Annotated in this window: 52 protein-coding genes; 28 read left to right on the top strand and 24 right to left on the bottom strand. The window is 61.4% G+C overall.

Going from position 1 to position 57,103, the window contains the following annotated elements; translation table 11 throughout:
* Positions 1-92 precede the first annotated feature (92 nt).
* Positions 93-1,169: an efflux RND transporter periplasmic adaptor subunit gene (locus IV89_RS00260; RefSeq protein WP_037941413.1), complete on the top strand. Its 1,077-nt coding sequence runs from the start codon at positions 93-95 to the stop codon at positions 1,167-1,169.
* 3 nt (positions 1,170-1,172) lie between these two features.
* Positions 1,173-4,232, top strand: coding sequence for an efflux RND transporter permease subunit (locus IV89_RS00255; protein WP_037941411.1), 3,060 nt, complete (start codon positions 1,173-1,175; stop codon positions 4,230-4,232).
* A gap of 9 nt (positions 4,233-4,241) precedes the next feature.
* On the opposite strand, the gene IV89_RS00250 is transcribed toward IV89_RS00255, so the two are convergent.
* Positions 4,242-4,898: a TetR/AcrR family transcriptional regulator gene (locus tag IV89_RS00250; protein WP_037941409.1), complete on the bottom strand. Its 657-nt coding sequence runs from the start codon at positions 4,896-4,898 to the stop codon at positions 4,242-4,244.
* A 333-nt stretch (positions 4,899-5,231) separates the two neighbouring features.
* Here IV89_RS00250 and IV89_RS00245 point away from each other — a divergent pair, with 333 nt between their 5' ends.
* The 3 genes from IV89_RS00245 to IV89_RS00235 all read left to right on the top strand — a co-directional run bounded on the left by IV89_RS00245 (position 5,232) and on the right by IV89_RS00235 (position 8,321).
* Positions 5,232-6,383 (top strand): C4-dicarboxylate TRAP transporter substrate-binding protein, encoded by a 1,152-nt coding sequence (locus IV89_RS00245; protein ID WP_005848706.1) that lies wholly within the window; start codon positions 5,232-5,234, stop codon positions 6,381-6,383.
* 82 nt (positions 6,384-6,465) lie between these two features.
* Positions 6,466-7,014 carry a TRAP transporter small permease gene (locus IV89_RS00240; RefSeq protein ID WP_009824216.1) on the top strand — a complete coding sequence of 183 codons (549 nt, stop codon included), beginning with the start codon at positions 6,466-6,468 and terminating at the stop codon, positions 7,012-7,014.
* Positions 7,011-8,321 (top strand): TRAP transporter large permease, encoded by a 1,311-nt coding sequence (locus tag IV89_RS00235; RefSeq protein WP_005848709.1) that lies wholly within the window; start codon positions 7,011-7,013, stop codon positions 8,319-8,321. The genes IV89_RS00240 and IV89_RS00235 overlap by 4 nt, the downstream gene beginning before the upstream one ends.
* A 40-nt stretch (positions 8,322-8,361) precedes the next feature.
* Here IV89_RS00235 and IV89_RS00230 read toward each other — a convergent pair whose 3' ends face one another.
* From IV89_RS00230 to nthA, 3 genes are read right to left on the bottom strand one after another with little or no spacing between them, the layout of a single operon-like run.
* Positions 8,362-8,688 carry a nitrile hydratase accessory protein gene (locus IV89_RS00230; protein WP_005848710.1) on the bottom strand — a complete coding sequence of 109 codons (327 nt, stop codon included), beginning with the start codon at positions 8,686-8,688 and terminating at the stop codon, positions 8,362-8,364.
* A complete protein-coding gene (gene nthB / locus IV89_RS00225) occupies positions 8,685-9,347 on the bottom strand; it encodes a nitrile hydratase subunit beta (RefSeq protein WP_037941406.1) in 663 nt (220 codons plus the stop codon). Before nthB ends, IV89_RS00230 begins: the two co-directional genes overlap by 4 nt.
* Positions 9,344-9,970: a nitrile hydratase subunit alpha gene (gene nthA, locus IV89_RS00220; protein WP_037941404.1), complete on the bottom strand. Its 627-nt coding sequence runs from the start codon at positions 9,968-9,970 to the stop codon at positions 9,344-9,346. The genes nthB and nthA overlap by 4 nt, the downstream gene beginning before the upstream one ends.
* A gap of 197 nt (positions 9,971-10,167) precedes the next feature.
* On the opposite strand from nthA, the gene IV89_RS00215 reads away from it, so the two are divergent.
* Complete coding sequence (locus tag IV89_RS00215) at positions 10,168-11,436, top strand: GAF domain-containing sensor histidine kinase (protein ID WP_037941403.1); 1,269 nt, start codon at positions 10,168-10,170, stop codon at positions 11,434-11,436.
* Positions 11,437-11,445: 9 nt separating this feature from the next.
* On the opposite strand, the gene IV89_RS00210 is transcribed toward IV89_RS00215, so the two are convergent.
* A complete protein-coding gene (locus IV89_RS00210) occupies positions 11,446-12,321 on the bottom strand; it encodes a LysR substrate-binding domain-containing protein (protein ID WP_037941402.1) in 876 nt (291 codons plus the stop codon).
* Positions 12,321-13,349, bottom strand: coding sequence for a YeiH family protein (locus tag IV89_RS00205; protein WP_051843790.1), 1,029 nt, complete (start codon positions 13,347-13,349; stop codon positions 12,321-12,323). The genes IV89_RS00210 and IV89_RS00205 overlap by 1 nt, the downstream gene beginning before the upstream one ends.
* Positions 13,350-13,562: 213 nt before the next feature.
* On the opposite strand from IV89_RS00205, the gene IV89_RS00200 reads away from it, so the two are divergent.
* On the top strand, positions 13,563-14,198 hold the full coding sequence (locus IV89_RS00200) for a TetR/AcrR family transcriptional regulator (protein WP_005848717.1): 636 nt from the start codon (positions 13,563-13,565) through the stop codon (positions 14,196-14,198).
* A 10-nt stretch (positions 14,199-14,208) separates the two neighbouring features.
* On the opposite strand, the gene IV89_RS00195 is transcribed toward IV89_RS00200, so the two are convergent.
* Positions 14,209-15,864, bottom strand: a complete 1,656-nt coding sequence (locus IV89_RS00195) for an FAD-binding dehydrogenase (RefSeq protein ID WP_037941401.1) — start codon at positions 15,862-15,864, stop codon at positions 14,209-14,211.
* A gap of 10 nt (positions 15,865-15,874) precedes the next feature.
* On the bottom strand, positions 15,875-16,741 hold the full coding sequence (locus tag IV89_RS00190; RefSeq protein ID WP_037941399.1) for a bile acid:sodium symporter family protein: 867 nt from the start codon (positions 16,739-16,741) through the stop codon (positions 15,875-15,877).
* A 216-nt stretch (positions 16,742-16,957) separates the two neighbouring features.
* Here IV89_RS00190 and IV89_RS00185 point away from each other — a divergent pair, with 216 nt between their 5' ends.
* Together IV89_RS00185 and IV89_RS00180 are read left to right on the top strand one after the other, a co-directional pair.
* The gene (locus IV89_RS00185) at positions 16,958-18,493 is read left to right on the top strand and encodes an AMP-binding protein (RefSeq protein ID WP_037941397.1); all 1,536 of its coding nucleotides are present in this window, start codon (positions 16,958-16,960) and stop codon (positions 18,491-18,493) included.
* A gap of 124 nt (positions 18,494-18,617) precedes the next feature.
* Positions 18,618-19,265, top strand: coding sequence for an NAD(P)H-dependent oxidoreductase (locus tag IV89_RS00180; RefSeq protein ID WP_181358617.1), 648 nt, complete (start codon positions 18,618-18,620; stop codon positions 19,263-19,265).
* A gap of 93 nt (positions 19,266-19,358) precedes the next feature.
* Here the strand turns inward: IV89_RS00180 and IV89_RS00175 are convergent, their stop codons facing one another.
* From IV89_RS00175 to IV89_RS00150, 6 genes are all read right to left on the bottom strand, one after another.
* On the bottom strand, positions 19,359-22,439 hold the full coding sequence (locus IV89_RS00175; protein ID WP_037941393.1) for an efflux RND transporter permease subunit: 3,081 nt from the start codon (positions 22,437-22,439) through the stop codon (positions 19,359-19,361).
* Positions 22,436-23,566 carry an efflux RND transporter periplasmic adaptor subunit gene (locus tag IV89_RS00170; protein WP_005848724.1) on the bottom strand — a complete coding sequence of 377 codons (1,131 nt, stop codon included), beginning with the start codon at positions 23,564-23,566 and terminating at the stop codon, positions 22,436-22,438. The genes IV89_RS00175 and IV89_RS00170 overlap by 4 nt, the downstream gene beginning before the upstream one ends.
* 110 nt (positions 23,567-23,676) lie before the next feature.
* A complete protein-coding gene (locus tag IV89_RS00165) occupies positions 23,677-24,582 on the bottom strand; it encodes a cation transporter (protein ID WP_037941391.1) in 906 nt (301 codons plus the stop codon).
* Complete coding sequence (locus IV89_RS00160) at positions 24,579-25,016, bottom strand: hypothetical protein (protein WP_037941390.1); 438 nt, start codon at positions 25,014-25,016, stop codon at positions 24,579-24,581. The genes IV89_RS00165 and IV89_RS00160 overlap by 4 nt, the downstream gene beginning before the upstream one ends.
* Positions 25,017-25,118: 102 nt before the next feature.
* On the bottom strand, positions 25,119-25,895 hold the full coding sequence (locus IV89_RS00155) for an enoyl-CoA hydratase-related protein (RefSeq protein ID WP_037941389.1): 777 nt from the start codon (positions 25,893-25,895) through the stop codon (positions 25,119-25,121).
* A gap of 109 nt (positions 25,896-26,004) precedes the next feature.
* On the bottom strand, positions 26,005-26,883 hold the full coding sequence (locus IV89_RS00150) for a glycosyltransferase family 2 protein (protein ID WP_037941387.1): 879 nt from the start codon (positions 26,881-26,883) through the stop codon (positions 26,005-26,007).
* A 170-nt stretch (positions 26,884-27,053) separates the two neighbouring features.
* Here IV89_RS00150 and IV89_RS00145 point away from each other — a divergent pair, with 170 nt between their 5' ends.
* Complete coding sequence (locus IV89_RS00145) at positions 27,054-27,803, top strand: LuxR C-terminal-related transcriptional regulator (RefSeq protein ID WP_037941385.1); 750 nt, start codon at positions 27,054-27,056, stop codon at positions 27,801-27,803.
* A gap of 398 nt (positions 27,804-28,201) precedes the next feature.
* On the top strand, positions 28,202-29,992 hold the full coding sequence (locus IV89_RS00140) for a Hint domain-containing protein (protein WP_037941383.1): 1,791 nt from the start codon (positions 28,202-28,204) through the stop codon (positions 29,990-29,992).
* Between the two features lie 75 nt (positions 29,993-30,067).
* On the opposite strand, the gene IV89_RS00135 is transcribed toward IV89_RS00140, so the two are convergent.
* The 3 genes from IV89_RS00135 to IV89_RS00125 are packed head-to-tail and all read right to left on the bottom strand — an operon-like array spanning position 30,068 to position 34,393.
* Positions 30,068-31,084, bottom strand: a complete 1,017-nt coding sequence (locus IV89_RS00135; RefSeq protein WP_037941381.1) for a siderophore-interacting protein — start codon at positions 31,082-31,084, stop codon at positions 30,068-30,070.
* Positions 31,077-32,300: an MFS transporter gene (locus tag IV89_RS00130; RefSeq protein ID WP_037941379.1), complete on the bottom strand. Its 1,224-nt coding sequence runs from the start codon at positions 32,298-32,300 to the stop codon at positions 31,077-31,079. The genes IV89_RS00135 and IV89_RS00130 overlap by 8 nt, the downstream gene beginning before the upstream one ends.
* Positions 32,300-34,393 carry a TonB-dependent siderophore receptor gene (locus IV89_RS00125; protein ID WP_037941377.1) on the bottom strand — a complete coding sequence of 698 codons (2,094 nt, stop codon included), beginning with the start codon at positions 34,391-34,393 and terminating at the stop codon, positions 32,300-32,302. Before IV89_RS00125 ends, IV89_RS00130 begins: the two co-directional genes overlap by 1 nt.
* Before the next feature lie 302 nt (positions 34,394-34,695).
* On the opposite strand from IV89_RS00125, the gene IV89_RS00120 reads away from it, so the two are divergent.
* Together IV89_RS00120 and IV89_RS00115 are read left to right on the top strand one after the other, a co-directional pair.
* Complete coding sequence (locus IV89_RS00120) at positions 34,696-35,136, top strand: hypothetical protein (protein ID WP_037941375.1); 441 nt, start codon at positions 34,696-34,698, stop codon at positions 35,134-35,136.
* 109 nt (positions 35,137-35,245) lie between these two features.
* Positions 35,246-35,719, top strand: a complete 474-nt coding sequence (locus IV89_RS00115; protein WP_005848741.1) for a DNA starvation/stationary phase protection protein — start codon at positions 35,246-35,248, stop codon at positions 35,717-35,719.
* A 45-nt stretch (positions 35,720-35,764) separates the two neighbouring features.
* On the opposite strand, the gene IV89_RS00110 is transcribed toward IV89_RS00115, so the two are convergent.
* A complete protein-coding gene (locus tag IV89_RS00110) occupies positions 35,765-36,010 on the bottom strand; it encodes a DUF1289 domain-containing protein (RefSeq protein ID WP_037941374.1) in 246 nt (81 codons plus the stop codon).
* 138 nt (positions 36,011-36,148) lie between these two features.
* Positions 36,149-36,655: a superoxide dismutase family protein gene (locus IV89_RS00105; RefSeq protein WP_037941373.1), complete on the bottom strand. Its 507-nt coding sequence runs from the start codon at positions 36,653-36,655 to the stop codon at positions 36,149-36,151.
* 217 nt (positions 36,656-36,872) lie between these two features.
* Between IV89_RS00105 and IV89_RS00100 the strand changes: the two genes are divergently transcribed.
* The 3 genes from IV89_RS00100 to IV89_RS00090 all read left to right on the top strand — a co-directional run bounded on the left by IV89_RS00100 (position 36,873) and on the right by IV89_RS00090 (position 38,295).
* Positions 36,873-37,226 (top strand): PRC-barrel domain-containing protein, encoded by a 354-nt coding sequence (locus IV89_RS00100; protein WP_181358616.1) that lies wholly within the window; start codon positions 36,873-36,875, stop codon positions 37,224-37,226.
* A gap of 167 nt (positions 37,227-37,393) precedes the next feature.
* Positions 37,394-37,885, top strand: coding sequence for an MgtC/SapB family protein (locus IV89_RS00095; RefSeq protein WP_037941371.1), 492 nt, complete (start codon positions 37,394-37,396; stop codon positions 37,883-37,885).
* A 113-nt stretch (positions 37,886-37,998) separates the two neighbouring features.
* Complete coding sequence (locus IV89_RS00090) at positions 37,999-38,295, top strand: hypothetical protein (RefSeq protein WP_005848750.1); 297 nt, start codon at positions 37,999-38,001, stop codon at positions 38,293-38,295.
* An 82-nt stretch (positions 38,296-38,377) separates the two neighbouring features.
* Here IV89_RS00090 and IV89_RS00085 read toward each other — a convergent pair whose 3' ends face one another.
* A complete protein-coding gene (locus tag IV89_RS00085; protein ID WP_037941369.1) occupies positions 38,378-39,046 on the bottom strand; it encodes a L,D-transpeptidase in 669 nt (222 codons plus the stop codon).
* Positions 39,047-39,274: 228 nt separating this feature from the next.
* On the opposite strand from IV89_RS00085, the gene IV89_RS00080 reads away from it, so the two are divergent.
* The 10 genes from IV89_RS00080 to IV89_RS00035 all read left to right on the top strand — a co-directional run bounded on the left by IV89_RS00080 (position 39,275) and on the right by IV89_RS00035 (position 50,266).
* Positions 39,275-39,952 carry a gluconate 2-dehydrogenase subunit 3 family protein gene (locus tag IV89_RS00080; RefSeq protein ID WP_037941367.1) on the top strand — a complete coding sequence of 226 codons (678 nt, stop codon included), beginning with the start codon at positions 39,275-39,277 and terminating at the stop codon, positions 39,950-39,952.
* A 3-nt stretch (positions 39,953-39,955) separates the two neighbouring features.
* A complete protein-coding gene (locus tag IV89_RS00075) occupies positions 39,956-41,737 on the top strand; it encodes a GMC family oxidoreductase (RefSeq protein WP_037941366.1) in 1,782 nt (593 codons plus the stop codon).
* A gap of 15 nt (positions 41,738-41,752) precedes the next feature.
* Positions 41,753-42,499 carry a c-type cytochrome gene (locus IV89_RS00070; protein WP_037941364.1) on the top strand — a complete coding sequence of 249 codons (747 nt, stop codon included), beginning with the start codon at positions 41,753-41,755 and terminating at the stop codon, positions 42,497-42,499.
* Between the two features lie 45 nt (positions 42,500-42,544).
* A complete protein-coding gene (locus IV89_RS00065; protein WP_037941363.1) occupies positions 42,545-43,162 on the top strand; it encodes a DedA family protein in 618 nt (205 codons plus the stop codon).
* Positions 43,163-43,240: 78 nt separating this feature from the next.
* Positions 43,241-44,641, top strand: a complete 1,401-nt coding sequence (locus IV89_RS00060; RefSeq protein ID WP_037941361.1) for an APC family permease — start codon at positions 43,241-43,243, stop codon at positions 44,639-44,641.
* Between the two features lie 11 nt (positions 44,642-44,652).
* Positions 44,653-45,639, top strand: a complete 987-nt coding sequence (gene coxB / locus IV89_RS00055; RefSeq protein WP_051843789.1) for a cytochrome c oxidase subunit II — start codon at positions 44,653-44,655, stop codon at positions 45,637-45,639.
* Positions 45,636-48,203 (top strand): cytochrome c oxidase subunit I, encoded by a 2,568-nt coding sequence (gene ctaD / locus IV89_RS00050; RefSeq protein ID WP_037941359.1) that lies wholly within the window; start codon positions 45,636-45,638, stop codon positions 48,201-48,203. The genes coxB and ctaD overlap by 4 nt, the downstream gene beginning before the upstream one ends.
* Positions 48,200-48,607: a hypothetical protein gene (locus IV89_RS00045; protein WP_005848768.1), complete on the top strand. Its 408-nt coding sequence runs from the start codon at positions 48,200-48,202 to the stop codon at positions 48,605-48,607. Before ctaD ends, IV89_RS00045 begins: the two co-directional genes overlap by 4 nt.
* Positions 48,604-49,188, top strand: coding sequence for a cytochrome c oxidase assembly protein (locus tag IV89_RS00040; protein WP_005848771.1), 585 nt, complete (start codon positions 48,604-48,606; stop codon positions 49,186-49,188). The genes IV89_RS00045 and IV89_RS00040 overlap by 4 nt, the downstream gene beginning before the upstream one ends.
* A 13-nt stretch (positions 49,189-49,201) precedes the next feature.
* Positions 49,202-50,266 carry a c-type cytochrome gene (locus tag IV89_RS00035; protein ID WP_037941357.1) on the top strand — a complete coding sequence of 355 codons (1,065 nt, stop codon included), beginning with the start codon at positions 49,202-49,204 and terminating at the stop codon, positions 50,264-50,266.
* Positions 50,267-50,281: 15 nt separating this feature from the next.
* On the opposite strand, the gene IV89_RS00030 is transcribed toward IV89_RS00035, so the two are convergent.
* Positions 50,282-50,965 carry a YrbL family protein gene (locus IV89_RS00030; protein ID WP_037941355.1) on the bottom strand — a complete coding sequence of 228 codons (684 nt, stop codon included), beginning with the start codon at positions 50,963-50,965 and terminating at the stop codon, positions 50,282-50,284.
* Between the two features lie 229 nt (positions 50,966-51,194).
* Between IV89_RS00030 and IV89_RS00025 the strand changes: the two genes are divergently transcribed.
* Complete coding sequence (locus IV89_RS00025; protein ID WP_174226630.1) at positions 51,195-51,773, top strand: TRAP transporter small permease subunit; 579 nt, start codon at positions 51,195-51,197, stop codon at positions 51,771-51,773.
* Entirely contained in the window at positions 51,773-53,164 is a 1,392-nt protein-coding gene (locus IV89_RS00020; protein ID WP_005848778.1) for a TRAP transporter large permease subunit, read from the top strand. The genes IV89_RS00025 and IV89_RS00020 overlap by 1 nt, the downstream gene beginning before the upstream one ends.
* Positions 53,165-53,234: 70 nt before the next feature.
* Here IV89_RS00020 and IV89_RS00015 read toward each other — a convergent pair whose 3' ends face one another.
* From IV89_RS00015 to IV89_RS00005, 3 genes are all read right to left on the bottom strand, one after another.
* A complete protein-coding gene (locus tag IV89_RS00015) occupies positions 53,235-54,329 on the bottom strand; it encodes a TRAP transporter substrate-binding protein (RefSeq protein ID WP_005848780.1) in 1,095 nt (364 codons plus the stop codon).
* 402 nt (positions 54,330-54,731) lie between these two features.
* Positions 54,732-55,796 (bottom strand): ParB N-terminal domain-containing protein, encoded by a 1,065-nt coding sequence (locus IV89_RS00010; protein ID WP_037941353.1) that lies wholly within the window; start codon positions 55,794-55,796, stop codon positions 54,732-54,734.
* A complete protein-coding gene (locus IV89_RS00005) occupies positions 55,793-57,103 on the bottom strand; it encodes an AAA family ATPase (RefSeq protein WP_107277637.1) in 1,311 nt (436 codons plus the stop codon). Before IV89_RS00005 ends, IV89_RS00010 begins: the two co-directional genes overlap by 4 nt.

Here is a 57,103-nt window from a genome sequence, read left to right as displayed (position 1 = left end):
TGGGTGAAATAAAAGTGCTGAACGGTACCAAGGGGGGTTGAACTGTACGTCACTGCGCGTAAGTACCGCCCAGTACTCGAAAGGCCTTTGACATGAAGCAGCTGATTTCCGTTCTTTTATGCGCCACCCTTGCGACGCCTCTTGTTGCACAGGACGCAGATGACCTGACCCCCTCGGGCACGCCCGCGCCGATCAGGTCGGTCAAATTGATAGAGGCGGGCGGTGCCGCGTCGCAGGTGCAGCGGGTCTTTTTCGGCAAGATTGCAGCGCTGGAAACAGTGGACCTGTCGTTCGAGGTCGGCGGCCGCATGGTGATGTTCGACGCCCAAGAAGGGCAGTTCCTGCAAGAAGGCGTGCAGATCGCGGCGCTGGACCCGGTGCCGTTTGAACGCGCGGTACAACGTGCCGAGGTGCAGTTGACTCAAGCCGAACGGGATTTCGAACGCTCGCAAACGCTGGCCAAAAGCAATGCCGTGTCCACCGCACAGGCACAGGACACGGAAACCGCCCGCGATCTGGCGCGGATCGCGTTGAGCGAGGCCCGCGAGGCGCTGGACCACGCGACGCTGATCGCCCCGTTTCGCGCCTTGGTCGCCTCGCGTCTGACACCGAATTATGCCAATGTCTCTCCGGGTCAGGCCATTGTGCGACTGCATGACATGTCGGAAGTGCGGGTCGAGATCGACGTTCCCGAGCAGATGTTCCAGATGTATTCAAACACGGCTGACGTCGAATTTACCGGCACGTCGCCGCTATTTGCCGGTGGTGTGCCGCTTGAATTGCGCGAGTTCAACGCCGAAACGCAAAGCATCGGGCAAAGCTACCGCGTGACGCTGGCGCTCCCCTCTGATCGGGTCACACCGAAACTGATCCCCGGCGCATCGATGAGCGTCACCGCGCGGATCGCGGCAGGTGACGACACTGCAACGACCCTGCCCCCTTCTGCCGTGGTCATGGCGGACGATCAGGCGCGGGTCATGGTCTATACCCCTGACGAGACCGGCGAACAGGGTCAGGTCAGCTGGGTCAACGTCGACGTGTCCTCCAATACCGGCACAGATATCATCGCCACGGGGCTTGAGCCGGGCACCCTGGTTGTCGGCGCTGGCACACAGCTGCTGCGCGAGGGCGACACCGTGCGCCCCTTCAACGGGTTGAGCATCGAGTAAACTATGAAAATCGCACGTTTCTCCATTGAAAATCCGCTTTATACGTGGATTTTCATCCTCTTTGCCCTGTTTGGGGGTGTGTTTGGCTACCTGTCGGTCGGCAAGCTGGAAGACCCGAGCTTTACCTTGAAATCCGCCATCGTCGCCACCGCCTATCCCGGTGCCAGCGCGGCAGAGGTGGCGACCGAAATCTCTGAGGTGCTAGAGGCTGAAATCCAGCAGATGGACGAGGTCAAGACCGTCACCTCGCGCAACACCCACGGTCTGTCGGTCATCGAAGTCGAGATGCAGGATGAATACGACGGGACCGAGCTGCCACAGGTCTGGGATGATCTGCGGGATCGTGTGTCTGACGCGGCAAGCTCACTGCCCTCGGGGGCCTATCCGTCACAGGTGAACGACGACTTCGGCGATGTTTTCGGTATCCTATATGCCGTCTCCGCCCCCGGCTTTTCGGATTCCGAGATCTGGGAGATCGCGACCTTTATCCGGCGTGACCTGCTGACGGTCGACGGTGTTGCTAATGTCGATATCGACGGGCTGCCGGAAGAGGCGATTTTTGTCGAACCAGCGTCGCAAAAGATGTCACAGCTTGGCATCGATCCCAGCGTGATCATCGGCGCGATCAGTGAATCCACAGCGATCAACCCCACCGGCTTTGTCGAAACTGGCGATACCAACCTGCGGATCGACGGTCCTTCGGGCGATGATAGTGTCAATGAAATCAGCGCGTTGACCTTCGGCTTTCAGGGCGAGGTGCTGAACCTGCTGGACGTGGCAACCGTGTCGCGGGGCCGTGTGGACGCCCCCGACCATCTTTTGCGTCAAGACGGGCAAGAGGTCTTCACCCTTGGCGTTTCGGGACTGGAATCGGAAAATATCGTCGAGGTCGGCAAACGCGTCGAAGCGCAGCTTGAGACCTTGCAAACTTTCCTTCCCGTCGGGGTCGAGATCACGCCGATCTACGAACAACACCGCGTCGTGGACGAAGCCAACAACAGCTTCCTTTTGTCTCTTGCCATGTCCGTGGGCGTGGTGATCGGGGTGCTCGCGCTGTTCATGGGGGTCCGCGCCTCGGTTGTTGTGGGCGTATCGCTTTTGCTGACCGTGCTGGCCACGTTTTTCTTCATGTATCTGTTCGGCGTCAAAGTTGAACGGATCAGCCTTGGGGCCTTGATCATCGCGATGGGGATGCTGGTGGATAACGCCATCGTCATCGCCGAGGGTATGCAACAGGAAATGCGCAAGGGGCGGCCCTCGGTCGCCGCCGCGGATACCGCGGCGCAGAATACGCAGATCCCCCTGCTGGGTGCCACGGTCATCGGGATCATGGCTTTTGCCGGGATCGGTCTGTCGCCTGACGCCACGGGCGAATTCATGTTCTCGCTTTTTGCGGTGATCGCGATCTCGTTGTTGATGTCGTGGATCGTGGCGGTGACTGTGACGCCTTTGCTGGGGCACTATATGCTGAAGATCGGCGGGCTGGCGGATGACGACAGCGGGTATAACGGCCCGATTTTCCGCAGCTATGGCAACCTTGTCCGGCTGGTGCTGCGGTTCCGCTGGCTGGTGTTTGCCGGCCTGATCGGCACCACGGTGGCCTGTGTGATGATCTTTGGTCAGGTCAAACAGCAGTTCTTCCCTGCGTCCAACACGCCGTTGTTCTACTTTGAATATAAGGCGGAGCAAGGTAGCTCTATCCAGTCGACCTCCCGCGATCTTGCGGTGATCGAGGATTGGCTGCTCGCGCGCGACGACGTGGACACGGTGACGACGACCATCGGTGCCGGCCTGACGCGCTATGTTCTGACCTACACGCCCGGGGACAGCGACCCTTCGATCGGGCAGCTGGTGGTGCGCGCCACCTCGGCTGACGCAATCCCCGCCCTGCGCGCCGAGCTTGACCAGTTCGCGATCAACGCGCTGCCTTGGGCAGAGGTTCAGACCAAGCGGATCATTTTCGGCCCCGGTGGCGGGTCGGATATTGAGGCGCGTTTTTCTGGCCCTGACCCCGAAGTGCTGCGCGATCTGGCCGATCAGGCAGAGGATATCCTGCGTGACGCGACCCCGCTGCTGCATACCGAACATGTCGATTGGCGCGAGAAAGTGCTTGTGACCCGCCCTGTCTATGCGGAGGATCGTGCGCAGGCCGTGGGCATCGGGCGCAGCGATGTGGCGGATGCGATTGCCCTGTCGACCAATGGGATCACGGCGGGCACCTACCGCGAACGGGACCGGCTGATCGACATCATCGTGCGGGTGCCACGTGCGGAATCCGCGAGCAACGGGCAGCTGCCCGACCAGATCGTCTATTCCGCCGCGCTTGGGGACTACCTGCCGCTGAGCCAAGTGATCGACGGGTTCAAGGTCACCGCCGAAAACGCGGTGATCGAACGGCGCAACCGCGTGCAGACGATCACGGTACAGGCCAACGTCATCGAAGGCGTCACCCCGCCCACCGTCTTCCCGCAGATCCGCCCGCTGATCGAAGAGATCGAGCTGCCGGTCGGCTATACCCTTGAATGGGGCGGAGAGTTCGAGAACGCGGGCGACGCGCAGGCTTCGCTTGGCAAGCAGATGCCGCTGAGCTTCGGGACCATGTTGCTGATCACCATCCTGCTGTTCGGCAAACTGCGTCAGACGGCGGTGATCTGGACCATTGTGCCCATGGCGATCAACGGGGCGGCACTGGGGCTGTTGTTCTCGGGGTTGGCGTTTAGCTTTACCGCGCTGCTGGGGCTGCTGTCGCTATCAGGTATGTTGATCAAGAATGCCATTGTTCTGGTCGAAGAGATCGACGTGCAAAAAGAAAACGGCCTGAACCAGCATGACGCCATTGTCACCGCCAGTGTCAGCCGTTTGCGCCCTGTGGTTCTGGCGGCGGTCACAACGATCCTCGGGATGGTGCCGTTGCTGGCCGATTCGTTCTTTGCCGCGATGGCGGTGACGATTATGGGCGGTTTGGGGTTTGCCTCTGTTCTGACACTGATCGGTGTACCGGCGCTATATCACACCTATCTCGCGAAAGAGCGGCGCGCGGATGCGGCGGCCAAACCGGCCTAGGAAAACGGATTATGCCGTGGTGCCATGCACCACGGCATGCGCCAAAGCACGGGCCAGCGCGTCGCGCTCCCCCTCGGATTGATCGGGACGGATACGGTACCAGTCAACCAGCCCGTTCAATGCACCCATCAACGCACGGCTGGCGATTTCGATGTTGGGCACGTCCAACTCCCCCTGCGCCACACCCGCGCGCAGCACCTCGCGGTAGAGATTTTCATAGTCGTTGCGCAGGGTAATCAGCTCGCGCAGCACGCCGCGCTCTGCCTCTGTGGTGGAGCCGCGCAAATAGACCTCTACGCCCAAGCGGATACTGCGCTGATAGGGCAGTGTATCCATCATCACCCGCGCATGGGCATGGGCCATCAATTCAAGCTTGCTGATGCTGGAAGTATCCAATGATATCAGCGGGGTAACCGCGTCAAAACAATATTGCATCGCCTGTCGGTACACCGCGAAATAGATCGCGTTCTTGGACCGGAAATGGTGGTACACCCGCCCCTTGGTCGCACCCAGAACATCGGCGATATCGTCCATCGTCGCCTTGTCGAGCCCCTTGAGCATAAAGCACTGCGCCGCCGCCTCGATGATCTCACGGCGGCTGTCGGGCTTGGGCGCGGCACCCTCGGTGGCGTCCGTCAGCGTGTCGTCATCGATGTGTTCGTCCATTCGGTTCAGCCTTTGACAGCGGGTGCGCAGTAAAGAACGGGGGGTTTTGCCCGTGTAGCGTGAATACTGAGCCGAAAAAAACGGTTGTGACAAGCCGTTGCGTCACCGGACCCCCCGTAATTATCCGTTAGCGCACTTACATCACCGACAGCTATTGACACCTGCGCGCCCTGTTACGAGAGTAACATACTACTCGGAATGTTGGGCCGGGAAATCACAGGCTCAACACATCAGACCGTGGGAATGGACGGTGTGCCGAGTACCGAAAATCAAGGGGCAACCACGCATTTTGCGCGGTTGCGTGACCCTAAATATATGTTTGGGAGGACATACATGACTTATAAATCATCCGTCGCAGTCACCGCATTGGTCGCTGCTGTTGCCATCGCCGGTCAGGCCAGCGCTAAAGAGCGTCTGAACTTTGCCTACGGCTATCCGAATAACTCTGCCATCGGTCTGGCCGTTGACGCCTATGCCGAAGCCGTGGCCGAACGCTCTGACGGTGAAGTCGACGTAACCGGTTTCGCGATGTCCCTGCTGAGCCTGCCTGAAACCTCGCCCGGTGTGCGCGACGGTCTGGCGGATGTCGGCTTTGTGCTGCCGCCCTACTACCCGGCGGAATATTCCACCAACCTCTTCCTGCACGAGATGAACCTGCTGGTGAACCTTGTTGAAAAACCCACAGGTAAAGAGCCGCTGGCCTTCACCGGCGCGATGGTCGAATACACCTTCACCAAATGCCCCGAGTGTCTGGAAGAATATAGCGCACAAAATCAGGTCTATACCGGCGGCGGCGTGACCCCGCTGTACAACCTGCTGTGCAAGGACGTCAAAGTCACCTCCGTCGAAGACCTGAACGGTCTGCGTCTGCGTGCCGGTGGTGCGGGTTTCGTGCGTTTCGCCGAAGCTTTCGGCGCCCAAGGCGTGCGTCTGCCCGTTTCCGAAGCCTATGAAGCGCTGGATCAAGGCATCATCGACTGCGCCATGCTGTCCGCGCCCGAGCTGACAAACTACAACCTGCACGAGGTCGTCACCGACATCACGCTGGCCGTACCGGGCGGTGTGTTTGCGGGCGTTTCCTCGGCGAACGTGAATGCGGACCGCTGGAAGGGCATGGACGACGCATCGCGCGAAGCCCTGCTGTGGGGTGGCAGCCAGATGACGGCGCATACCACATGGAACTTCTACACCGACGATGCCGCGGCGATCGAACATGCGCGCGGGGCCGGGATCAACATCCACGAACCCGACGCAGAGCTGCTGGCAGCGGTCAAGGAATTCAGCCGTCAGGACCTCAAGACCGTTTCCGCCCTGTTCAAAGACACTTATGACGTTGCGCGGGCCGATGAAATCGCCGCCGATTTCGAGCCGCTGTTGGCCAAGTGGAACGATCTGGTGGTCGACGTGGACAGCGCTGACGCGTTGAACCAAGTGATCTGGGATCAGGTGATTTCCAAAGTGGACCCAGCGACTTACGCGCAGTAAGCCGCCCATCCGCTGATCACAACGGGGTGCTGCGCCGATGCGCGTGGCCCCCCGACGGCCCCTTTTGCAAACGGATACTCCGATGAAACTTATCGCGTCAGTGATCTCTGCGGTGATCACGTTGACCGCTTCGCTGGCTGGTATCATTGTTCTGATGCTGGTTGCCCATGTCACCATCGACGTGGTCATGCGCTTTGCGTTCGATACGCCGCTGAACTCTACTATTCTTTACGTCTCGGCCTTTTATATGGTCGCGATCGCCTTTCTGCCTCTCGCCGCGGTGGAGCAAAACGACAGCCACATCGCCGTTGAACTGCTGGTCGAAAGGTTTCCCACCAAAGTACAAAGCTTTCTCGCGGGGCTGGCCTTGCTGCTGACCTGCATCGTGACTGCCACCGTCGCGATCCGCACCGGAGACGAGGCTTTGGCTAAATTTATCGGCGGCTCCTATTCGATCGAGGCAGGCGGGAAGGTGACCACATGGCCCACCTATCTGGCGCTGCCCTTAGGCTTTGGCCTGATGTCGATCGTCGCCGCGTGGAAATTCATCTGTCACCTTACCGGCCGCCCCCACGGGTTGAACGCCTTGCAGGTTGAAGACCCCTATCTAGCCGGCGGAGATGCACAATGACCGAGTTACAAATCGCAGGCATCTTTATCGCGATCCTGCTGGCGATGATCCTGATGCGTATCCCGATTGGCATCTCGCTGATCGCCGTGTCCTTTGGCGGGCTTTGGTCCATGTTCAACTGGAACATCGCTTGGGGTAGCCTCGGGATCGTGCCCTATAGCTTTGCCAATTCATGGGTGCTGAGCTCTATCCCCGCCTTCCTGTTCATGGGGTTCATCTGTTATCATACAAGGCTGACGCAGGGGCTGTTCAACGCTGCGCAAATCTGGCTGTCGAGCCTGCCGGGCGGCCTTGCGATTGCGTCGGTCTTTGGCTGCGCGGGTTTTGCCGCTGTGACCGGATCCTCGGTCGCCTGCTCTGCGGCGATGGGTAAAATCGCGGTGCCTGAAATGGTGCGTCACCGGTACAGCCCCGAACTGGCGACGGGCACCGTTGCGGCGGCGGGCACCATTGGTGCCCTGATCCCGCCATCCATCCTGATGATCCTTTACGGCATCATCTCGCGCCAGTCGGTCAGTGCCCTGTTCCTGGGGGGTCTGGTGGTCGGGGTGATCACGCTGGTCGCCTATATCGTGCTGATCCTCGTGCGGGTGAAGATGAACCCTGATCTTGCACCTCCGGTCCAGATCAGCGCGACGCGCGCGGAAAAGATCAAGGCATTGGGTCAGACATGGCCGGTGCTGCTGATCGTGATCGGTGTGTTCGCGGGTCTGTTTGGCGGGGCGTTCACCCCGACCGAAGCGGGTGCCATCGGGGCCATGCTGTCGACCATTGTCGCCCTGCTGTACCGCACGCTGACGTTCAAGGCACTGCGCATGGCGATCACCGAAACGCTGACCACCACCGCCGCTTTGCTGATCATCGCCGTGGGTGCCAGCCTGCTGACACGCTTTCTGGCGCTGTCGGGGATCGGGGACGCGCTGTCCGATGCGATCCTGGGCTTTGGTGCCGCGCCGCTGTTGATCATGATCGGCATCGTTTGCGTCTATCTCGCGCTTGGCATGATGCTGGAGCCCGTCGGTGCGATGTTGCTGACTTTGCCTATCGTTCTGCCCATCGTCGAAGAGACGGGCTATAGCCTGCTGTGGTTCGGCGTGGTGCTGGTCAAGCTGCTCGAAATCGGAATGATCACGCCGCCCATGGGGATGAATGTCTTTGTGATCAAAGGTGTGGTCGGCAATACCGCGTCGCTGTCCACGATCTTCAAGGGTGTGTTCTGGTTCGTCATCGTTGATCTGCTGATCGTGGCGGCGTTGATTGCCGTGCCCGATATCGTGATGTTCCTGCCCGATTGGGTCGGCCGCTAAGACATCGCCTCCGGCGCGGAGATTTCCGCGCCGGAGCCCTTCACAGCGTGATGGCCTGCCCGTGAGGCGTCCGTGCCGCAGCTTCGTGCCATGCGTCTTTACATGCCGCCAGCTCGCCCGCCGTTGTCAGCTGCTTTTGCGCCACGATCTTTTCCAGCGCAGTCAGCCAGTGCTGGTAGTAGTCACGCTCTGTCCCTGAATGCACCTCTGCGGTCAACGCCTGCGCCCATTCGGCCCATGTAAAGGCCCCCGATTGATGCAGGGACACCGCCATCGCAAAGGCCTGCGCCTGCCACGGCGCGTCAAACACCGGTTCATCATCCGACAACGCAATATCGGGCAATAGCGAAAGATCGGGCAGGGTCATGATACGGTCCTTAGATAGGGTTCCCACAGATCAAGGGTCACGCTGTCATCCGCGCGCGCCTGATCGCCCCAAAGCGTGCGCGCCGAAAAGGCCACCTGATACAGCCATTGCGAATCCTCGCCCTGCCCTTGCGCATTGCTATCGGGAAAGACGTGAAACCCGTGCACCTTGGTGATCGTGCCGATCTTGTCGCGGGCATAGCGTGCCATACGGGTGTGGGTTGCGGGATGGTTGTTGATCGTTCTGATCTGATCCCCGACGGCAAACGCCGGGGTCCCTGTCGCGGGTCGGTCCGCCGGACCACCGGCCGCCAACATGGCGTCGACATCTTCGGCAGCAAGCTTGCGTTTGATCGGCGCGGCGGGTGTCAGCGGCACCGATTGCGCGATCTCTGCCTCGGTGAGCATCCCCTTTTCCACCATCAACCGCTTGGCCGCTTTCAGCCAGATCGCGTAATAGGGCGTGCGGGTATAATCGCCCGGATGCATATCCTCGCGCGCGGATCGCGCAGCATCGATATTCCACTGCCCGCAGGCCCCAAGCGCCACCACGATACCAAGTGCGCGGGCCTCCCAGGGGGCGTGAAACAGCGGTTCGTCCTCTTCTTGCACCACGGGGCCAAAGCCCATCATCCCGCCAAGGTCCGCCCCGCCGTTCATGATGCCACCTGCGGCGCGCGCGCCAGCCCTGTCCCGATCATCGCATTGCGGGTCACCAGATCGGCCAACTGTTCCAACGAATAACCTTCGGTTCCTGCGGGGCGCTGCGGGATCACGAGATAGCGGATCTCGGCGGTTGAATCATGCACCTCCACCCGCGTTGCCGGATCAAGGATCACGCCGAACTCCGCCAGCACCCCACGCGGATCAATCACCGCCCGCGACCGGAAGGGAGGCGATTTATACCACGTCGGCGGCAGCCCCAGCACCGACCACGGGTAGCAAGAGCACAGCGTGCAGACGACCAGATGATGCACCTCGTCCGAGTTGAACACCGCTTCGATATGCTCGCCCTGACGGGAATGATACCCAAGCGAATGGATCGCTGCAGAGGAATCGCGCCTTAGCCATGCCTCGAATTCCGGCTCTACCCATGATTTCGCCACCACATGCGCGCCGTTGCGTGGGCCGATCTTGGTCTCGTAGGTCTGGATGATACGGTCCACCGCCGCGCTGTCGATATAGCCCTTAGCGCTCAGCAGGCTTTCCAGCGCCCTCACCCGCGCCTCGGTTTCTGTCAGATGTGAATGATCGCCGTCGTGATCATGCCCGTGGGATGTCATCGTTCCGCCCCCTTCGCCCTGCGTGTTGATGCAACGATAGGAGGGAACGCCGCGATTGGAAACCACCATATGTGTGGGCGGCCCACCGTGACTTCCGTGACGTCAACATACCTTACTTATCCCCCCGTCCTGACACGAAGCGACCGCAGGAATGCCTAATTTGTTAACCAAGTTGACCCAAAGCCAAGGAGCCCCGCATGAGAACCTATCCGATCCCCTTTAACGAAGAAGCCCGCCTGCGCGCCGTTTTTGATATTCCGGGACTGACCGCACAAAACGAAGCGTTGTTTGACACGATATGCGAGGCGGCGCGCACCCTGCTCGACTGCCCGATTGCGCATATCAGCGTGGTCGAAGAGGACAGCCAGTGGTATAAATCCGTTGTTGGCATGCATCTGGACCCCATGCCCAAGGACACCGGTTTTTGTGCGCACACCATTATGTCCGATGCGCCGATGATCGTGCCCGACCTCAGCAAGGACGCCCGCTTTGAACGGCACCCGATGGTCGCCAAGGGCGGGCCGGAGGCGCGCTATTACGCGGGTGTGCCGCTTATCCTCTCCTCCGGTCACCGCTTTGGAAGCCTGTGTGCGCTGGACCTGAAGCCCCATGAATACCCTTCGGAAAAGCAGATTGCCCTGCTCACCGATCTGGGTCGTATCGTCGTTGCAGCACTAGAGCGGAGCCAACCCGAAGCCCCCGAGGTGCAGCAGGATAAAACCGCGCAATCAGCCTTCCTGACCTTGGTCGGGCACGAGTTGCGCACGCCGTTGACCGTGCTTTTCGGCAGTCTCAAGCTGTTGGAGGCGACAGCAAGCACCGGCACCAACCCCACGCTGATCCATTCGGCCCGTCGGTCGGTGGATCACCTGACGAAACTGATTGAAACGATCCTGTCCTATAGTAACGCCAGCACCGGCGAGCTGCGGTTGAACGAACAAAACTGCGACCTTGCCGCGATCCTGAGCGCGGTTGCAGGGTTGCAGTTCCCCACCACGGATGTGGCGGCCAAAACGGTCACGCTTCGTGATACTGTGATGCTGGATACGCTGCATGTGGACGCCGAACAGATCGAGCTTGCCGTCACGGCCTTGGTGTTGAATGCCGTGATGCACGGCGGGACCGACATCAGCCTAGAGACGTTTCAGGACATGGACGGGAATATCGAGATTTCGGTGCGGGACAACGGCAGTTTCGACGAACATGTCGAACTGGCCGAACTTTACAAACCTTTTGTCGTGGGCGGGTCGCTGGACCACCGCGCGACCAAGGGCGGGCTGGGTCTGGGGCTGCCCCTGACCCGCAAGCTGGTCGAGATGCACGGCGGCGATTTCGAGGTCCACGCAGAAGCGGATCACAGCCGCGCCGTCATCCGCCTGCCCGCATGGCGGTGCAAGATCGCGATGATTCAGGCCGCCAAGATGGCGCCCGCCACTGTCCCTGATGCGCGGCAGAAGCTTATCTAGGAGGCGCGCTTAAGCGCTTGTCTCGGCGTGGTGTATGAACCGGGCCTCAAGCGCGCTTGGCTGGCGTTCGGCATGGGTCAGGATGTGAAACTGTCGCTGCGGGGTGTCGATGGGCACGTCGACCATCCGCCCCGCCTCGATCGACCTGCGGACCACCAGATCGGACAGCAGCGCGGCACCGATGCCCGCTTCGACCGCGCTGCACACCGCCTCGTTTGACGGAAGCTCTAGCGTGCTTTCCAGTTCCTCCAGCCCCAAACCCTGCCGCCCGAGCCACTGCAGAAAACTGTCGCGCGTGCCCGACCCTGCTTCACGCAGGATCCAGGGGGTCTGCCGCAAGCGTTCGGGCGAAAGATCGCCCCCCGCGGCACCGCTTGGGAACACCAACCGCAGCGTATCCCCCGCCACCGCCTTAGCGCGGAGTGTGGTGAGCTGGCAGTCCCCTTCGATAATGCCGATGTCAGCTTCCAATGCCTCGACCGCGCGAGCGGCGTCGTCGCTGTTGCCGATCCGCACCGTCAGCGCGATCTCGGGGTGCGCCTCGCGGAACCGCGCGATCACCGCGGGCAGCCAGTAGTTCGCGACCGTCTGGCTTGCCGCAAGCCGCAGCTTTCCGCGTTTCACCCCCGCCAGATCATCCAGCCGCTGGCTGGCGATGGCGGCGCGGGCCAGAACGGCGCGGGCTTCGCCCAGAAAATCGCGCCCCGCATCGGTCAGCACAATCCGCCGCCCGATACGATCAAAAAGGCGCAGGTTATGACGCTCTTCCAGCGCGGCGATGGCAGCGCTGGTCGCACTTTGGGTCTGGTTCAATGCTTCGGCGGCGCGGGTCATGTGTTCACGCTCTGCCACGGCAACGAATATGCGCAACTGGTCCAGTGTCATCAGGCGGCCCCCGTCAGGATGATCAGCGCAAGGCTGACCCCCATGATAAAGACCCAAGCCGCCGCCCCCAGCAAGGCCGGACGCCCCCCCGCCGCAGCAAGTTTGCGCAGATCGGTCTCAAGCCCCATTGCCGCAAGCGCCATCGCCAGCAGGAATTGCGTCACACCGGTCGCGGGGTCCAGCACCGCCTGCGGTACCCATCCGGTCGAGGCCACGCCGACCATCGCGATGAACCCGAAAACAAACCACGGGATCGGGGCCTTGCCGCCACCGCCTTGCCCCTGACGCCGCCGCGCGGCAAAGGCGCCCAGACACAGGATCATCGGGGCAAGCATCATCACCCGCGTGAGCTTGGCAATCGTGCCGAACTCGCCGGCCTCCTCTCCGCGCTGGAAGGCGGCGGCAACGACCTGGGCGACCTCGTGGATCGACGCACCGGTCCAAAGGCCAAAGCCGCGCGGGCCAAGGGTCAACCAGTTTTCAGCCAAGGGCAGCAGGATCATGGAGAGCGAGCCAAAAATCGTCACGCAGGCCACCGCATAGGCGACATCTTCGTCGCGGCCACGGGTTACGGTATTGGTTGCAATCACGGCAGAGGCCCCGCAGATCGACGTGCCCGCCGCGATCAACTGCGTCAGCTTGGCATCCACCCCCAGCACGCGGCCCAGCCATGTGGTGAACCCGAAGGTCAGCACCAGCGAAAGCGCGATCACCGCGACCCCCACCCAGCCGACAGCCGCAACCTGCCCCAGTGTCAGCTGCAACCCCATCAGGATAATCCCCGCCCGCAACACCGGTCGCATGCTGATCGCAAGCCCTGCCTTCGCCACCTCGGGTGTGCCAAGAGTATTGCGCAGCGCCATGCCCAGAAGGATCGCGAGGATCAACGGGCTCAGCATCCCCACCCCCGGCAGATACCGCAGCGCAAAGGCCAGCGCGGCGATCATGGCGGCAAGCGCCAGACCCGGCCAGATCGATGGCGTGGTTTTATCGGCGTGGACAAGGTCAGAGAGGGTCGTATCAGTCATAGCGTGCCTAAGTATCGTCGTGTCCTGTGCACTATCGGCCATTCCGATACATCAATCCAACGGATTATAATTGTCCAAATGATCGGAATGGGTGATTGATTAGTTAGGCCGAGGCAGTCGCTTGATGCAGCGTCTCTCTTTACGCTTGGGGTTCTGCGCCCCTATCGTTAAGGGACTGCCGAAACCGGCATCGCTGCGCAGAAAGGGAAACCCATGGTCCCGATCATCTTTGGCCCCCTGCGGACCCGTGAAACGCCGCGCCAGTCGCGTGCGGTGACCCGCGTGCATGTCATCCTGAACGCCACGGCGGCGCTGCTGGCCGAGAACCGGTTGCAAGACCTCACCACCACCGCCATCGCGACCCGTGCCGAGGTGCCTGTCAGCTCTATCTATCGGTATTTTCCCACGCTTGATGACGTGCTGCTTGAGCTCTATTCGCAGACCGCCAATGAATTACGCGCCAAGCTTTTTGCCAGCCTTGATGATGTTCACGCCCATACGACATGGCGGGACCGGTTGCGTGCCGTGCTGGATGTGCAGCGCAGCTATCTGGCGCGGCATCCCTACTACCGCCCCCTCCTGCTGCATTTCGCGACGAAACGCGGGCCGCTCGCGATCGAGGATGACGACCACGATGATCTGGTCCGCTTTCTATGCAACAGATGGGAAAGCGGTGCCGACGGGTTTCAGGGCGGCGATCCGGTGGTGGTGGCCAAAACCACGATCCAGATCTCCCTTGCGATGGAAGATCTGGTCGCGGCGCAGGCGGATCGGCGCAGCTCTCGCCCCTATTCGCAAGAGCTGACCAAAGTGCTTGAGCATTATCTGGCGCAATACCTGTCGGATTAGCGCCTGCGGGTCAGGGGATGGTATCCGCCCGCCCCGCCTGCCGCCCCGAAAAGATGCAGCCGCCCAGAAACGTCCCCTCAAGCGCGTTATACCCGTGATACCCACCGCCGCCAAAACCGGCGACCTCGCCCGCCGCGAACAGTCCCGGGATCGGCGTGCCAGAGGCATCCAGCATCTGGCTGTCAAGATTGGTCTGCAACCCGCCCAGAGTTTTGCGCGTGATGATGTTCAGCTTGACCCCGATCAACGGGCCGTTTTCAGGGTCGAGGATCTTGTGCAGTTTCGCCGTGCGTTGCAGCTTGTCGCCGCGATAGTTCCGCGCCGCATGGATCGCCATGATCTGCGCGTCTTTGGTGAAGTTGTTATCGACCTGACTGTCGCGAGCCCTGATCTCGGCCTCGATCTTGTCAAGCGACAACAGATCATTCCCCTCCATCCCGTTCATCTTGGCGATGAGCTCGGGCAATGTTTGGGCGACCACAAAATTCTCGCCATGCTCCTTGAAGGCTTCGACGGCGGGGGTCGCGGCCTTGTTCAGGATACGTTGCTGCAAGACTTTGACCCAGCTTTTGTCGGCGAAATCGGGGTTCTGCTCTGACCCTGACAGGGCAAATTCCTTTTTCACGATCTTCTGCGTCGTGATGAACCACGAATAATCAAAGCCCGTATCAAGGATCATCTTCAAAGACCCCAGACTGTCGAACCCCGGCAGCGACGGCGCGGGAAAGCGGTTGCCCTTTGCATCGAACCACATCGACGACGGGCCGGGCAGGATACGGATACCGTGGTTGGGCCAGATCGGGTCCCAGTTCTTCACGCCCTCGGTATAGTGCCACATGCGGTCATTGTTGATCAGCTGGCCGCCCGCCGCCTCGCTGATGGCGATCATGCGGCCATCGACGTGGGCGGGCACGCCGGCGATCATCTCTTTCGGGGCCGGGCCAAGACGTGCCGTCGGCCATGACTTGCGCACCAGCTCGAAATCTCCGCCGATCCCGCCAGAGGTGACAACGACAGAGGGCGCGCGCAGTTCGAAATCGCCCACGATATCACGGTTGGTCTTTTGCCCGCGCGATGCCCCGTCCGTCGCCAGCACCTCGCCCGAGACACCGACCGCGGCACCGTTTTCCATGATGATATGCGAACAGCGATGGCGGAATTTCAGCGTGATGCGACCGGCCTGTTCGTGTTCCCGCACGCGGCGTTCGAATGGTTCCATTGTTCCGGGCCCAACACCCCAGGTCAGATGGAAGCGCGGCACCGAATTGCCGTGACCCGACCCAAAGCTGCCGCCGCGTTCGGCCCATCCCACGACGGGAAACCACCGCATCCCCATATCGTACAGCCAGCTGCGCATCGGGCCTGCGGCAAAATCGACATAGGCCTCGGCCCATTTGCGCGGCCATGCGTCTTCGGGTCGGTCGAACTGCGCCGATCCCATCCAGTCTTGCAGCGCAAGTTCGCGGCTGTCCTTGATGCCCATCCGGCGCTGTTCGGGGCTGTCGATCAGCATCAGCCCGCCAAGGGACCAGAAGGCCTGCCCGCCCAGAAAGGCTTCGGGTTCCTGATCGATGAGAGTGACCTGTTTACCACGATCAGCCAGTTCGGCTGCGGCGACCAGTCCGGCCAGACCGCCGCCCACGATAATAACGTCAGAGGTGTTCATGCAAAGCTCCTTACGCTGTGCCGATGCGGCGGTATTTCAAAACGACGGGCAGGATGATCAGATACATCAGGATGCCGTAAACAGCCGACGGCAGCGCATAGGCGGTGAAGCCACCCTCGCCGCCGACAATGATCGCGGCGACGGCGATCCCCAGGGTACTGTTCTGCACCCCCGTCTCGACCGAGATGGTCTTGGCCTCGGTCACCGACCGGCCAAGCAGACGCGGCACGACAAAGCCGATGGTGGTCAGCGCGGCCAGCAAGACCAGCAGCGCGGGCCCGATCACCACGATATTTTCCACAAACAGCGCCCAATTCGCCGCCAGCGCAGCCAGCACGATCACCGCAAACAGGATCGTCGCCACCGCGCTCAGCTTCGGCTCGGCCCGGGTCATCGCGGCAGGGGCCATCGCCCGCGCGCCCAAGCCAAGCGTGACCGGCACCACTGTCAGGGCAAACATGGTGACAGCGGTTTTGGTGATATCGATCTTGGGCGCGGCATCGCCCATGAAATATCCCATCGACAGGCCCAAAATCAGCGGCACGGTCACCACACTGGCAAGGCTGATCACCGCCGTCAGCGACACCGACAGCGCCACATCCCCTTTCGCCAGCTTCGAGATCACATTGCTGGTCACCCCACCGGGGCAGGCCGCCAGGATCATGAAGCCCACGGCCATTTCCGCGCGGATGCCGAAGGCCAGCACACAGATAAAGGTCACGAGCGGCAGCAGGATGCTTTGGTTCAGCGCCCCGATGAAAAATGCAAGCGGCCGCTGCCCGACACGCGCGAAATCCGCAGGTGTCAGCCCGACACCCAAGGTAAACATGATAAACGCCAAGCCAAGCGGCAAGACGACCGAAATCAGTACATCCACGATTATCCCTCCCAAGACATCTGTGAAAAACAGAATATATTTCCGGTATAGCCGTCAAGTGCCGATTCACCTAAGAGAAATCCGCTCTGCCGTAACGTCGCGCACGGGCCCCCGATGGACCCTTCCCCAAAGTAAGGTTACCTTAGCGTAAGGGAACGAAACAACCTGCGCGCCCGAAGGTGGCGGGCGGGCATTGGCACGATGGGAGTACATCTAATGTCGGATACGGTGATTGCGGATTTTGATCGCAAGCTTGCACGAGAGGCGTTTGAACAGCGTGCGGCGCAGGGCGCTGCGGCGTTGACGCGTCTGGGGGCGGGGGCGGATGTGCCTGTGGCGCTGATCATGCGCAACGATCTGACCCAGCTCGAGGTTATGCGCGCTGCGGCCATGGCCGGCACGGTCATCGTGGCGCAGAACTGGCACGCTGCGGCAGAAGAGGCCGGCGCCATTTGTGACGACAGCGGCGCACAGTTCGTGATCATCCACCGTGACCTGATCGACGCTCTGCGCCCCGCCCTTGAGGGGCGAACGGTCATCGCGGTCACCCCTGATACAGCGCTGCGTCAAGCCTATGGCATTGATGACGCCGCCGCAAAGACCGACCCCGAGACGCCGGAATGGTCCGCGCTGGTAGATGCCGCCGACCCCATCACCCCGCGCGAGATGATGCGCCCGCTGATGCGCTATACCTCGGGCTCGACCGGCAAGCCGAAGGGCGTGCGGCGTTTGGGGGGCGGGCCCAAGCGCGACTTTGAAGAGGTGCTTTCGCGCGTGGGCACCGAGATGTTGCAGCTCAAACCCGGGTCGCGGTTCTTTACGGCAGCGCCGATCTATCACTCGGCACCGTCAACGCTGACCTCTGCCGCGCTGGTCACCCCGGGCGTGTCGACCTTTGTCGCGCCCAAGTTCGACCCCGAAAGCTTCCTTGCCACGATCGAGGCTCAGCGCATTACCCATATCTATCTGGTCCCCACCATGATGAGCAGGATGCTGAAGCTCCCCCAAGAGGTGAAGGCGAAATATGACCTGTCCTCGGTGGAATTCTGCGTCTCGACGGGGTCACCGTGGCCACATGACCTGAAAGTAGCGATGATCGACTGGTGGGGGCCTGTGTTCTGGGAAAGCTACGGCGCGACAGAGATCGGGTTCATGACGATGGTATCCTCGGCTGACGCTTTGGCCCGGCCCGGCACCGCAGGGCGGATGCAGATGGGCGGCACGCTGATGATCCTTGACCCCGATGGGAACGAGCTGCCCGCCGGTCAGGTGGGCGAGATCTATGCCCGTATGGATGCCTTCGGCGGGTTCGACTATTCCAACGATCCCGAAAGCCGCGCCTCGGCTGAAAAGCACGGGCATTTCTCTGTCGGGGATCTGGGATCGGTGGATGAGGACGGGTTCCTGTTCATCACGGATCGCAAGAAAGACATGATCATCTCGGGCGGGGCCAATATCTTTCCCGCCGAGATCGAGGCGGTGCTGATGCGCGCGCCTTTCATCCGCGATGTCGCCGTCTTTGGCGCGCCTGACCCCGAATTTGGCGAACAGATCGTCGCGGCGGTTGAACTGGCCGACGGGCATAGCGCCGACAAACAGAAGGTGCTTGATTTCCTTGACGGCAAACTGGCCCGTTTCAAAGCGCCAAGGATTGTCGATTTCCACGAGGCCCTGCCCCGCGAAGACAGCGGCAAGATCTTCAAACCCCGCCTGCGTGCGCCCTACTGGGACGGGGCCGGCCGGTCGATCTGACCCTGACCTGACGCCCTTACACCAACTAAGACCGGTGCGAAGTGCGCCGGTCTCCTTGTGTTGGGGCGCGGGGATTCCTACATCGCGCCGGTACACACGCCGCCCCGAGGCGGCCAAAAACAGGATGATCACGATGACCAGCACCCTACTAGAGCAGTTGAACTGGCGCTATCCGACCAAGAAGATGGACCCGTCCAAGAAAGTCCCTCAGGAAAAAGTCGACACCATCGTCGAAGCCATCCGCATGACCCCCACCTCAAGCGGCACCCAGCCCTTCGAGCTCCTGGTCGTGACCAACCCCGACAAGCTGGCGCAGATCCAGAAAGCCGCCAGCGACCAGACCCAGATCACCGAAGGGTCACATCTGCTGGTGTTCGCGGCGTGGGATAACTACACCAAAGACCGCATCGACGCGGTCACCGATCTGAATGTCGAAGCCCGTGGCGACCTGCCCTTGCTCAGCGCCTATTACGAGAACCTGAAAAACAACTACCTGCCCCGCGATGCCGAGGTAAACTACGCCCATGCCGCGCGTCAGGCCTATATCGCGCTTGGGGTGGCACTGGTTGCCGCCGCTGAACAAGAGGTCGACAGCACCCCGATGGAGGGTTTCGACCCAGCGAAGGTAGACGAGATTCTGGGCCTGAAAGAGCGCGGCCTGCGGTCGGTGATCCTGCTGCCTCTGGGCTACCGCGACGCGGAATCCGACTGGCTGGCCCCGATGAAAAAGGTACGCAAGTCGGCGGAAACGCTGGTCACCCATATCGAATGATTATTGCGGGGCGAAGGGGCGAACACCCTTTTCGCACCGCCAGAAGCATACCAACGCGGGGCCGGTTCTTTGCGATCGGCCCCGCGGTTTTCGTTAGACCGCCGCCTCGCGGGTCAGACGTTTTGACGCCATCCCCGGCTCTGCCCCCCAGACCGCCACATAGCGGTAGAAGACCGGCGTGAGGAACAGGGTGAAGACGGTAGCAAAGCCAAGCCCGCCCACGATCACCCAGCCCACGGCGATGCGCGCTTCGGCCCCCGCGCCCGAGGTCAGGATCAACGGCAAGCCGCCAAAGACGGTCGATACCATCGTCATCATCACCGGGCGGATCCGCAGACGCAGCGCGTCACGGATGGCGCTATCGATATCCTGCCCCGCCTCGCGCAACTGGTTGGCAAACTCGACGATCAGGATACCGTTCTTCGCCATCACCCCGATCAACATCACCAGCCCGATCTGACTGTAGTAGTTCAACGATCCACCGCTGAGCGAGATCGCGAAAAGCGCCGCCGCCAAACCAAAGGGCACGGTCAGCATGATCACGACAGCGCTGGCGATGCTTTCGAACTGCGCGGCCAGCACAAGGAACACCACCACCAACGCGACGCCGAACACCATATACATCTCTGCCTGGCTGTCGCTCAGCGTCGCCGCCTCGCCGGTAAAGATGATCCCCATCCCGTCGGGCAGCACGCTATCGGCAATCGCCGTCAGACGGGTCATCGCGACGCTAAGATCGATACCGTCGTTCAGGTTCGCCTGCGCCGATACCGCCAGCGACCCGCCCTGCCGTTCGAGCGTGGACTGGCTGACCACGGGCACCAGCTCTGCCGCCGCGGACAGGGGCACATAGGCACCGCCCGGCAACTGCAACTGGATGTTATCAAGATCAGACGGGTCATCGATCGGCGGGCCACCGGGCACGACATTCACATCCGTCTCGATCTCGTCCGCAAAGACGGTGACGGCGACCTTGCCTTGGGTCATTGCGCCGATGGTCTGGGTGATCTCGGCCTCTGTCAGGCCAAAGACGCTCGCCATTTCGGGATCAACGCGGACCTCGTATTGCGCCTGCACCGCGTCGTTGGAAAGTTGCGGGTTCAAAAACGCCTCATCCTGCGCCATCGCCGCGACCAAAGCCTCGGTTGCCGTGGTCATGGCCGCGATGTCCTTGCCTGTCACCGCGAATTGCAAGCCCTGCCCGCCGCCGCGGATATTGAGGCTGTTGGTCCCCCGCGCAGAGGCCTGAACGCCGGGCACTCGCGCCAACTTGCCGCTGATCTCGGCGACCAGTGCGGATTGGCTGCGGTCACGATTGCTCCAGTCATCGAGCCGCACGATGATAAAGGCGCTGGTGCCACCGCCGACGCCAACGATGCTTTGAACCGAGGTAACCTCGCCGCTTTCCTGATAGGGGGTCAGGATCTCTTCGATCTGATCAACCTGGGTATCAAGGTAGTCGATCGTGGTATCGGACGCGCCGCGCGCCTGTACCAGAAAGAACCCGCGATCCTCGTCGGGCGTGATGGCAGAGGGCAAAGTGCCCGCCGCCCCCGCCGCCACGATCACAAAGGCCCCCGCCGCCCCCAGCACCACCAACGGCATGCGGATGGCTTTATCCATCACCGTGTCAAACATCCGCCCGGCCCAGCCTTGCGGCTTCGCCGTTGCCTCAAGCGCGGATTTCCCCGGATCAAGAAAGGCCGCCAGAACCGGTGCCAGCGTCAGCGCGGTGATGGACGACAGCGTGACAGCAAAGGCCAGCACAAAGCCGAACTCGCTGAACACCCCACCGGCCTGACCGGGGAGGAAAGAGATCGGGATAAACACCGCCGCCAGCGTCGCGGTGGTAGAGATGACGGCAAAGAACACCTCGTTCGTGCCCGCCGCAGCGGCAGCAAAAGCCCCCATCCCCTGTTTGCGCTTGCGCACGATATTCTCGATCACGACAATCGCGTCATCCACCACCATCCCCGTCGCCAGCACCAGTGCCAGCAGGCTGATGGTATTGACCGAAAACCCCGTCAGCCAGATCGCGGCGACTGTGCCCACCAGCGACACCGGAATGGTCACCGCCGGGATCATCACCGCACGGGGGGAGCGTAGAAAGGCAAAGATCACCACAACCACAATCCCCGTCGCCAAAGCGATGGATTTCATCACCTCGGTCAAGGATCCCCTGATGAATGTCCCGTCGTCAGAGGTCACGAAAAGCCGAACGCCGTCGGGCAGCGCCGATTGCAGATCAGCCACCGCAACGGCCACATCTTCCGAGATCGACAGCGTGTTGCCCACGGATTGCCGCGTGATGTCCATGCCGACGGCGGTCTGCCCGTTCACGCGGGTCAGCACGGCGTCCTCTTCCGGCAGCAGCCGCACGAACGCCACGTCAGAAACGCGCGTATTCGCATCAATCGGGATCTGGCCCACGGTATCAACGGTGACATTCGCGTTGCCGACCCGCAGCGCCAAGGTTTGCGCATCTGAATCCAGCGATCCCAGCGGCGTGTCATCGCGCAGCGCTGCCAGCGCGTCAGAGACATCGAACAGGGTCATACCCCGACTAAGCAACGCGGGCATATCCAGCGTCACGCGGAACTCGTTAGGTTGCTCGCCGCGCAGGGTAACCTCTGCAATGCCGTCAATGGTGGACAGCCGGTCATAGACGACGCCCTCGGCCAGCTCGGTCAACGCATCAAGACTCGCGTCGCCCATCAGCGCCAGCCGGATGATCGCATCCGCGTTGCTGTCGCTTTTGGTCACGGTCGGATCATCCTCGATATCATCGGGCAGGTCACGCAACGTGGACGAAACGATCTCGCGCGCCTCATTTGCCGCGACATCGACATCGGTGCCTTCGGACAGATCAATGGTGATCCGGCTCGACCCCGTGGTCGAGGTGGATTCCATATAGGATAACCCCTCAAGCGCGCTCAGGGCATCCTCAAGGACTTGCGTCACCTCACGGTCGACGGTTGCGGGCACCGCGCCTTCATAGGTGGTGCGCACGGATAGAACCGGCTGGTCAACGTCGGGCATTTCCCGCACGTCGACAGCCACAAGCGCGGCGAGACCTGCGATCAGGATCAGCAGGTTGATGACGATCCCGAAAATCGGCCGCGAGACGAATAGATCGGCGAGCCCGCCACGGGGCTTTGCAGGGGTATCGCTCATGACGGTGCCTTTTCAGTCTCGGCACCGACCGCGGTGATTTTCGCCCCGTCCCGCAGCTTTTGCGCGCCTTCGGTCACAACCATCGCGCCATCGGCGATGTCGGCCTCCACCCAGACGAATTCGTTTTTACGGTAAAGGATCGTGATCGGCACCCGCACCGCCGTCCCACCGTCATCGACCCAGACCGCAGCACCCATGCGCGACCACGTCACCGCGGTCGATGGCAAGACCGGCAGCGGTTCGCTTTCATGCAGCAGGCGCACCGCAAAGGTCATGCCCGGCCAGAGGATGCGTTCCGCATTGTCGATCTTGGCCTTCACCGTGACCGAACGCGTGACCGCATCGATCCGGCTGTCGAACGAAAGGATCTCTCCGGTGATCGACCGACCGACAAAGGCAGAGGTAGAGACCAGCACCTCATGCGCCTGCCCCAGCACGCCAATGGCGCGTTCAGGCAGTTCGAATTCGACCACCAGCGTTTCGGTCTGGTCAATCGTTGCAATCACGTCATTCGCGCCAAGGATATCGCCGACCTCAACCTCACTAAGCCCCAGACGCCCCGAGATGGGCGCGCGGATCGTGCGGTCTTCCAGCGCGACTTCGGCCAGACCCACTTCGGCATCGGCCAGTTGCTGCGCCACGCGCGCCTCTGACTGTGCGACATCGGTGATGGTAGAATTGCCACCGGCCCGCAGCCGGTCATAGCGGTCGACCGTATCGGTCGCCTGCTGCAGATTGGCGCGCGCGATTTCAAGGTTCAGCTCTTGGGTCCGCGCATCCAACCGCACAAGGACCTCGCCCTGTTCAACGTCGCGGTTCGCGGTCAGCCGGGTTTCGACCACTGTACCGGCGGTTTCAGTCACCACATCCGCACTGCGCAAAGAGGATGCTGTGCCCGTCGCGTATAAAGTTACCTCGTAGGGGCGTTGTTCCAGCGCGGTCGTCACCACCGAAGTCGCCCCCCGTGCACGCCCGCCCCCAGGGGGGCCACCTGCAGGGCGCCCACCCGCCGCGGACTGAGGCTGCGCCGCCTCGCTTGTGGCATCCGTGCCGGGCAGGCCAAAGGTGATGGCATAAGCCCCGAACAAAAGCCCGACGGCCACCAGCAAACTCACAAATTTCCGCATTATTCCAACTATCCACATCAGGTCATCAAGCCATTTAACGTGGGCCTTGAAAATTCCGTCGCTGAAAACACGACGAATTGCAGAAAAAATTCCAGCGGTCCCGCGGCAGCCTAGTTTTCGGGCTTCACGCTCAGGGTGACCACGCGCCAGGCGTCATCCTCGCCCACCAGCTCTTTCGCGCGCGTCGCATCGGGCAGCAATTCGTCGTCGTCACCGATCACCACGTGCAGATAGCGTCCGGCCTCGCGCAGCTTGACGACGGGCGCGCCGTCCATGCCTTTTTGAACACGATCCGCCAGATCTTGACGCTCGGCAGAGCCAAGCTTGCGCGGCGCACCGTCCAACAGCTCCGCGACCGAGATACGCAGATTGCGCCCACCGTCTTTCAACACGTCCAACCCGATCAGCCCCGCAGCCACGGCATCGGCCCACCAGAACCCCATCGAGATACCGATGATGCCCAGAATACCCGCAACGCCGGTCTTCCAGTCTGCGGCGTTCATGTCAGCATCCGCATGTAACACCTTGTCCTGAATATCAGGCGCGATGGCCAGCTTCTTGCGGCCCAAGATCACTGGCGGGATGATCGAATAGACCAATGCCGCCACCATCAGCCAGCCCATCCAGACCTCGGTGCCGAACAGGTCGATACTGCCGATGGTGGGATGTTCCTGCCGCACCAATGTGACCACCGCGTCATACACCAGATAGCCGCCCATCAAGGTCAGCGCCGCCGCCGAGAGGGCAAAGGCCAGGGTACCGATGCGGTGCAGGCCAAAGGGGTACTTCGGGCTTGGTGGCATCCGTTCAAGCCGCGCGGCGATCAGGAACAGGATCGGCGGCAACAGCGATAGCGTGTCTTCGATCCACGCCGCCTGCATCGCCTGACTTGATCCCATGACCATGAACATCACGAAAATGATCGTCACCAGCCAGAACAGCGTCCACCATTCCAACCGACGCGCTTTCGCGATTTTGTTGGCGATCTCTTGCGGCAGCGGGGGGTAGCGGTTCATTCCTGCGCCTCCCGCGTCAGCGGACGCAGCGCCATATTGGACCGCATGAGAAACCGGTTCTCGCCGCGCCGCAGCAGCAAGACCCGTTCGGGACGGTCGGCCCCGACGGTCACATATCCGATGGGGTTGGTCATGCCCGTATGCTCTGTCAGCGGTGAATCTTTCGGTATCCCGCCCGCCAGCAGATGCAGATCACCCCCCTCAAGCGCGTCAAGCATCTGGTGCGGGTTCTCGCGATGCCATTCGATCTGGGCATCCAGTGCCGCGGCGATCATTGTCACCGCCTGCAGGTCTTGATCCGGCAAAGGATCTTGCAACGCGCCGACCTTCAGCACGGCACCCTGCACGGTATCAGTGGTGTTTTCGGGGTCTTTCGGCAACTGGCAGGCAGCCAGAACGACCAAAAGAGCAGCGGCGATGAGGTGGCGGTACATGATCAAAACCCTTCAGGGCGACAACTGCACAGATCATGATTTCGTTCCCGCGGACCGACACCCGCAGGAACCAGAGGGGTCACAGCCCCCCTCGACAACAGATCACCCGTTAAAGCGGGGTGCCCGTTTTTCGAGGAACGCGGCCACGCCCTCTTTGAAGTCGGGGGTATTCCCCGCTTCTTTCTGCCACTTGCGCTCGTTCGCCAGTGCGGTGTCAAAATCAGTGTCGGCAGCGCTCCACGCGGCTTTGCGGATCAAGGCAAGGCTGCGCACCGGCCCGTTCGCCAGTTTGATCGCGATCTCAAGCGCGGTGGCGTCAACCGCGTCATTCTCGACCAGCCGCGTCACCAGCCCCCAGTCAAACGCCGTCGGCGCGGGAATTTTCTCGGCCAGCAGCATCATCTCCATCGCGCGCACGCGGCCCACGGCGCGTGTCAGCAACCACGTCGCCCCGCCATCGGGGATCAGCCCGATCCGCGCAAAGGCCTCAAGGAAATAGGCATCACGACCGGCGACAATCACATCACAGGCCAGCGCAATCGACGCGCCCACACCCGCGACCGCCCCCTGCACGGCAGAGACCACGGGCACCGGCAGATCGCGAAGCGTCATCATCAACGGGTTATAGGCATTTTCAAGCGCGGCACCCGCGTCGAGCTCTTTGCCGCTTTCAATCGTCCCCTGCTTGAGGTTCGCCCCCGCCGAGAACGCGCGCGGCGACCCCGCCAAGACAATCGCCCGCGCTGTCTGTGCTTCTTGTTGCAGCAGGTCACGCAGCTCTAGCGCCATGGCAGAGGTCAGCGCGTTCATCGTCTCGGCATCATCAAGCCGCAGCACTGTCACCGGCCCGTGCCGTTCGACCTTGATCTTATCCGTCATCCTGCTCTCCTCCCACGCATTCTACGGTCTGTGTCGGGGTATCCCACCACGGGAACAGGGCATGGTAAAGGCGCCATCACCGGAACCCGCAGCGTCGAAGGCTCACTGATCAGGTATCGCCAAACGTCGCGGCGACCCACTCCGGCAAGGTCACCCGCTGCTCGAACACTGTCGATTTCGCCCGCAGCACGTTTTCTTTGGTGTCGCGCACCGGATCCGCGCTGATCGTGGCATAGGCGTGATCGCGCGCGACCTCCCATGTCTCGTCGCGAAATCCGGCCAATCGGGCATAGAACCGTGCCGCCGTCTGGTCCGCCTCTTTCCACGCGGCACCGGGCAAGCCGCGCCCCGGCATGTTTGCCACATCGGTCCGATGCTGGTTTGCCGTCTCTAACGCGTCGATATTGGCGTATTTCAGGTGCATCAAATAGACACCGCGCGGCAGGTCAAACACCGCCGTTTCAATGCGCTTGGGCCCGACCCATATGCCGTGGCGCCACAGCCCCGTGCCGCGTTTGGTCACCCAAGCCTTGCTGTAGTGCCCCGAGAACACCGCCGTGCGCCGATGGCCAAGAGCCATTTGCCCCGCCGCGAGCACATCATCCTCCAAGGTCTCTGCCACATTGAGACCAAGCGCGAACATCGACTTTGCCGATGCCGTCTCTAACACCGCGTGCAGTGACGTATATAGTGCGGGATCATAGCAGATCAGCTCGTCCGCATCGGTGCGGATCACCCAGTCGAAAGACACGGCCAGCCCATCGGCAAAACTGTTCAGCACTTGCCCGCGACGCCGGTCGAACCCTTCCAGCGTTTCGCGGGGCACGGTGATCACGGTCGCACGCGGGCAAAGGCTGGCGACCTTGGCATCGGCCCCGTGGGCGACAATATAGAGGTTATCAAACCCCAGCATGCGCCCATAATGCGCGTACCACTGGGACAGCGCCCAGTAGTCTTTGTAAACCATTGTGATCGCGCAAATATTCATGGTCTCCTTTTACGCGCTTTGCGATTTTCCGAACAGGGTATTTTGTCACGCACCGGCCTGCCGCCTTCGAATTCCCTTACGCAAAAGGGTGAACGCCTTGTTCCAGCCATATTTTATGTTGCTTTTTGGCGACACCGTTGCCATTATGTTGCTCAGGCCGGGGGGCGAACATGTCATTGGAAAAGCTGATTGATTTGGCAGGTGCCGCGAAAGCGGGCACGGGCGATGTTGCGTTTTGGGACAGCTGCACCCAAACCTTCGCCGATCTGGGCGTCACCGGCATCGGCTATGGCATCATCCCTTACGCCAGTGACGCGACCGTGCGCGGGTTTACCCAAGCCGGTTTCTTTCGCCACACCTACCCCCAAGACTGGGTCACCGCGGTCGAGGAACAGGCGCTGGTGGATGACGACATCTCGGTCGAGTTGATCGCCAATGGCACGAAAGAGGTGCTGTGGAATGACGCCAGCCTGCTGGACCACGCGACCGAGCCGCAACAGATGCAATCCGAGCTTGAGAATGACATCGGGATGCAGTTCGGTGCGTCTTTCGCGCTGAACCGCACGCCCGCGGGTCAGGCCATCTCCGGCATCGGTCTTTGGGTGAGCGAGACACGCACCGACCGCGAATTCGATCTTTACTGGCAACAGCATCGCAGCGCGTTACGACGTTTGTCCTTTGCGATGGATGAAGGCATCCGCCGCGATCACATGAGCGTGCTGGTTAACCTCACCCCGCGCGAGCGTGACTGCCTCAGCTATCTTGCCATCGGTCTGCGCCCGGCCGAGATCTGCTGGACCCTCAAGATCAGCGAAAAAACCTTCGAGAAACACATCAAGGGCGCGAAAGAAAAGCTGCGGGCCAGCACACGCGATCATGCGGTCGCCAAATCACTGGTTTTAGGGCTAATCCAACCGTAGATGGGGGTTTTCCCCCGCTTGATCTACCCTTGGGTTACTGGCAGGTAGAGCGCATAGAACGGCATCACGATTTTCTCCAGGCAGGCCGGTGAGATAGGGCATATTCACGCTGCCTTTTCTCGTCATACTGGCATTGCTTCGCAAGTAATTCTTAGACCAAAGCGCGGGGTGGCAGTAATGCCGCCCCCATTTTGTATCCACTGGTCGTAAAACGTGAACCATCGCCCCATCCACAACTGACGCGAGAAGGCCGCTACGTCAACTTATCACAAAGCCGTCAAATCCGTTGCCAGATGCGCATACAGCGATAAAAAGAACGCCAGTTTTTTCACGATTTGCGAAACCTTTGCCGACTTTGGACCGTGGTTTCTTGCAGAAATCACGCGGAGCAGACGACAATGGCAGCGATCAACGGCACGACGGGGACAGATACCCTTCAAGGTACAGCAGAAGACGACCGGATCGATGCAGGTGCCGGCAACGACCGCGTGTCCGGCGAAGGCGGCGACGACCGGATCGACGGTGGCGCGGGCGATGACCTGCTATATGGCGACGCAGGCGTCGGAACAGCACCGGGCAACGACGCGTCTCCGATCACGCTGTCTTATGCCAGCCGCCTTTTCAACACGGGTAACTCTGCCGACGAAGGCGACAGCGTCTTTTATGACAACGTGGCAACGTTGGACAATGGCGGCGGCGTTTTCGCGCGGCTGGTGCTGGTCGACACCTCGAATGACGACATGCCCATCGACCTTACCGGTGGCACCGGCTTCGAGATCCTGCTGAACTCCGGTGATGGAAGCAGGAGCAGGTATGCCGGTGAAACCGCGACCTTCCGGCTCGAATTCTACGACCGTCAGCACTACATCGATACGGGCGAGTTCAAGCCGATCGCGCTGAATTCCACCGCGACCTTCAACGATCTCGATCGCAACAACCCCGGCGATCAGGAATCCGTGACGCTGGACACCAACAGCTTCACCTCCTTTGCGACCAGCGATGACACGTCGTTGAATGTCACCAATGCCGATGGCACCGTGACCGCAGCGGGGACCGAGGCGAACTCCCCCGACGATCAGGATGCGTGGTTCTCTGGCCAGTTCGAGAACCGCGAGTTTATCGAGTTCACGCTCGAAACCCGTTCCACGCAGTCGGGCTTCACCCTGTCTGGCGACCTGATTGATGACGCCGTTGTGACCCCGATCGAAGCGGGCAATGACACCATTCTGGGCGGCGAGGGCGACGACACGATCTTTGGTCAGGGCGGGAACGACAGCCTGGACGGTGGCGAAGGCGACGATCAGATCGAAGGCGGCGACGGGCAGGATACAATCACCTCGGGTGGCGGCAACGATCGCGCCGAAGGGGGGCAAGGCTCCGACCTGTTCAACTTTACCTCGGGCGGTGATCACACCATCGTGGGCGGCGAAGATGCCGACGGAACAGATGTCGACGTTCTGAACCTCAGCGGGCTGGATCGGTCGCAGTACACACTGACCAAAACGGGCCCTGAATCCGGCACCATCGAATTCCGCGATGCCGATGGCAACGTGACCGGCACCACAACCTATTCCGAGATCGAAGAGGTCGTGATCTGCTTTACCCCCGGCACCACCATCGCCACGCGACGCGGCGAGATTCCGGTGCAGCAGATCAAGGTCGGCGATCTGGTCGTCACCCGTGACAACGGCCTGCAGCCGGTTCGCTGGGTGGGCCGCCGCAATCTGGGGCGCGACAACCTGCTGCGCACCCCCGGCTTCAACCCCGTTCGGATCAAGGCCGGTGCCTTTGGTGAAGGCGTGCCGCAGCGCGATATGATGGTCAGCCCGAACCACCGCATGCTTGTCGCCTCCGAGACGGCCGAGGTCATGTTCAGCGAACGCGAAGTTCTGGTCGCGGCGAAACATCTGGTCGGGCTCGACGGGATCGAAACCATCACGCCGGACAGGGTCAGCTACATCCACATGCTGTTTGACAACCACGAGGTCGTGTTTGCGGATGGCACATGGGCCGAAAGCTTCCAGCCGGGGGCACATTCGATGGCCGGCATCCAGTCCGAACAGCGCAGTGAGATCCTGTCGCTGTTCCCCGAACTCGAAGCGGCTGACGGCATGTCCAACTTTGTCGCCGCCCGCCGGTCTTTGCGCGCCCACGAGGCGCAACTGCTGGTATCCGCCAGCGCCGCGTAAGGCGCGCCATCCGGTGCAAGTAACGAAAAGGCAGCCCTTTAGCAGGCTGCCTTTTTTTGCGTCGATGACAGGGTTTTACCAAAAGGCCGAGATATAGGACCGCTCTGCCGCGCCGCCGTGCTCTTTCCACGTCTTGCGCACCTGCGTCGCCATCGCCTTTTGCCCCGCGAACCATAAAAACCCGTCCGCCGCGGATGAAATCGCGTCGCAGGCCGCCTGCCCCATCGTGGCACGCTTGGCCTCGCTGGCGATAACGACCTCCAGACCTTTGTGCTTTGGGAACGGATAATGCGCGGCATCTACATGCGATGGATACAGCATGATGCGCCCGGTCAGATCGGGGTTCGCCTCCATAATACGGGCGATGGCCGGAAAGGCGGTATCATCGGCAAATCCCAACACCGGCCCCGTGATCGTACAACCGCCGCCGCCCGGTCCGGTGACAAGGATCTGCGTCCCCAGTTCAACGCTGCGCGCCCAATCGGTGGTACGCCCGCCTTCGTGGATAAAGAGGTCAAACACCAGCAGCCCGTTTTCCCGATCCACCCGCCGCGCGGTATAGACCGGCAGATGCAGCTTGTGTTCACCCTTGGGCCAAACGGTTGCCCCGTTCTCTCCGATGCGGGGCCATTGGGGGGTCTTGCCCGGTTGCGCGATGCCAAGGCGGAAATGGATCGCACTGTCAGAGAACCGCGCCACATCGCCCGCCAGCGTGACCCGCATAAACCCGCAGTCCAGCATCTCGCGGTGCTGCACCGTCATCAACCGTGCGTTATCGGGCAAGGCCCCCTGACGCACCCCATCCGACCAGCGGATCGCCTGCGCCGCATCGGGCATGACGCTGCCGATCTGATCCACCAGACTGTCCTTCAACGTCTGCAGGAAATCGGCGCGCGCGGTCGATATCTCGGCCCTGCAATGGGCACCCGACGGGGCAAAGGCGATCCGCCCATAATAGGTGCCCACGACAATTCCCTGTGCGCCATCCTGTTCGACGTGCAGGTCATGCTCTGCCGCTTCGGCCAAGGTGGCCTGTCGCAGGGCGGCGAAATTGACGCCGGGCAATTCGGTTTGTGCAGTGTGATCAGACATGGGCCACCCCCTGTTGCGGTGCGCGCTGCCCCGAGACCCGCCAGATCAGCGGCAATGCCGCAAGCGAGACGGCACAGGCCACACCAAAAAAGAAACCGTAACCAAGATGCTCGGCGATGACCCCGGCGACCATGCCCGAGACCATGCTCACCGCCGCATCCATACATTGGAACAAGGTAAAATCGACGCCGCCCTGCCGCGGGTCGGACCAGTTCATGAACTGCCCGTAAAGGGCGACGAACCCAAAAGCCATGACGGCCGCGCTGCTGACCATCGCAATCGGGGCCACCGTTGCGGCGGCGAAAACGCCACCCGCCGCCGACAGGCCAACCACCCCGAGGATCAGCGCCTGAAGCGCCACCGCGCCGGCCAGCACCACGCGGGTGCCGAAACGGCGCACCACTGCGCCGCCGGTCATCGCCCCCGCAAAGCCCAAGGTCAGGCTGCCGACCCCGCTGAGCAGTCCAAGCTGACCCAGATCATAACCCGCATCGATAAAGTAAGGCCCGAACATCCCCATCGCGGTTTTCTGCGCCACGACATAAAGCGCCGCGACCAGCAAACCCTGACGCACCTCGGCGCGGGCCAAGGCGGTATTTAGCCGCGGTTGATGCGGTCGCGCCTGCGCGGTTTTCGCCCGCGCGATGATCGCAAAGGGGACGCAGAGCACAGCAATCACCGCCGCCATCCCCCATGCGCCCACCAGCCATCCGGCGCGGTCCACGAGGATTAGGAACACGCCCCCGCCGATCGCAGCCCCCAGATAGGCACCGCCCACCTGCGCCGCATTGCCCCATCCGTATTGCGTGTCCTTCAACGCCGCCACGGCATAGCCGTCGCAGGCAATATCCACCGTGGCCGTCGCAAAGGCTGCCACCATCAGCACCGCCAGAACAGGCAGCACCGGCGACGGGCCGATCAGCCCCACCACGAAAAGCGCCGCGATCACCACCGCAGCGCCTAGTGTTACAATCGTGACCGACCGGTCCCGCCCGCCATCCGGCAGCCGGAACCGTTCAACCCTCGGTGCCCAAAGGAACTTGAGCGCCCAAGGCAGCACCAGCACCGAGATCAACCCGATCTGGTCCAGCGGCAGCTTCTGCGCGCGCAACACCCCCGGCAGCCCCGACCATGTGACGCCCGCAATCACGCTTTGCGCAATATAGATGCCGCCGATCGCGCCGACGACACCCCAAGCTCCCCCGGACCGCGCCATCAGAAGCGGTAGCTGACGCTGGCCGTGGCGGTGCGCCCTTCGTAGCGATAGCAATAGTCCGCGCTGCAGGTCTGGTCGGTGTTGTCAAAGACGTTCTTGACGTTGATCTGCGCGCTCAGCCCGTCATAGCCGACTTCGCCAAAGTCATAGGACATCGACAGGTCGGCAAAGACCTCGGCATCGTTCTTGTAGGTATTTGCATCGTCGCCATAGCTTTCGCCGACATAGCGCAGACCCGCCCCGAGGCCAAAGCCCTTGAACGCCCCGCTTTGCGGCTCGTAAAAGCCCCAGATCGATGCGGTGTGATGCGGCGTGGCCGACAGCTGGTTGCCCACGGTGCCGGTGGACCCTGCCTCGATCTCCATATCCAGATAGGTATAGGCGCTGGTCACGCGCAAACCATTGGCAAAGTTGAACTGGCCTTCAATCTCCAGCCCGCGCGACCGCAGGTCATAAGGCACTTGCACCTGGTTCAAGCCATTGAACGTCGCCGGATCAACCGTCTGGAAGACAACACCGTCCTCTTGACGGATGTCAAACAGTGACGCGGTGACCAGGCTTTCCGTGCCCGGCAGTTGGTATTTGACGCCCACTTCCTTTTGCAGCCCGCGTGTCGGCTCTGCCGAACGGCCGCTGTTGGGGTCGGTGCTATCGTCATAGACCAGCCCTGTGGTCGGCACGAAAGAGCTCGACACATTGGCATAGACAGACAGGTCGGTGTTGAACGCATAGCTCAGACCGACACGACCGGAGAACCCGTTATGCGATGTATCGGTGCCGTTCTGATTGGCATCAAAGGTGGTCATGTCGACCCAGTCGTAGCGGCCGCTCAGGAACATCGTCCAGGGGCCGGAGCTCAGCTGGTCGTGCACATAGACGCCATACTGGTACATTTCCTGACCGTTGGAATAGGGCTGATCCACCGCGTCCGTGTCGGCAGCAGAGACATAGCCGACACCCCCATAATAGGCGTCATAGGACGACTGGGTATAATCGAAACCGGCCACAACCGTGTGGTCAAACGCACCGGTAGAGAAATGCCCCTCGGCATAGGTATCGACCGAGAAATTCTCGGAGTTCTCGAGGTAATGGCCCCAGTAGCGCCCGAACCCCGTGCCCGCCGCATAGATGCCGCTGAACTCAAGATCCGCATCCACTTCGGAATACCGCAGGTTTTGGCGCAGGGTCACGCCATTGTCCATTTCGTGCTCAAGCTCGTAGCCGACGCGCCATTGTTCGTTCACAAAGTCATTATAATCAGGATCGCCGACATAGATATCAGACGCTTCGCCCTGCGACGGGTTGTAGTAAGACGCCGTACCGCCGCGGGTTGATTCAGAATATTCTGTCAGCACGGTGATCTTGGTGCGGTCCGTCAACTGATAGGTAAATGACGGGGCCAGCAGCGCCAGATCATCGCTATAGCCCGGCAGCGGCGTATCCGCATCCCGCGCCACACCGGTCAGGCGATAGCTAAGCCGTCCGTCGGTGCCGACGGGACCGGTGAAATCGAACGCCAGCTCTTTGCGGCTGTCTGTGCCAAAGGTCAGCTTCAGCTCGTTATAGGCGTCGTCCTTGGGGCGTTTGGAGATGATGTTTACCAGACCGCCTGCGCCGCTGACGCCATACATCGACGACGATGGACCCTTCAGCACGGAAACCCCTTCGAACGTGTAGGGGTGGTTCTGGAACCACGCCGACGGCCCGTTCACCTGACGCAGGCCATCGCGGAACAACCCGTCATAATAGGCCGAGAAACCGCGCAGATAGACCGCGTCATAGCGCGAGTCGAAACCGAAGTTGGTGACATTCGTCCCCGAGGTATAGCCCAAGGCGTCCAGCAGCGTGCGCGGCTCCTGATCTTCGATCTGGTCCTGCCCGACGGTGCTGATCGCTTGGGGGATGTCACGGATGGGGGTGTCTACGCGCGTGGCCTGACGCCCCGATTCGGCCACGTACCCGTTTTGCAGCAGCGTCGCATCGCTTTCCGCCTCAAGCGTGAGCGTCCCCAGATCAAGCGTATCCGCCTCCTGCGCATAGGCGGGGTGTGATGCGGCCAGCGCGGCCACCAAGGCAATCCTTGAAATTTGCATGGAATTCTGTCCCTTACTGTTTTAGTCGGAAATGAACCGCCCCGCGGCCATTGTCAAACTGAAATAGTAAGGTATTCACTTGCCCGAGACCTAATCAGGTCAGCGCACCGGGGCAAGCCGCTGCGTCACAAACTTGGCCGCCACAAGCGGCATCCTGCCTACATCCATGTATTTACATAATATTTTCAAATACCACACTAAAACACTCCCCCTTGTCGGGGCGATGCTTATACCCTATAAATAAAGTAAGATATTCAACCGGACAGGCCCGACCCCTGCCCCATGTATGGACTTCTCTTGATATGGCATCTTTGGCGACCCTTCCGATCCTCGACCGCGACGACGCACCGGCACAGGCTCCCGCCCCCCGTATCACCCCCGAACAACGCACCGCGCTGACCCATTTCCGGATGTCGGCGATGGCCTGCCGCGTCGCCGCGCGCACGGATCTTTACGAAGCCTGCGCCCTGCTCAGCCTTGATGGCGAGGACGCGAAACGCACATTTGTGGATACGCTGATCAAATGTCTGCCGAATGCGGTGCAGCGCAAGGTCGTCTGGTTCGCGCCGGGCACAGACACGCTATCGTTCGACGAAGCATGGATCCTGCGCTGCCTGACCAGCATCCGCGAGGACGATCCTGCCAGTCTCAACTTCCTGATCAAGTCGCGCGTGGCCCCTGCGGACCGACGCTATATCGGCTATCTACTCGGCCAGATTTCCGAGCAGTTTTCTCAAGTTTAGAATAATTCCAAAAAGACCTTGGCAAACCGTTTTTGGTGTCTATGTTGAATGGACAGCAAGCTAGTACCGTGCCAGCCAGTCAGAATTTTAATCACTTGGGGACGAGAAAATGAACCAGACAGCAGCTGCTTTGACAACCGATGCAAAAACAGCAATCGCCGATGCATTGAACCAATGCGTTGCGGAAACCGCCGTGACGACAATGCTGGCGCAAAACTTTCACTGGAACGTAAAAGGCATGGGTTTCGGCCCGCTGCACGACCTGTTCCAGAAGATCTACGAAGACCACTTTGTCGCGCAGGATGATCTGGCAGAGCGTATTCGCGCCCTTGATGTCCATGCCGAAGGGATGCTTGCAGGCATGCTGAAGCGGTCCAAGATCAACGAACATGATGGCCACGCCAACGACAAGGAAATGATCCGCATCATGATGGAAGCGCAGGAAACGCTGGCCTCCACCATCGCGGGCGCGGGCCAATTGGCCGCCGACCACGGCGACACGCTGACAGAAGATCTGTGCATCGCACGCGGGACAGAGCACGAGAAATTCGCGTGGTTCCTGCGCGCACACCTCGCAGGCTAAATAGCCCGCCCGCTGATCCCGTCAGCACCCAAAATCAAATCGCGGCTAGAGAAGCTTCTCGGCCGCGATTTTGCGTTTTGCCAGCTTCTTGCGATAGGCCAGATCCCAATGGCCGTATTTGCCCAGACGTTCCTGTTGTGCGGTCAGCATCTGGATAAAGCCCACGCGGTGGCTTTCTTTCTTCAGCGATTTGAACATGGATTTCTGCGCCTTGGTCATCGAACACCCGATGCAATGGCCTTCGCGTTTGAACTTGCACACGTCGATGCAGGGGCTGGGTGTTTTTGCCATGGGAAACCTTGCTGATTGATCCGGCGGTTTGCTCCCTGTCCGTGCAGGGTGCCAGCGGTAGCCTATGCCAGCAAAACCACGGCCGCGCCAGTGGGGGCGCGGCCGTGGTCGTTCAAATCATCGTTTGCCGAAGGGGGATCAGGCGGGATCAGCACCAAAGACACCGCAGGCAATCCGGTCGCCCGCATTGCCTGAAGGTTGCGAGCTGTAATCGTCCTGCCCGCCGTGGATCACAAAGGCAGCGCCGTCGTCATCCATCAGATGCTCTTCGACATTCAGGAACGGCAAGAACACTTCCTGCTCTACGGTGCCATCACTGCCCACCGTGACATTCGGCATATCACCGGGGTGTGGGCCACCGGCGGTCAAAACGCCATGCTCGCGGTCCCCCGCGATATGCCCGCCAGCGGATTTGAACCCGTCGCCGGAACAATCACCGGTTTCATGCAAATGCACCGCGATGCCCCCTGCGGGCAGGTTGGACAGCGACAGTTTTGCCAGCGCCACGCCGGACTCGGTATCCTGGACCGTCACGGTTCCGACCTCTGCCCCTTCGGCATCCATAACCGGCGCAGTCGTCTCGGCGGCGAAAGCGGCGCTTGTCATCAGCCCGCAGGCCACGGCGGTGGTGAGTGCGAATTTCATTGGAATCTCCCTTTTCATGCTTGGGTTTGAACCGGCCAGCTGTGGTCGATTGGTCAAAGACCAACCCGCCGCATTTACCCAAAGTTCCAAGCCCTCTCGCCCGCACGGCCAAACAACGCCCATCGGCAGAAGTTAGCCGCCCGCCGAAGGACGCGGAACCGCTGTGCCGCCTCTGTCGTTTCAACTACAGGTAACCACAACACAGGAGAGTTTCGACATGACTGCGACATCACATTCTAGCCTCGTATCTTCCTCTGACGTGAATGGTACGACTGTTTACAGCCGCGACGGCACGCATATCGGGTCCATTGATCATCTGATGATCGACAAGCAATCCGGCAAGGTCGCCTATGCCGTGATGGGCTTTGGCGGGTTTCTGGGCCTGGGCGAGGATCACCACCCCGTGCCGTGGGGCAAGCTTGAATACGACACCGCCAAAGAAGGCTTCGTGACCGACATCACCGAAGAGCAGGTTAAAGGCGCACCAACCCGCAGCGACGGTTGGGTGACAGACCGCGAATGGGAACGCCGGACCCACGAACACTATATGGTGCCGAACTACTGGATCTGATCCACAGAAGTTAACAACCGCAGACCGTCCCCACATCGGGGGCGGTCTTTTACTGTCACCGCCCTACATCCAGACCAATAGCTTTCAAGATACCGGATTGCCCCCATGCCCAGTTCCGCCCCCTGCCCGCCTCTCCCGCACCCGTCTTGCGCGCAGGAGACACGCTGATGTGGGAAGATCTGCTGAACGAATTCTCCCTCGCCCCCAGCCTGCCCCTGTCGGTCGTTGTGGCTCGCACCCTTGCGACGGTGGTATTCTGCGGTCTGATCGGGCTTGAACGCGAAACCTCCAAACGGCCCGCGGGTCTGCGCACGCATATGCTGATCGGCCTCGCGTCGTGCATCTACTGTCTGCTGACCCTCGCCCTGCTCGCCCGCAGCGCCGAATTCGGCGATACCATCCGGATGGACCCCCTGCGTATCATCGAGGCGGTGACCAGCGGCGTCGCTTTCCTTGCCGCGGGGCTGATCGTCTTTTCCCAAGGCAAGGTGCGCGGCCTGACCACGGGGGCCAGCATGTGGGTCGCCGCCGCCGTTGGCGTGGCTTGCGGCTTGGGCGAATGGACGATTGCAGGCATGACCGTGATCCTCGCGCTGATCATCATCGCGCTGGTGCGCAAGCTTGAAAAACGCGCAGGCACCTATGAAGAGCACGACTAGCCGCGGCCATCGGCAGCAATGCAACAGTTTGTGACCCAGAAACACGCGCCCTTGTTTTACAACCTCGGCGAAATACCCTAGCTGCATAGCAAATTCATATGAGGAATATCACGATGAGCGTTCGGGTTTGGATTGCAGGCTGTGCCGTATTGGCGCTGGCTGCTTGTGCGGATGTACAGACCACCACTGACAAGATGACAACGGACGACGGGTTCTTCAAGGAACTGCCCGAAGGGGTGCGCCTGGTGGCTGCCAAGAACCAGGATCTGACCGCGGTTAAGATCGACCCCAGCAACGGATGCTACGTCTATCGCTACCGCGGGCCGGTCGAAACAACCTTCCTGCCCCTGCGCGCCGACAATGGCCGTCCGATCTGCACCCAAACGATCGCGGCAGCTGCGGCGGGCTAATCGCGCCCCTCGTCTTGACGTAAAAAGGCCGCCCGAAGCATCTCGCTTCGGGCGGCCTTTTCATATCTGCAAAGGTCGGGACTTAGGTCGCAGCCGTCACCAGCTCTTCAGGCGGGTACAGGACCGCGCGCGATCCGGTGTTCACGTTCTCGTACAGATCGTTGATATGCGCCATGATCATCCGCACGCAGCCAGAGCTTGCACGTCCGCCGATCGATTGCGGGTTAGGCGACCCGTGGATGCGCAGATAGGTGTCGCGGTTACCGACGAAAAGATACAGCGCACGCGATCCCAAGGGGTTCTGCGGGCCTGCGTCCATCCCATCGGCGTGTTGTTCATAAAGCTCTGGATCGCGGCGGATCATGTTCTGCGTCGGCGTCCAAGTTGGCCATTTCGCCTTGCGCTTGATCGTATAGGTGCCGGGCTCGTACAGGTCACCCCGCGCGATCGCCACGCCATAGCGCATGGCGGTGCCATTGTCCTGAATGTGATACAGATACCGCGCGACCGCATCGACGTGGATATCGCCCGGCGTCAGACCGGGGTTCGCCTCGACCAGTCGGGGCAGAAAGCGGGGCGCGACGCCCCAAGGGTTCGTCGTTGCAGGATCGTAGCCCGCAGGCGTTACCTGCGCATCCCATGCGTCCCACATCGACTTGTCTGTTGTCGCCGCGGCGGCGAGACTGGGGGCCAGAGGGGCAGAAAACAACGCGGCAGCGGAGCTGGTGATAAAATGGCGTTTGGTCAGCATGCGTGCACGCTCCTATTTAGTTAGTGCTTGACGATGTAACCCCCAATAGCGCGACCCTGTTCCCAAGAACCAGTCACATGGCTGTGTGAGTTTGTTTCGGCCCGCGCAAACTAGACCGCCCCCGGCAGAAACGCCACGACTAGTTTCGCCAAAATTTTTTGCAAAACTGCGGAACAACTCGTTCACGCGGGCGTTATTTAGACAAATGACCAATCATTTGGGTTTCGTATGCCAACGTATTCCAGACGATCAGTTCTATTCGGCTTCGGTGCCGCAGTCGGCCTTGCGTCCCTGCCGCGCCATGCCTTTGCCGCTCTCGATGGCACCCCGTTCACCTTCCTGACCGATTCCGAGGCCCGAAGCCTCGCACTGCTCTGTGACACGCTGATCCCGCAGGATGATTTCCCCTCGGCCAGTCAGGCTGGCGTGGTCGATTTCATCGACCTGCAACTTGCGGGCGGATATGGGCGCGGGGAACACCTGTATATGGACGGGCCCCACCCCCAAGGCACGCCCGAGCAAGGCTACCAATCTCCCCTACGCCCCGCCGAGCTCTGGCGCGAGGGGCTGGCGGCGATGCAGACCGTCATCGGCCCGCTTGAAGGGCAACCGCAATCCGCGCTCGACCAGCTGATGACCGACCTGTCCGAGGATAGGCCCGCGCTCGCCGGTCGTGTCGGGGCCAGAACATTCTTTACCGAACTCCACGCCCTGACGAACCAGGGCTATTTTGCCGACCCGATCTATGGCGGCAACAAGGGCTATGCCGGTTGGCAGATGGTCGGCTTCCCCGGGGCCTTCGGATATTTCACCGATACGGTTGACGCCCACAATCGCCCCTACCGGCAGCCCCCCATGGGCATCGGGCATCAACCGGGCACAAGCGACTTCAACTGGGAAAGGTAGATCATGGCACGGCGGCTGGCGAAAACAGATGTGGTCATCATCGGGGCCGGTTGGACGGGTCTGACAGCTGCATATGAACTTGCCCATGCTGGCAAACGCTGTGTGGTGCTGGAACGCGGATCCTACCGCCACGACGCCGATGATTTCGCCGCTCCCAAGGAACATGACGAACTGAAATATGCGGTGCACCACGCGCATATGATCAACACCCGCAAAGAGACTCTGACTTTCCGCAACAACGCCAGCCAACAGGCGTTGCCGATGCGCAGGCTCGGGTCGTTCCTGCCCGGTGTCGGGCTTGGCGGCGCGGGTATCCACTGGAACGGCCAGCTTTGGCGGCCCCTGCCCTCCGACCTCGAAATGCGCACCCATTACGAAAACCGCTATGGTGCCGACTTCATTCCCGATGATCTGAATGTGCAGGATTGGGGCGTTACCTATGACGAGCTTGAACCCCATTTCGATTTCTACGAGAAAATCTGCGGCACCTCCGGTACAGCAGGCCAGATGGCAGACGGCCCGCGTGAAGGCGGCAACCCCTTCGAAGGGCCGCGCAGCGCCGATTATCCCAACCCACCCATGCGCCAGCCCATCGGCCCCACCAAATTCGGAGAGGCGGCGCAAAAGCTCGGCTACCACCCCTTCCCCCTGCCCGCCGCCAACGCCACCAAGGAATACACCAACCCCTACGGCGCCAAGCTGCATCCCTGCACCTATTGCGGCTTTTGCGAACGCTTCGGCTGCGGCTACTACGCCAAGGCCGACCCGATCATCTGCGTCTATGACCAGATCAAATCCCACGAGAACTTCGAGATCCGCTATCAGGCGCAGGTCCTGCGGGTCGAGAAGTCAGAGGACGGCAAGACCGCCACCGGCGTCACCTATCTGACCGACGCGGGCGAAGAGGTGTTCCAGCCCGCCGACATCGTCTGCATGAACGCCTATGGCCTGTGGAACGTGCATCTGATGCTGGTCTCCGGTCTGGGCAAACCCTACGACCCGAAAACCCGCACGGGCACCGTGGGCCGGAACTATGCCTATCAGACGATGGCAGGCGTGAACGTATTTTTCGATGATCAGGTGGTGACCAACCCCTTTATGGGGGCGGGGGCGCTTGGCACGGTGATCGACGACTTCAACGGTGACAACTTTGACCACAGCGATCTGGGGTTTCTGGGCGGCGGCTATATCGCCTGCACGCAGACCAATGGCCGCCCGATCAACTACCAGCCCACGCCCGAAGGCACGCCCGCATGGGGCGCCGACTGGAAACGTGCCGTGCGCGAGAATTACCTGCACCACGCCAGCCTGACCGTCCACGGGTCATCCATGGCGACGCCCGATAACTACCTTGACCTCGATCCCACTTGGAAAGACGCCTATGGCCGCCCGCTGCTGCGGATGACCTTCAACTTCCCCGAAAACGACCGGCGCATGGCCGACTATGTGATGGGCAAGGCGCATGAGATCGCGCGCACTATGGAGAACGTGACATCCACCTCCGCCAGCAACCGCGCGGCAGAGGGCAGTGACTATTCCATCGTGCCCTATCAGACCACCCATAACACCGGCGGCACGGTGATGGGCACGGACCCGACCACCAGCGTCGTGAACCGCTTTGGCCAGATGTGGGATCATCACAACGTCTTTGTCTTTGGCGCAGGGCTGTTTCCGCAGAACCTTGGCTACAACCCCACGGGGCCGCTGATGGGCGTCGCCTATTGGACGCTCGATCACATGAAGAACGACTATATCGCCAACCCGCGCCCGCTGATGGACGCCTGAAGCAGAGGAGCCGCCATGAAAATCCCTCACCGCCCCCTGCTCTGCCTCGCCCTCGCAGCCTTTTTGCCCGCGCTGGCCACCGCGCAGGCGATCCCTGCGGATCAGCCCTATGGTACGGCGCGCGATCTGTTCAACATGACGGTCGATACGCCGCCCGACGCCGACACGCTGGCACGGGGGCAGGCCATCGCCCTGCAAGGCGCGGGCGGTGTGCAATCCTGCGTGACCTGCCACAGCGTCGACGGTCAGGGGGACGGGTCGGGCAGCTTCCCACGGCTTACCGGACAACCGGCGTGGTACCTTGACAAGCAGCTGGATGACTATGCCAGCGACGCGCGGCCCGACGACCTGATGACGCCCGTCGCGCAATCCCTCTCTCAAGACGACCGCGCCGCGGTCAGCGCCTATTACGCCTCTCTCGCCGCGCCGCTGCGGGTGGCGCGCGGGCAGGTCTCGGTGCAAGATATCCAGAAAGGGGCCGCCATCGCGCGGGCCGGATCGCCCGACAAGGGCCTGCCCGCCTGCACCAACTGCCACGGCCCCGATGGCACGGGCAACCCGCCCTCGGTGCCCTATCTTGCCGGTCAATACGCCAACTACATGGTGCTGCAACTGGACCGCTGGAAACGCGGCCAGCGGGACAATGACTTTGGCGGCATGATGTCCGCCATCGCCCGCAAAATGACCGCCGAGGATATGCGCGCCATCAGTGAATACTACGAGCGTGTGGCCAACCCGCTGACGACGAAAGACCCTCAATGACCCTCAACGCCCCCTCCCCCGCAACGCAACAGAACAGGAGGCCCCATGTTTGACTGGATCACCGGCCTGCTGGATGCCGCAGGCTATCTGGGCGTCGCGTTTTTGATGTTCGCGGAAAACGTCTTTCCACCCATCCCGTCCGAGCTGATCATGCCGCTGGCGGGGTTTCTGGCCTATCAGGACCAGATGAACTTTGTCGGCGTGGTGATCGCGGGCAGCATCGGGTCGCTGGCGGGCACCTACCTCTACTACATCATCGCGCGCAAGATCGGGCACGACCGCGTGCGGCACCTTCTGGAAAAGCATGGCCGCTGGCTCACCATGTCCCCCGAGGATCTTGACCGCGCGTCGGACTGGTTCGACCGCCACGGCAATCTGGCCGTGCTCATGGGGCGCATGGTGCCCGCGATCCGCACATTGATCTCGGTGCCCGCGGGGCTGACGCCGATGCATCACCTGCCGTTTCTGGCTTTCTCGCTGGCGGGCACGGTGATCTGGAACACATTGCTGACCGGGCTCGGCTACGCGCTCGGGTCGCAATACGATCTGGTCGCGGACTACATGAACCCCGTGTCCAACGTTGTCATCGGCGCCTTGGTGCTGACCTACATCTACCGCGTGATCCGCAAGAAAGGCGGCAGCGCACAAGACGCCACGGGCTAGCCGTCGCTACGGGCGTGAACTGGTGACGGCTGTGATGTCGGGGCCACGCCCCCGGCAAGGGGGGGAAGGGAGTGTCCCATGACCAAGGATGTTTCAACAACGCCGGATCAAGACGGCGAGAAAACCGAACTCAAACGCGTGATGGGGCCCGGCTTGCTGCTGCTGTTCGTGGTGGGCGATGTCTTGGGCACAGGGATCTACGCGCTCACAGGCGAAGTCGCGGCAAAGGTCGGCGGCATCGTCTGGCTGCCGTTCCTCGTGGCCTTTGTCTTGGCCACCGTGACCGCTTGCAGCTACCTTGAACTTGTCACCAAATACCCCAAGGCCGCCGGTGCCGCGCTTTATACGCAAAAGGCCTTTGGCGTGCATTTCCTCACCTTCCTTGTGGCTTTCGCTGTGATGTCCAGCGGGATCACCTCGGCCTCTACCGCCTCGCAGGCTTTTGCCGAGAATTTCGGGAAAAGTTTCGGTCTGGGCGACGGGGCCTTCCTGATCACTGCCATCAGCATCGGCTTTATGGTGCTGCTGGGGCTGATCAACCTGCGCGGCGTCGGCGAAAGCGTGAAGGCAAATGTGGTGCTCACCTGCATCGAACTGACCGGCCTGCTGATCATCATCATGATCGGGGCCGCCGCGCTCATGGGCGGGCAAGGCGATTTCGGGCGCGCGTTCGATTTCAGCAGCGCCGGAGAGCAGGGGCTGTTCTGGCCCGTGATCGCCGCGACCACGCTGGCCTTCTTTGCGATGGTCGGCTTCGAGGATTCCGTGAACATGGCCGAAGAAGCCAAGAACCCCTCGCGCATCTTTCCCAAAGTCCTGCTCGGCGGGCTGCTGATCACCGGCGTGATCTATCTGCTGGTGTCGATCACCGCCATTGCCCTTGTCGACGCAAAGGCCTTGGGCGAAGGGGCCACCCCCCTGCTCAAGGTCGTCGAAGCCGGCGCGCCCTGGTTCCCGCTCAGCGTCTTCGGCATCATCACCATGTGCGCCGTGGCAAACTCCGCGCTGATCAACATGCTGATGGCCAGCCGCCTGCTGTACGGGATGGCGCAGGAAAAAGTCCTGCCCTCCATTCTGGGCAAGGTGCTGCCCAAGCGGCGCACGCCCTATACGGCCATCGTCTTTACCACCGGGCTGGCGATCGCGCTGATCACCTTTGTCGGCACGGTGCCTGATCTGGGGGGCACCACGGCGCTGCTGCTGCTTGCGGTGTTCACGCTGGTCAATATCGCCGTGCTGGTGCTGCGCAGCGATACGGTGGACCACGACCATTTCACCAGCCCCCTCGGCCTGCCCTATATCGGCGCGATATCTTGCGCCTTTTTCGTCGGCCCGTGGACGGGGCGCGACAGCGTGCAATACCTCATCGCCGCGGTGCTGATCGGCTTGGGTGTGGTGCTCTGGGGCGCGACCGTGTTCTACATGAAATCAAAGGGGCAAGACCCGCTTGCCTCGGACATGGACAAATTGTCAGAGTGAAAGGAGCCCCCTTGCAACACCCTTGGCGCATCTGTGTAATCGCCCCGGCCGCCCTGCTTCTGGCAGGCTGCGAGGGGCGTCAATCCGTGCTGGCCCCCGCCGGTCAGGACGCGTCGGATGTGCTGAACCTCTTTTGGGTGATGCTGGTCGGCGCGGTGATCCTGTGGGGGCTTGTCGCGCTGCTGTTCGTCTATGTCACACGCATCAACCCCGGTGCCATGCGCCGCCGCACCGCCGAGATGCTGATCGTCGGCGGGGGCATCCTCTTTCCCGTGGTCCTGCTGGGGGGGCTGCTGATGTATTCCCTGCCGCTGATGGGACCGACCCGCGCCGAAGGGGACGGGCTGGTCGTGCGGGTCACCGCCGAACAATGGTGGTGGCGCGTCGAATACCAACAGCAAGGGGAGACCAGAACAATCGTCTCGGCGAATGAACTCCGCCTGCCCGCCGGTGCCCGGACCGAGCTAGTGCTGAACGCCCATCGGGTGATCCACTCCTTCTGGGTGCCGGCCCTTGGCGGCAAAACCGATATGTTCCCGGGGCGTGAAACCCGCATGACCCTCGCGCCCACCGATCCCGGCATCTACCGTGGCCAATGCGCCGAATTCTGCGGCGCCTCCCATGCGTTGATGGCCTTTGAAACCGTGGTGATGCCCCCCGATGAATTCGACCAATGGCTGAGCGCAGAGGCGCGCGATGCCAAGCCACCCCAAGGCGCGCTGGCCCAAGCCGGCGCGACCCTGTTCCTTGAGGAAGGCTGCGGCGCTTGCCACACCATTCGTGGCACCAAAGCCATCGGCAAGACCGGCCCCGACCTGACCCATCTGGCAAATCGCCACTCGCTTGCCGCGGGCACCCTGCCCCTGAACGCGCAGGCCATCGCCACATGGATCGGCCACACCGACACGATCAAACCCGAGGTCAATATGCCCACCTATGACTTCCTGTCCGACGACGACCTCGCGGCGCTGGCCGCCTATCTGGGGGGGCTGGAATGACCCGCAGATACCCCGATGTGCTGCAACCCGAAGGCACCTACCCCCCGACCGAGGATATGCTCGCCGAACCCGTCCCGCAGGATGTTCAAGAGGCGCAGAAAAAACGCCTGCGTGCAGCTTGGATAACGCCGCAAGGCTGGCGCTACTGGTCAGCGGTGAACAACACCGAGGTCGGCATCTGGTACACGATGACCGCGTTCTTTTTCATGCTCTGCGCCGGTATTCTGGCGGTGCTCATGCGCACCCAGCTTGCCGTGCCCGAGAATGATTTCCTCGACGCCGACCGCTATAACCAGTTCTTCACCATGCACGGCTCGGCGATGATGTTCCTCTTTGCCGTGCCCATGTTCGAGGCAATCTCGATCCTGCTGCTGCCCGGGATGCTGGGGGCGCGCGACATGCCGTTCCCGCGGCTCAGCGCCTATGGCTACTGGTGTTTCCTGATCGGCGGCATCTTTGTCTTCGGGTCCATCCTGTTCGATTCCGGCCCCAAGGCGGGCTGGTTCATGTACCCCCCGCTCGCCACGAAGGAAGAAGGCATCGGCCCCGATATCTGGCTTCTGGGCCTCTCGTTTATCGAGGTCGCCTCCATCGCCGCGGCGGTCGAGCTGATTGTCGGCGCGCTCAAATGTCGCCCGCCGGGGATGCGCGTCAACATCATGCCGCTTTACGCGTGGTATGTGATGGTCGTGGGCGGCATGATCCTCTTCGCCTTCCCGCCGCTGATTGCGGGGGATTTCCTGTTCGAACTCGAACGCTCCTTCGATTGGCCGTTCTTCGATCCCGTTCGGGGCGGCGACCCGATGCTCTGGCAGCATCTGTTCTGGATTTTCGGCCATCCAGAGGTCTACATCATCTTCCTGCCCTCCATCGCGATCGCCGCGATGATCGTGCCCACCGTCGCACGCACGCCCATCGTGGGCTATTCGTGGATCGTGCTCAGCGCGGTCGGCACCGGGTTCTTGTCCTTCGGGCTGTGGGTGCATCACATGTTCACCACCGGCCTGCCCCAGATCAGTCTGGGGTTCTTCTCTGCCGCGTCCGAGGCCGTGGTGATCCCCACCGGCATCCAGCTTTTCGCCTTTGTCGCGACGCTGATGGTGGGACGGGTCAAGATGACCCTGCCAATGCTCTGGATCGCGGGGGCGCTGGCGATCTTTGTGGCGGGCGGTCTGACAGGGGTGATGCTGGCCATCGTGCCCTTCAACTGGCAGGCCCATGACAGCTACTTCGTCGTGGCCCACCTGCATTACACGCTGTTTGGCGGCATGGTCTTTCCGGTCATGGCGGGGGTCTATTATTTCTTCCCCTTCTTCCGCAAAAAGCTACTGTCCGAAACCCTTGGCCGTTGGGCCTTCTGGCTGATCTTTGTGGGCTTCAACGTCACCTTCCTGCCGATGCATCTGACGGGGCTCAAGGGGATGCCGCGCCGGATTTTCACCTATCCGGGCAGCGCGGGCTGGGACTGGCTCAATATGATGTCCACCGTCGGGGCCTATATCACCGCCGCAGGCTTTGCCGTCTTCGTCTACGATCTGCTGCGCCCCAAAGCGTACCAAGGCCAGATCAAGCGCAACCCTTGGGGCGGCGGCACGCTGGAATGGGCCCATGATGTGCCCGAAGAAGCATGGGGCAACCGTTCGGTGCCCTATATCACCTCGCGCTACCCCCTGTGGGACCAGCCCAAACTGGTCGAGCGTATGGACGCGGGCCGCTACTATCTGCCCGACGCCCCCGAGGGCAAACGCGAGACGCTGATCACCTCGGTCATCGACGCGAAACCGCTGATGGTACAGCGCGTCACCGGCCCCGCGTGGATCACCATGCTCGCCGCGTTCTTTACCGGCGGTGCGTTCATCTTCCCCACCTTCCACATCTACGAACCCGCCATCGTCTGCGGCGCCTTCGCCATTGTCTGCGTGCTCTACTGGCTCTGGACCAGCACGGCACAGGTGCCGGATCAAGAACGCAAGGACGTGGGTCTTGGCCTCAGCCTGCCGACCTACGCCTCGGGGCCGACCTCTGTCGGATGGTGGGCGGTCTGGATCACGATGCTGGGCGACAGCACCGCCTTCGCCAGCCTCGTCTTCGGGTTCTTCTTCTACTGGACCGCGCGCCCGGACTTTATCACCATCGGAGCGGACCACGCCACGGGCGCCGCCGTCGCGCTCGGGGTTACGCTGTTTGTCGTCTCATGGGCCGCGACCGTGCTCGCGCGCGAGGTCAATAAACGCAGCCATATCACGCTGGCACGCATCGCATTGGCACTGGCGGCGACCTGCACCGTGGGCGGGGCGGGGCTGATCATCCTGTCGGTCCTCGACCTTGAGCCCACAACCCATGTCTACCCCGCGACCATGTGGGCGCTGATGGTCTGGCTGGTGGCGCATTCCGTGCTGGGGGTCATCATGCAGCTTTACGCGCTGGCAGGGTCGATCTTTGGCAAGGTGACCCCGCAATATGACGCCGATCTGTGCAACGTGACGCTGTTTTGGCACTTCATGGTGCTGACCGCATTGGTCACCGGCTTTATTCTGGGCGTGGCCCCAAGGTTGCTGGCATGAACCAGATCTCCACCGAAGAAGAGCAAGAGGAATTCCACGAGGAACAAGACAGCCTCTGGCGGCTCGCCCTCAGCCCCACGCTTTGGGCGCTGCATTTCGTGATCTGCTACGGTGCCACAACCGTATTCTGCGCCGATCACATCCTCGGCGTGGATTACCTTACCACCCTGCGCCTTGGCATCGGGCTGCTGACCATAGGCGTTCTGGCGGCGATCGTCTGGCTGGGCTGGGGCGCGTGGCGGCAATGGGATGTGGTGCGTGACCGCGAATGGGAAAACGACGCGGGCAACAACGAGGACCGCCACCAGTTCATGGGCCACGCGGCCTTCCTGCTGTCGCTGATCTCGGCGGTCGGGGTGATCTATGTCTCGCTCCCCGTGCTGCTGATCGCCAGCTGCGCATGACCCGCGCCGCGACATATCTGGGGTTTGCCCTGCTTGGCCTGCTCTGGCTGGTGCCGCTGGAACGGCTGACCGGCGCCGCCTTCCCCGTCCATATGCTGCGCCATATGGGGCTGGTCGCCGTGGTCGCACCGCTGCTCGCCTTCGGACTGGGGGACCGGCTGCGCTGGCTGATGATCTCTCCGCTGATCGCGACGGTGCTTGAATTCATGGTGGTCTGGGCATGGCACCTGCCGCAGCTGCACGGGATGGCCTATCTGCTACCCGCGGGCTTTGCGCTGGAACAGGGAAGTTTCCTGATCGTCGGACTGCTGGTCTGGGTCAGCGCCCTGCGCGCGCACAACGGGCTGGCAGGGGCCGGATCGCTGCTGCTGACCTCGATGCATATGACCCTACTGGGGGCGCTGCTGATCCTCGCCCCCCGCGATGTCTTTGCCGAGATTTGCGGCCGCGCCGCCGACCTTGGCGGGCAACAACTGGGCGGGCTGCTGATGCTGGGCATCGGCACACCGGTCTATCTGATCGCCGGATTGTGGCTGGTGGGCCGTGACCTGCGCAGCACCGACCCCGCACCCCAAACGTAACGGAGCAAACGCAATGAGAACCGTGATCAAAACCCTGATCGTTCTGGCCCTGCTGGGGGCTGTCGGCGCGGTGACCATCGTGGGGCTGGGGCTGTTCAACGTCTCTGCCCGCGCGGGCCATATTCCGGGCGTGTCCTGGGTGCTGCACACCGCCTATCGCCAGTCGGTCAAACTCCGCGCCCCTGACGCCGAACAGGTGCCCGACCTGTCCGACCCCGATCTCGTCGCCCTCGGCGCGGGGCATTTCGACAGCGCCTGCAGCTTCTGCCACGCCGCCCCAGACCGGATCCATTCCGCCACCGCCGACGCCATGTCGCCCGAACCGCCCCATATCACCGACGCCGTCGCTGACTGGCAGCCGCAACATCTGTTCACCATCGTCAAAGACGGCGTCAAGATGAGCGGCATGCCCTACTGGCCCGCCGAAAACCGCGAGGACGAGATCTGGGCCATGGTCGCCTTTCTCACCCATGTCCGCGAGATGGAGGGCGCGGGCTTTGACGCGCTGCTGGCGTCAGACGCACCGTCCGACGACACCGCGCTGACCTATTGCGCGTCCTGCCACGGCGCGACGGGCGACAGCAAAGGCAACGGCCATATCCCCCGCCTCGATATCCTCGATGAAGGGTACATGCAGGACGCGATCACCGCCTATCGCACCGGCGCGCGGGACAGCGGCTTTATGGCCCATGCGGCAACGCAGCTTCCCCCCGATGACCTGACCCGCGTGATCCGCCACTATGCCGCATCCGCGCCCGATGGCCCGACCCCGACAGCCCCCCTGCCCCCGGCAGAGCTTGATCTGATGGAGCAAGGGGCCGGCGTCGCCGCCATCGGCAATATCGACGCGCCGTCTTGCGCGTCCTGCCACGGCCCCGGTCTGGACCAGACCAAACCCGGCTTCCCGCGCATCAGCGGCCAGCCCCGCCCCTATCTGGCGCAGCAGCTGAAGCTTTGGCGCGAGGGCACACGCGGCGGCGGCCCCCGCAAAGAGCTGATGGAAAAAGCCGCCCGCAATCTGTCAGATGCCGAGATCGACGCGCTGGCGCTGTATTATTCCCAGCTTCCGGCGGAGTAGGCAAAAAGGGTAACCCTAGTCGAGCGCGTCGTAATCGTTGCGCAGAAACATCTTTTTGCGCCGCGACCAATGCAGCCCGACATCGCGGGCCGTCCGCTCCATCCCGCGGTGCAGGGCGCGGTGCCGCAGATAGGGCACCCAGCTGCGCAGCTTGATCACATTCGGGTCGCCAAACCCGTCCACGATCAGCGGTTGCCACTTACCCTCCTGCTGTCCCCAGACGATGCTGCGGGAGTTCAACCCCGGGGCCACCACCCCAAGCGCAAAGACCGCGCGCGAGAAATCGTTCAACGCCTTCAGCGCTGCCGTATCCAGCAGATCCCGCGCGACGAATTCGTCCAGCGTCATCCCCAGACCGCCGCCTTCCGGCCCGACCCGCTGCATCAACAGCCCCAGCCCCATATCCGTCCGCATCACCCCGTTGGTGAATGCAATCGGCGACGCAATACCCGCGTCATGGCTGCGAATCCGCACTTCGATGTCATGGGTCAACTGGCGCAACAGCATGCGGTGTCGCGTCGTCGGGAAATGTTTGTAAAGAAACGGTCTGACCCGCCCCGTGTCCGCCGCCCGCAGCGCTTTCATCGGTACTTTCACAACAAGATCATCGGGCGCTTTCACAGCAAAGACCGCCCGGCCCTGCTCTTGTTTAAGCAACGTACCGGTTTCCATCTGAAGCAATTCGGCTGACTGTGTCATCTACACTATTTATCTTTAACTGTTGGTACTTACTAAGCAGAGCGTGTCACAGCGCATGCGTAACCTAAAGTTGCGAACACTGTCAAAAATTATCTTAAAAAGGGCGGTCGAACGCCGCGGATGCGCAATATTTCGCACAGCGAAATGCTGAGACCCCGCTTGACATTCCCCTGCGGCACTTTGATTGACATGCGTTAAGAACGATAGAAACCATAGAAAAGGGTGGAATGTGCGTTTTCTCGCTGGAGTAGCATCCCTCATCTGCGCTGTTAATCTGATTATCGGAAAAGTCTTTTCCTGGCTCGCGCTGGCCATTGTCGTCGTCTGCTTTACCGTAGTGGTACAAAGATACCTCTTTGCCACCAGCTACGTCTGGATGCAGGATCTCTATATCTGGCTGAACGGGGCGATGTTCACCGCGGTGGCAGGCTTTGCCCTACTGCGCGACGATCACGTGCGCGTCGACATCTTTTACCGTCCCGCCAAACTGCGCACCCGCGCCATCACCGACCTGATCGGGGTGTTCGTCTTTCTGCTGCCCTTCACATGGATCGTCTACATCTATTCGATGCCCTTCGTGCAGCGCGCATGGGGCTATCACGAAGGCTCTGCCAATGTGGGCGGGATGCCGGGGCTTTATATTCTCAAAACCTTTATCATCGTCTTTGCAGCCCTGATTGCGGCGCAAGGCATTGCCATGGCAATCCGGTCCATTCTGGTGCTTGGCGGCAGGGCTGATCTTGTGCCCGCCGCGATGCAATACAGCCCGGACGCCATCAAACCCGCCACCACCGAGGGAGCCGCCTGATGGACCCGATCATGATTGGCGAGATGCTCGCCGCGCTGATGTTCTTTGGGGTCATCGGCTTTCTGCTTCTGGGCTTCCCCGTAGCCTTCACCCTTGCCGGCACTTCGTTACTATTCTGCGGTGTAGGCATGGCTTTGGGCGTGTTCGACCCGTCCAACTTCGGGTCTTTGCCCAACCGATATATCGGCTTTATGACGAACGAAGTGCTCGTCGCCGTGCCGCTGTTCATCTTCATGGGCGTGATGCTGGAACGCAGCCAGATCGCGGAACAACTGTTGCTCACCATGGGCAAGATGTTCGGCAATATGCGCGGTGGGCTCGGGATCTCTGTGGTGCTGGTCGGGGCCATGCTCGCGGCCTCTACCGGTGTGGTGGGCGCGACCGTAGTGACGATGGGGCTGATCTCGCTGCCCGCGATGCTACGGGCGGGCTATGACCCGAAACTGGCCACCGGCGTGATCTGCGCCAGCGGCACTTTGGGCCAGATCATCCCCCCCTCTACCGTGTTGATTTTCATGGGCGATATGCTGTCGGGCATCAACTCGCAGGTGCAGATGGCCAAGGGCAACTTTGCCCCCACGCCTGTTTCTGTCGGGGATCTTTTTGCCGGGGCCCTGCTGCCCGGGCTGCTGCTCGTATCGCTCTACCTCGGGTATGTGCTGTTCAAAGCCGCAACAGACCCTAAGTCCTGCCCTGCCACCCCCGTTCCAGCGGATGAGAAATCAAAGCTGCTGCGCGAGGTCTTTGTGGCGCTTGTCCCGCCTTTGGCGCTGATTTTGGCCGTGTTAGGGTCTATTCTGGGCGGCATCGCCACCCCGACAGAGGCCGCATCCGTCGGTGCCGTCGGGGCCATGATCCTCGCCGCATTGCGCTGGCGTCTGTCCTTTGGCGTGCTTAAGGAAACGATGGTATCGACGGCAACAATCACCAGCATGGTCTTTGTGATCCTGCTCGGGGCCTCGGTCTTTTCGGTCGTATTCCGCATGATGGGCGGCGACAATCTGGTGCATGAATTCCTCAGCAATCTGCCGGGCGGGACGCTCGCTGCGGTGGCGGTGGTGATGATCATCATGTTCTTCCTGGGCTTCATCCTCGACACCTTCGAGATCATCTTTATCGTGATCCCGATCACTGCACCGGTGCTGCTGATGCTGGATGTCGATCCGATCTGGCTGGGGGTGCTTGTGGGGGTGAACCTGCAAACGTCCTTCCTGACCCCGCCCTTCGGCTTTGCGCTGTTCTACCTGCGCGGCGTCGCCCCGGCGGACCTGCCCACCAGCGCGATCTACAAGGGCATCCTGCCCTTCGTGATGCTGCAGGTAGTGGCGATTGCGATCCTGTTCATGTTCCCGCAGATCGTGACCTGGTTGCCGAAACTGATCGCAGGCTAAAGCCCCTGCCCCAGCACGAAAAAAGGCCCGGTGGAAACACCGGGCCTTTTCTGTATCCGACGGGCGGATCTTAGTATTTCAGGAAGCTCTGACGCGCCTGAATGTAGGGGCTGTCGATCTTCTCTGTCCGGGTGCGGACAAGGTTCAGCGCTTCGACAAAGCTGTCTGCGGTTTTCTTGACCAGCGGGTCGTCGCTGCTGCGCAGTTCCTCGACCACCTCGACCGAGGCTTTGGCACCGGCTTCCATGATGTCGTCGGGGAAGTTGCGGACGGTCACGCCGTGCTCTTCCACCAGCGTTTTCAGCGCGCGTGGATCGTTGGCATAGAAGTCCGCCGCAACCTGATCGTATTCCGCTTGGCTCACATCACGAATGATCGCCTGCAGGTCTTCGGGCAGTTCCTGGTACTTCTTCTTGTCGACGACAAGCTCGGTCGCGAGGCCGGATTCAACGAAGGACGGCATGTAGTAATTCTTGGCAACCTGATGGAAGCCGAGCGCCAGATCGTTGTAGGGGCCGACGAATTCGGCCGCGTCCAGCGTGCCCGATTGCAGCGCCTGAAAGATCTCGCCCGCGGCCATGTTGGTGACCGTCGCGCCCAGTTTCTCCCATACGCGACCACCAAGGCCGGGGGTCCGGAAGCGCACGCCTTTGACATCGTCAAGGCTGGTCAGTTCGTCGCGGAACCAACCGCCTGTCTGCGTGCCGGTGTTGCCCGACAGGAAGCCCTGAACGCCGAACTGGTCATAGATCTCGTCCCAGATTTCCTGACCGCCCATATAGCGCATCCAGGCTGTCAGCTCTGGCGTGGTCATGCCGTAGGGCACGCCGGTAAAGAAGGACAGCGCGGGCGACTTGTTCTGCCAATAATAGGCCGCACCGTGGCTCATCTCGGCGGAGCCATCGATCACGGCGTCCAGCGATTGCAGCGGCGGCACCAGCTCACCAGCGGAGTAGACCTGCACGGTCAGACGGCCACCGGAGGCCGCTGTGATACGGTCGGCCAGACGCTGCGCGCCGACACCCAGACCGGGGAAGTTTTTCGGCCAGGTGGTAACCATGCGCCAGGTAATGTTGCCTTGGGCGACGGCGGGTGCGGCCAGCGATGAAGCAACGGCCCCTGCCCCCGCAACGCCTGCGCCACGAATAAATGAACGACGATCCATGATGTTTCTCCCGAGATCAAAAATATGTCGATAAGGTCTTTCTGACATCTGCCAGCCCTCCCCTATGGGCGCACGTTAATCCCGCGTTTCAGGGGATGTCCATGGGTCAACGTCGGGTTCTAGTGCCGATATGGCGGAATCACGGTGAAATCTGCATCTTTCAACCGCAAAGCTGTTTTGAATCAAAGCGTTAAGCCTATATTCGCGCCTAAAACCCCTTGTTTTATTGGAAAATGGGGCAATTGCGCTCTTTGCCATTCAACGCACAAAAAAGGGGACGCTTCTGCGCCCCCTTCCCCGCCATCTTTCTCATTTACCCTTGCCGGTTACCCATGGGTAACCCGACGCGCGGTGGTTACCCATGGGTAACCGGGTGGGCAGTGGTTACCCATGGGTAACCGTTTACCGGATGCGCGGCCCGTTGCTGAGCACCTCTTCAAAGGCGCGCACCGCTTCTTCCAATTGCTTCTTGGGCATGGTGGCAAAGTCGATATCGCTCATCAAACGGCATTCGCCGTGGCGGGCGGTGACCTTGGTCTGACCGACGTAGAATTCAAATTTCTGCTTTGGCTCTGCCTTGGAGGCGGGCTTCTCTGTCGGCTCGTTCGAAGTGGTCAGAAAATCCTTGAGGATTTTATTCTGCTCGTCCGGTGTCGACGCATCGGAGAGTTTTTCCTGCAAGACGCTGGCTTGATCCGGTGTGCGCAGCGCGCGCGCGACATCGACGCCCAGATTGCGCGGCACGGCCTTGGGCCACTGCAAGCTCCCTTCCAGAGCAGAGAGAAGGAAGACGAAGCTTTTGATGTAAGACCGCTTGGTCTTGTGCAGCGCGCTGTACAGACGGGTCACCAGCTCTGCCGGGTCGATTTCTTCGACCGCGTCGTCCTTGGCGGCGGTGATCGCCACCTGTGCCATCTCGGCAAAGGACAAGTCTTCGCGCACGACGTTCTCTTCGACCATATCCACATAGCGCGAAATGCGGTCATCCTCGCCGACCTCTACCCGCGCGGTGATCGTGCCAAAGCGGTCGTCTTTGGTTTCCGAAAACAACTGAGACAGGGCGGTGAAACGGCGCCAGCCTTTCTTGAGCTGGTAGCGCCCGTTCGGCCCGACATAGACCTCGACGGGTTCGCGCTGCCCCCGTTCGCGGATCGAGGATTTAAGCTCCTCCATCTCGTCGGACTGCGCGACTTCTTCCAGCGCGAGCCGATCGCGCGGCAGATCGTCGGTGAAGATTTCCGACAGGTCGATCTGGTAGAGCACGCGGCCTTCGCCTTGGGCCTGCCGGAAAGTCTTGGCGTCTTCGGCGTTGCGCCGGCGCTGTTCGATTTTGGCTTCGGTTGCCTCTTGCAGGTTTTCAGCCACGTCCCGCACGGCGGCGCCCATGGGCCCTGGCTGGCGGTTGCGGCGGCTGCCGGATGTGGGGGCTTCTACCGGGGCGAAGCCGAATTTGTTTTTACTGCTCATTCTGCCTTCTCCTTACGTTTTCCGTTTTCTTTCCACGCTTCGAGCACGGTTTGCAAAAACTCGTCATAGGCACGGTCGAAACTCTGCCGCGCCCGTTTCCATGTTTCGCGCGTCATCTGGCGATAGTCCTGTTCGTAAACCGACATCTGGAACCGGCCCGACTGTTCGACCGCGCGGGTCATTTCAATCGGGTGGGCGCAGACGTCGGCACCGAAGACGTTCTTGAACGCGTCGATCATGGCGCTGTGCAGCGGATTGTTGGATTCAAAACGGGTCATAAGTAAACGGATGTCGGAAAACTGTTTAGGAAGCGTAATGCCTGCGTCCGCTGCGAGGCTTGCAAACCCTTCCGAGATATCGGCCATCGCGTCGCCAAGCTGGCCCAGATAGCTGGTCGTACTGTCATATTCCCAGTAGCCCGGGCCCGAGGGGATATAGAGGATATCAGCCGCAAACGCGGCGTTTAGGGACTGATAGCCGATGGCGGGCGGGCAGTCGAAAATGATGATGTCATATTGATCGTCGGGCAGTTCATCGAGGTAGCGCGCGACGCAGCCGAAAAAGCTCCATGCCTTGTGGAGCGCGCGGTATTGGGCCGAGGCAAATTCGACGAAGGCCGCGTTGGCGCAGGACGGGATGATGTCGATCGTGGGCCAGCAGGTTGGCTGGATGAATTCCTGGAACCGCTGCGCGCCGATGGATTGCACGTCTTCAGGCAATTCGTCCGCGGCGGGGTAGGGGCAGTCATCCGGGTCATCATAGCTTTCCATGATCCGGTTGGATTCACGGCAGAGGTCGCGACACATGATGCCCCAGACCGTGTGGCTTTCCTTGACCTCGGTCAGCCCCATCGAATGGGTCAGCGTCGCTTGCGGGTCGAAGTCGACGCAGAGCACGCGGTAGCCGTCAAGGGCGGCGGCATGGGCGAGGTGTTGTGCGACGACGGTCTTGCCCACGCCGCCTTTGAAGTTCGACACGGCCACGCGCATGGCACGGCCCCGGGGGCGTTCGGGCAGCAGCTTGCGGCCGCGGAATTTGGCACGGCGGCGCAGCTCGTTGATCTCTTCGAGGCTGAACCAGCGCTGGCGGCCATCCTCTTCGGTGAGCCCCTGGGGCAGGGTCGGGTCGTCCGCCAGCTTCTTGCGCAGGGTGTCGGCGGGGACGTCGAACATGAACTGGCTGATCTCCCAGATCGAGAAGGGGCGCAGGGCCTTGATCTCTCCGGGGGAGAAGGTGGCGCGGCGCACGGCGGCCTGTTGTTCCAAGCTGCGCTCGTTCATGTTAAGAAGGTCGTTGTGATTTCTCAT

This window comes from Sulfitobacter sp. CB2047 (assembly GCF_000735125.2).
GTDB classification, from domain to species: Bacteria; Pseudomonadota; Alphaproteobacteria; order Rhodobacterales; family Rhodobacteraceae; genus Sulfitobacter; species Sulfitobacter pontiacus.
This window is presented reverse-complemented; position numbering and strand designations above follow the sequence as displayed.

Excerpts from the sequence above, each read along its gene's own strand:
- IV89_RS00045 (WP_005848768.1), top strand. The coding sequence starts at position 48,200 with ATGAACCAGATCTCCACCGAAGAAGAGCAAGAGGAATTCCACGAGGAA.
- IV89_RS00060 (WP_037941361.1), top strand. The coding sequence starts at position 43,241 with ATGACCAAGGATGTTTCAACAACGCCGGATCAAGACGGCGAGAAAACC.
- IV89_RS00180 (WP_181358617.1), top strand. The coding sequence starts at position 18,618 with ATGATCACGATGACCAGCACCCTACTAGAGCAGTTGAACTGGCGCTAT.
- IV89_RS00005 (WP_107277637.1), bottom strand. The coding sequence starts at position 57,103 with ATGAGAAATCACAACGACCTTCTTAACATGAACGAGCGCAGCTTGGAA.
- IV89_RS00245 (WP_005848706.1), top strand. The coding sequence starts at position 5,232 with ATGACTTATAAATCATCCGTCGCAGTCACCGCATTGGTCGCTGCTGTT.
- IV89_RS00075 (WP_037941366.1), top strand. The coding sequence starts at position 39,956 with ATGGCACGGCGGCTGGCGAAAACAGATGTGGTCATCATCGGGGCCGGT.
- IV89_RS00155 (WP_037941389.1), bottom strand. The coding sequence starts at position 25,895 with ATGACGGATAAGATCAAGGTCGAACGGCACGGGCCGGTGACAGTGCTG.
- IV89_RS00030 (WP_037941355.1), bottom strand. The coding sequence starts at position 50,965 with ATGACACAGTCAGCCGAATTGCTTCAGATGGAAACCGGTACGTTGCTT.
- IV89_RS00165 (WP_037941391.1), bottom strand. The coding sequence starts at position 24,582 with ATGAACCGCTACCCCCCGCTGCCGCAAGAGATCGCCAACAAAATCGCG.
- IV89_RS00105 (WP_037941373.1), bottom strand. The coding sequence starts at position 36,655 with ATGAAATTCGCACTCACCACCGCCGTGGCCTGCGGGCTGATGACAAGC.
- IV89_RS00260 (WP_037941413.1), top strand. The coding sequence starts at position 93 with ATGAAGCAGCTGATTTCCGTTCTTTTATGCGCCACCCTTGCGACGCCT.
- IV89_RS00150 (WP_037941387.1), bottom strand. The coding sequence starts at position 26,883 with ATGAATATTTGCGCGATCACAATGGTTTACAAAGACTACTGGGCGCTG.
- IV89_RS00160 (WP_037941390.1), bottom strand. The coding sequence starts at position 25,016 with ATGTACCGCCACCTCATCGCCGCTGCTCTTTTGGTCGTTCTGGCTGCC.
- IV89_RS00110 (WP_037941374.1), bottom strand. The coding sequence starts at position 36,010 with ATGGCAAAAACACCCAGCCCCTGCATCGACGTGTGCAAGTTCAAACGC.
- IV89_RS00145 (WP_037941385.1), top strand. The coding sequence starts at position 27,054 with ATGTCATTGGAAAAGCTGATTGATTTGGCAGGTGCCGCGAAAGCGGGC.
- IV89_RS00210 (WP_037941402.1), bottom strand. The coding sequence starts at position 12,321 with ATGACACTGGACCAGTTGCGCATATTCGTTGCCGTGGCAGAGCGTGAA.
- IV89_RS00080 (WP_037941367.1), top strand. The coding sequence starts at position 39,275 with ATGCCAACGTATTCCAGACGATCAGTTCTATTCGGCTTCGGTGCCGCA.
- IV89_RS00125 (WP_037941377.1), bottom strand. The coding sequence starts at position 34,393 with ATGCAAATTTCAAGGATTGCCTTGGTGGCCGCGCTGGCCGCATCACAC.
- IV89_RS00215 (WP_037941403.1), top strand. The coding sequence starts at position 10,168 with ATGAGAACCTATCCGATCCCCTTTAACGAAGAAGCCCGCCTGCGCGCC.
- IV89_RS00010 (WP_037941353.1), bottom strand. The coding sequence starts at position 55,796 with ATGAGCAGTAAAAACAAATTCGGCTTCGCCCCGGTAGAAGCCCCCACA.
- IV89_RS00115 (WP_005848741.1), top strand. The coding sequence starts at position 35,246 with ATGAACCAGACAGCAGCTGCTTTGACAACCGATGCAAAAACAGCAATC.
- IV89_RS00205 (WP_051843790.1), bottom strand. The coding sequence starts at position 13,349 with ATGACTGATACGACCCTCTCTGACCTTGTCCACGCCGATAAAACCACG.
- IV89_RS00085 (WP_037941369.1), bottom strand. The coding sequence starts at position 39,046 with ATGCTGACCAAACGCCATTTTATCACCAGCTCCGCTGCCGCGTTGTTT.
- IV89_RS00140 (WP_037941383.1), top strand. The coding sequence starts at position 28,202 with ATGGCAGCGATCAACGGCACGACGGGGACAGATACCCTTCAAGGTACA.
- IV89_RS00065 (WP_037941363.1), top strand. The coding sequence starts at position 42,545 with ATGTTTGACTGGATCACCGGCCTGCTGGATGCCGCAGGCTATCTGGGC.
- IV89_RS00240 (WP_009824216.1), top strand. The coding sequence starts at position 6,466 with ATGAAACTTATCGCGTCAGTGATCTCTGCGGTGATCACGTTGACCGCT.
- IV89_RS00020 (WP_005848778.1), top strand. The coding sequence starts at position 51,773 with ATGGACCCGATCATGATTGGCGAGATGCTCGCCGCGCTGATGTTCTTT.
- IV89_RS00130 (WP_037941379.1), bottom strand. The coding sequence starts at position 32,300 with ATGGCGCGGTCCGGGGGAGCTTGGGGTGTCGTCGGCGCGATCGGCGGC.
- IV89_RS00195 (WP_037941401.1), bottom strand. The coding sequence starts at position 15,864 with ATGAACACCTCTGACGTTATTATCGTGGGCGGCGGTCTGGCCGGACTG.
- IV89_RS00090 (WP_005848750.1), top strand. The coding sequence starts at position 37,999 with ATGAGCGTTCGGGTTTGGATTGCAGGCTGTGCCGTATTGGCGCTGGCT.
- IV89_RS00200 (WP_005848717.1), top strand. The coding sequence starts at position 13,563 with ATGGTCCCGATCATCTTTGGCCCCCTGCGGACCCGTGAAACGCCGCGC.
- IV89_RS00185 (WP_037941397.1), top strand. The coding sequence starts at position 16,958 with ATGTCGGATACGGTGATTGCGGATTTTGATCGCAAGCTTGCACGAGAG.
- IV89_RS00035 (WP_037941357.1), top strand. The coding sequence starts at position 49,202 with ATGAGAACCGTGATCAAAACCCTGATCGTTCTGGCCCTGCTGGGGGCT.
- IV89_RS00040 (WP_005848771.1), top strand. The coding sequence starts at position 48,604 with ATGACCCGCGCCGCGACATATCTGGGGTTTGCCCTGCTTGGCCTGCTC.
- IV89_RS00230 (WP_005848710.1), bottom strand. The coding sequence starts at position 8,688 with ATGACCCTGCCCGATCTTTCGCTATTGCCCGATATTGCGTTGTCGGAT.
- IV89_RS00250 (WP_037941409.1), bottom strand. The coding sequence starts at position 4,898 with ATGGACGAACACATCGATGACGACACGCTGACGGACGCCACCGAGGGT.
- nthB (WP_037941406.1), bottom strand. The coding sequence starts at position 9,347 with ATGAACGGCGGGGCGGACCTTGGCGGGATGATGGGCTTTGGCCCCGTG.
- ctaD (WP_037941359.1), top strand. The coding sequence starts at position 45,636 with ATGACCCGCAGATACCCCGATGTGCTGCAACCCGAAGGCACCTACCCC.
- IV89_RS00015 (WP_005848780.1), bottom strand. The coding sequence starts at position 54,329 with ATGGATCGTCGTTCATTTATTCGTGGCGCAGGCGTTGCGGGGGCAGGG.
- IV89_RS00095 (WP_037941371.1), top strand. The coding sequence starts at position 37,394 with ATGTGGGAAGATCTGCTGAACGAATTCTCCCTCGCCCCCAGCCTGCCC.
- nthA (WP_037941404.1), bottom strand. The coding sequence starts at position 9,970 with ATGACATCCCACGGGCATGATCACGACGGCGATCATTCACATCTGACA.
- IV89_RS00070 (WP_037941364.1), top strand. The coding sequence starts at position 41,753 with ATGAAAATCCCTCACCGCCCCCTGCTCTGCCTCGCCCTCGCAGCCTTT.
- IV89_RS00120 (WP_037941375.1), top strand. The coding sequence starts at position 34,696 with ATGGCATCTTTGGCGACCCTTCCGATCCTCGACCGCGACGACGCACCG.
- IV89_RS00170 (WP_005848724.1), bottom strand. The coding sequence starts at position 23,566 with ATGCGGAAATTTGTGAGTTTGCTGGTGGCCGTCGGGCTTTTGTTCGGG.
- IV89_RS00175 (WP_037941393.1), bottom strand. The coding sequence starts at position 22,439 with ATGAGCGATACCCCTGCAAAGCCCCGTGGCGGGCTCGCCGATCTATTC.
- IV89_RS00255 (WP_037941411.1), top strand. The coding sequence starts at position 1,173 with ATGAAAATCGCACGTTTCTCCATTGAAAATCCGCTTTATACGTGGATT.
- IV89_RS00135 (WP_037941381.1), bottom strand. The coding sequence starts at position 31,084 with ATGTCTGATCACACTGCACAAACCGAATTGCCCGGCGTCAATTTCGCC.
- IV89_RS00100 (WP_181358616.1), top strand. The coding sequence starts at position 36,873 with ATGACTGCGACATCACATTCTAGCCTCGTATCTTCCTCTGACGTGAAT.
- IV89_RS00235 (WP_005848709.1), top strand. The coding sequence starts at position 7,011 with ATGACCGAGTTACAAATCGCAGGCATCTTTATCGCGATCCTGCTGGCG.